At 66.7% G+C, this 54,653-nt stretch carries 53 protein-coding genes, 3 tRNA genes and 3 pseudogenes (1 of these 59 running past the window's edge); 25 read left to right on the top strand and 34 right to left on the bottom strand.

Annotated features, from left to right (window positions below):
• The 6 genes in view from GSQ95_RS04590 to GSQ95_RS04565 are tightly spaced (at most 4 nt apart) and all read right to left on the bottom strand, a layout consistent with a single transcriptional unit that may run on beyond the window.
• Nucleotides 1–618, bottom strand: partial view of an HAD family phosphatase gene (locus GSQ95_RS04590; RefSeq protein ID WP_158891157.1) — the 5' portion only. Its footprint begins 36 nt before the window's first position; only the first 618 of its 654 coding nucleotides appear in the window; it begins with the start codon at nt 616–618; its stop codon lies off the left edge, out of view.
• Nucleotides 615–1,604, bottom strand: coding sequence for an ABC transporter ATP-binding protein (locus tag GSQ95_RS04585; RefSeq protein ID WP_158891155.1), 990 nt, complete (start codon nt 1,602–1,604; stop codon nt 615–617). The genes GSQ95_RS04590 and GSQ95_RS04585 overlap by 4 nt, the downstream gene beginning before the upstream one ends.
• The gene (locus tag GSQ95_RS04580) at nt 1,601–2,386 is read right to left on the bottom strand and encodes an ABC transporter permease (RefSeq protein ID WP_158891153.1); all 786 of its coding nucleotides are present in this window, start codon (nt 2,384–2,386) and stop codon (nt 1,601–1,603) included. The genes GSQ95_RS04585 and GSQ95_RS04580 overlap by 4 nt, the downstream gene beginning before the upstream one ends.
• Complete coding sequence (locus GSQ95_RS04575) at nt 2,373–3,206, bottom strand: ABC transporter permease subunit (RefSeq protein ID WP_158891151.1); 834 nt, start codon at nt 3,204–3,206, stop codon at nt 2,373–2,375. Before GSQ95_RS04575 ends, GSQ95_RS04580 begins: the two co-directional genes overlap by 14 nt.
• On the bottom strand, nt 3,203–4,000 hold the full coding sequence (locus GSQ95_RS04570; RefSeq protein ID WP_158891149.1) for an alkaline phosphatase family protein: 798 nt from the start codon (nt 3,998–4,000) through the stop codon (nt 3,203–3,205). The genes GSQ95_RS04575 and GSQ95_RS04570 overlap by 4 nt, the downstream gene beginning before the upstream one ends.
• A gap of 4 nt (nt 4,001–4,004) precedes the next feature.
• Entirely contained in the window at nt 4,005–5,066 is a 1,062-nt protein-coding gene (locus GSQ95_RS04565) for an ABC transporter substrate-binding protein (protein ID WP_158891147.1), read from the bottom strand.
• A 182-nt stretch (nt 5,067–5,248) separates the two neighbouring features.
• On the opposite strand from GSQ95_RS04565, the gene GSQ95_RS04560 reads away from it, so the two are divergent.
• A complete protein-coding gene (locus tag GSQ95_RS04560; protein WP_158891145.1) occupies nt 5,249–5,986 on the top strand; it encodes a UTRA domain-containing protein in 738 nt (245 codons plus the stop codon).
• Between the two features lie 7 nt (nt 5,987–5,993).
• On the opposite strand, the gene GSQ95_RS04555 is transcribed toward GSQ95_RS04560, so the two are convergent.
• From GSQ95_RS04555 to minC, 6 genes are all read right to left on the bottom strand, one after another.
• Nucleotides 5,994–7,283 (bottom strand): M18 family aminopeptidase, encoded by a 1,290-nt coding sequence (locus tag GSQ95_RS04555; protein WP_158891143.1) that lies wholly within the window; start codon nt 7,281–7,283, stop codon nt 5,994–5,996.
• An 88-nt stretch (nt 7,284–7,371) separates the two neighbouring features.
• The gene (locus GSQ95_RS04550; protein ID WP_158891141.1) at nt 7,372–7,950 is read right to left on the bottom strand and encodes a trans-aconitate 2-methyltransferase; all 579 of its coding nucleotides are present in this window, start codon (nt 7,948–7,950) and stop codon (nt 7,372–7,374) included.
• A 45-nt stretch (nt 7,951–7,995) separates the two neighbouring features.
• A complete protein-coding gene (locus GSQ95_RS04545) occupies nt 7,996–8,631 on the bottom strand; it encodes an RluA family pseudouridine synthase (RefSeq protein WP_158891139.1) in 636 nt (211 codons plus the stop codon).
• Between the two features lie 117 nt (nt 8,632–8,748).
• The gene (gene minE / locus GSQ95_RS04540) at nt 8,749–9,003 is read right to left on the bottom strand and encodes a cell division topological specificity factor MinE (RefSeq protein ID WP_017642793.1); all 255 of its coding nucleotides are present in this window, start codon (nt 9,001–9,003) and stop codon (nt 8,749–8,751) included.
• Nucleotides 9,000–9,818 carry a septum site-determining protein MinD gene (gene minD, locus GSQ95_RS04535; protein ID WP_158891137.1) on the bottom strand — a complete coding sequence of 273 codons (819 nt, stop codon included), beginning with the start codon at nt 9,816–9,818 and terminating at the stop codon, nt 9,000–9,002. The genes minE and minD overlap by 4 nt, the downstream gene beginning before the upstream one ends.
• A 134-nt stretch (nt 9,819–9,952) precedes the next feature.
• Complete coding sequence (gene minC / locus GSQ95_RS04530) at nt 9,953–10,699, bottom strand: septum site-determining protein MinC (RefSeq protein ID WP_158891135.1); 747 nt, start codon at nt 10,697–10,699, stop codon at nt 9,953–9,955.
• A 151-nt stretch (nt 10,700–10,850) separates the two neighbouring features.
• On the opposite strand from minC, the gene GSQ95_RS04525 reads away from it, so the two are divergent.
• Together GSQ95_RS04525 and GSQ95_RS04520 are read left to right on the top strand one after the other, a co-directional pair.
• Nucleotides 10,851–11,786 carry a lipid A biosynthesis lauroyl acyltransferase gene (locus GSQ95_RS04525; RefSeq protein WP_158891133.1) on the top strand — a complete coding sequence of 312 codons (936 nt, stop codon included), beginning with the start codon at nt 10,851–10,853 and terminating at the stop codon, nt 11,784–11,786.
• On the top strand, nt 11,787–12,923 hold the full coding sequence (locus tag GSQ95_RS04520; protein WP_158891131.1) for a patatin-like phospholipase family protein: 1,137 nt from the start codon (nt 11,787–11,789) through the stop codon (nt 12,921–12,923).
• A gap of 2 nt (nt 12,924–12,925) precedes the next feature.
• Here GSQ95_RS04520 and GSQ95_RS04515 read toward each other — a convergent pair whose 3' ends face one another.
• Together GSQ95_RS04515 and GSQ95_RS04510 are read right to left on the bottom strand one after the other, a co-directional pair.
• Complete coding sequence (locus tag GSQ95_RS04515; RefSeq protein ID WP_256664479.1) at nt 12,926–13,642, bottom strand: VacJ family lipoprotein; 717 nt, start codon at nt 13,640–13,642, stop codon at nt 12,926–12,928.
• Nucleotides 13,643–13,739: 97 nt separating this feature from the next.
• Entirely contained in the window at nt 13,740–15,050 is a 1,311-nt protein-coding gene (locus tag GSQ95_RS04510) for a serine/threonine protein kinase (protein ID WP_158891127.1), read from the bottom strand.
• Nucleotides 15,051–15,319: 269 nt separating this feature from the next.
• Here GSQ95_RS04510 and GSQ95_RS04505 point away from each other — a divergent pair, with 269 nt between their 5' ends.
• Complete coding sequence (locus GSQ95_RS04505) at nt 15,320–16,165, top strand: glycine betaine ABC transporter substrate-binding protein (protein ID WP_371099721.1); 846 nt, start codon at nt 15,320–15,322, stop codon at nt 16,163–16,165.
• A 42-nt stretch (nt 16,166–16,207) separates the two neighbouring features.
• Here GSQ95_RS04505 and folD read toward each other — a convergent pair whose 3' ends face one another.
• A complete protein-coding gene (gene folD, locus GSQ95_RS04500; RefSeq protein ID WP_158891125.1) occupies nt 16,208–17,062 on the bottom strand; it encodes a bifunctional methylenetetrahydrofolate dehydrogenase/methenyltetrahydrofolate cyclohydrolase FolD in 855 nt (284 codons plus the stop codon).
• A gap of 247 nt (nt 17,063–17,309) precedes the next feature.
• Between folD and GSQ95_RS04495 the strand changes: the two genes are divergently transcribed.
• From GSQ95_RS04495 to GSQ95_RS04485, 3 genes are all read left to right on the top strand, one after another.
• Nucleotides 17,310–17,386: transfer RNA gene (locus GSQ95_RS04495), tRNA-Arg, on the top strand.
• 35 nt (nt 17,387–17,421) lie between these two features.
• Nucleotides 17,422–17,497: transfer RNA gene (locus GSQ95_RS04490), tRNA-His, on the top strand.
• A gap of 51 nt (nt 17,498–17,548) precedes the next feature.
• A tRNA-Leu gene (locus GSQ95_RS04485) sits at nt 17,549–17,633 on the top strand.
• Nucleotides 17,634–17,728: 95 nt separating this feature from the next.
• On the opposite strand, the gene GSQ95_RS04480 is transcribed toward GSQ95_RS04485, so the two are convergent.
• The 3 genes from GSQ95_RS04480 to GSQ95_RS04475 all read right to left on the bottom strand — a co-directional run bounded on the left by GSQ95_RS04480 (nt 17,729) and on the right by GSQ95_RS04475 (nt 18,500).
• The gene (locus GSQ95_RS04480; protein WP_158891123.1) at nt 17,729–17,914 is read right to left on the bottom strand and encodes a hypothetical protein; all 186 of its coding nucleotides are present in this window, start codon (nt 17,912–17,914) and stop codon (nt 17,729–17,731) included.
• 178 nt (nt 17,915–18,092) lie between these two features.
• Entirely contained in the window at nt 18,093–18,221 is a 129-nt protein-coding gene (locus GSQ95_RS26410; protein ID WP_256664475.1) for a hypothetical protein, read from the bottom strand.
• A gap of 75 nt (nt 18,222–18,296) precedes the next feature.
• On the bottom strand, nt 18,297–18,500 hold the full coding sequence (locus tag GSQ95_RS04475) for a hypothetical protein (RefSeq protein WP_158891121.1): 204 nt from the start codon (nt 18,498–18,500) through the stop codon (nt 18,297–18,299).
• A gap of 166 nt (nt 18,501–18,666) precedes the next feature.
• On the opposite strand from GSQ95_RS04475, the gene GSQ95_RS04470 reads away from it, so the two are divergent.
• The 7 genes and pseudogenes from GSQ95_RS04470 (at nt 18,667) to GSQ95_RS27045 (ending at nt 25,575) form a co-directional block, all read left to right on the top strand.
• Nucleotides 18,667–19,029, top strand: a complete 363-nt coding sequence (locus tag GSQ95_RS04470) for a hypothetical protein (protein WP_158891119.1) — start codon at nt 18,667–18,669, stop codon at nt 19,027–19,029.
• 117 nt (nt 19,030–19,146) lie between these two features.
• Nucleotides 19,147–19,932, top strand: a complete 786-nt coding sequence (locus GSQ95_RS04465) for a sulfite exporter TauE/SafE family protein (RefSeq protein WP_158891117.1) — start codon at nt 19,147–19,149, stop codon at nt 19,930–19,932.
• A gap of 141 nt (nt 19,933–20,073) precedes the next feature.
• Nucleotides 20,074–21,936 (top strand): annotated as a pseudogene (locus GSQ95_RS04460) (PAS domain S-box protein); the annotation flags it as partial.
• A gap of 3 nt (nt 21,937–21,939) precedes the next feature.
• Entirely contained in the window at nt 21,940–22,548 is a 609-nt protein-coding gene (locus GSQ95_RS27055) for a methyl-accepting chemotaxis protein (RefSeq protein ID WP_372240045.1), read from the top strand.
• Entirely contained in the window at nt 22,545–24,011 is a 1,467-nt protein-coding gene (locus tag GSQ95_RS04455) for a chemotaxis protein CheW (protein WP_256664474.1), read from the top strand. The genes GSQ95_RS27055 and GSQ95_RS04455 overlap by 4 nt, the downstream gene beginning before the upstream one ends.
• 250 nt (nt 24,012–24,261) lie before the next feature.
• Nucleotides 24,262–25,032: pseudogene (locus GSQ95_RS27050) on the top strand (PAS domain-containing protein); the annotation flags it as partial.
• Entirely contained in the window at nt 25,033–25,575 is a 543-nt protein-coding gene (locus GSQ95_RS27045; protein WP_256664477.1) for a methyl-accepting chemotaxis protein, read from the top strand.
• On the opposite strand, the gene GSQ95_RS04445 is transcribed toward GSQ95_RS27045, so the two are convergent.
• Both GSQ95_RS04445 and GSQ95_RS04440 read right to left on the bottom strand, forming a co-directional pair.
• Entirely contained in the window at nt 25,572–26,183 is a 612-nt protein-coding gene (locus GSQ95_RS04445) for a histidine phosphatase family protein (RefSeq protein ID WP_178118382.1), read from the bottom strand. The two genes, GSQ95_RS27045 and GSQ95_RS04445, sit on opposite strands and share 4 nt — an antisense overlap.
• Before the next feature lie 5 nt (nt 26,184–26,188).
• Nucleotides 26,189–27,358, bottom strand: coding sequence for a GAF domain-containing protein (locus GSQ95_RS04440; protein ID WP_158891108.1), 1,170 nt, complete (start codon nt 27,356–27,358; stop codon nt 26,189–26,191).
• Between the two features lie 595 nt (nt 27,359–27,953).
• On the opposite strand from GSQ95_RS04440, the pseudogene tyrS reads away from it, so the two are divergent.
• From tyrS to GSQ95_RS04395, 9 genes and pseudogenes are all read left to right on the top strand, one after another.
• Nucleotides 27,954–29,197, top strand: a pseudogene (gene tyrS / locus GSQ95_RS04435) (tyrosine--tRNA ligase).
• A gap of 10 nt (nt 29,198–29,207) precedes the next feature.
• Nucleotides 29,208–29,885: an SDR family oxidoreductase gene (locus GSQ95_RS04430; RefSeq protein ID WP_158891106.1), complete on the top strand. Its 678-nt coding sequence runs from the start codon at nt 29,208–29,210 to the stop codon at nt 29,883–29,885.
• Between the two features lie 98 nt (nt 29,886–29,983).
• Nucleotides 29,984–30,751, top strand: coding sequence for an SDR family NAD(P)-dependent oxidoreductase (locus GSQ95_RS04425; protein WP_158891104.1), 768 nt, complete (start codon nt 29,984–29,986; stop codon nt 30,749–30,751).
• A 10-nt stretch (nt 30,752–30,761) separates the two neighbouring features.
• Nucleotides 30,762–31,946: an acetyl-CoA C-acyltransferase gene (locus GSQ95_RS04420; RefSeq protein ID WP_158891102.1), complete on the top strand. Its 1,185-nt coding sequence runs from the start codon at nt 30,762–30,764 to the stop codon at nt 31,944–31,946.
• 14 nt (nt 31,947–31,960) lie between these two features.
• The gene (locus GSQ95_RS04415) at nt 31,961–32,746 is read left to right on the top strand and encodes an enoyl-CoA hydratase (RefSeq protein WP_158891100.1); all 786 of its coding nucleotides are present in this window, start codon (nt 31,961–31,963) and stop codon (nt 32,744–32,746) included.
• Nucleotides 32,747–32,811: 65 nt separating this feature from the next.
• A complete protein-coding gene (locus tag GSQ95_RS04410; protein WP_158891098.1) occupies nt 32,812–33,714 on the top strand; it encodes a LysR substrate-binding domain-containing protein in 903 nt (300 codons plus the stop codon).
• Nucleotides 33,715–33,897: 183 nt separating this feature from the next.
• On the top strand, nt 33,898–35,205 hold the full coding sequence (locus GSQ95_RS04405) for an MFS transporter (protein WP_158891096.1): 1,308 nt from the start codon (nt 33,898–33,900) through the stop codon (nt 35,203–35,205).
• Complete coding sequence (locus tag GSQ95_RS04400; RefSeq protein WP_158891094.1) at nt 35,202–36,455, top strand: amidohydrolase family protein; 1,254 nt, start codon at nt 35,202–35,204, stop codon at nt 36,453–36,455. The genes GSQ95_RS04405 and GSQ95_RS04400 overlap by 4 nt, the downstream gene beginning before the upstream one ends.
• 61 nt (nt 36,456–36,516) lie before the next feature.
• The gene (locus GSQ95_RS04395) at nt 36,517–36,918 is read left to right on the top strand and encodes an ester cyclase (protein ID WP_158891092.1); all 402 of its coding nucleotides are present in this window, start codon (nt 36,517–36,519) and stop codon (nt 36,916–36,918) included.
• On the opposite strand, the gene GSQ95_RS04390 is transcribed toward GSQ95_RS04395, so the two are convergent.
• The 5 genes from GSQ95_RS04390 to GSQ95_RS04370 are packed head-to-tail and all read right to left on the bottom strand — an operon-like array spanning nt 36,915 to nt 42,899.
• Nucleotides 36,915–37,934 carry an AraC family transcriptional regulator gene (locus GSQ95_RS04390; RefSeq protein WP_158891090.1) on the bottom strand — a complete coding sequence of 340 codons (1,020 nt, stop codon included), beginning with the start codon at nt 37,932–37,934 and terminating at the stop codon, nt 36,915–36,917. The genes GSQ95_RS04395 and GSQ95_RS04390 overlap by 4 nt on opposite strands.
• Nucleotides 37,931–39,313, bottom strand: coding sequence for a dihydrolipoyl dehydrogenase (gene lpdA, locus GSQ95_RS04385; protein ID WP_158891088.1), 1,383 nt, complete (start codon nt 39,311–39,313; stop codon nt 37,931–37,933). Before lpdA ends, GSQ95_RS04390 begins: the two co-directional genes overlap by 4 nt.
• A 2-nt stretch (nt 39,314–39,315) precedes the next feature.
• Nucleotides 39,316–40,602 (bottom strand): dihydrolipoamide acetyltransferase family protein, encoded by a 1,287-nt coding sequence (locus tag GSQ95_RS04380; protein WP_158891086.1) that lies wholly within the window; start codon nt 40,600–40,602, stop codon nt 39,316–39,318.
• A 1-nt stretch (nt 40,603) separates the two neighbouring features.
• Nucleotides 40,604–41,662: an alpha-ketoacid dehydrogenase subunit beta gene (locus GSQ95_RS04375; RefSeq protein ID WP_158891084.1), complete on the bottom strand. Its 1,059-nt coding sequence runs from the start codon at nt 41,660–41,662 to the stop codon at nt 40,604–40,606.
• Between the two features lie 4 nt (nt 41,663–41,666).
• Nucleotides 41,667–42,899: a thiamine pyrophosphate-dependent enzyme gene (locus GSQ95_RS04370; protein WP_158891082.1), complete on the bottom strand. Its 1,233-nt coding sequence runs from the start codon at nt 42,897–42,899 to the stop codon at nt 41,667–41,669.
• 223 nt (nt 42,900–43,122) lie between these two features.
• On the opposite strand from GSQ95_RS04370, the gene GSQ95_RS04365 reads away from it, so the two are divergent.
• The gene (locus tag GSQ95_RS04365; protein WP_027597697.1) at nt 43,123–43,584 is read left to right on the top strand and encodes an Lrp/AsnC family transcriptional regulator; all 462 of its coding nucleotides are present in this window, start codon (nt 43,123–43,125) and stop codon (nt 43,582–43,584) included.
• A 15-nt stretch (nt 43,585–43,599) separates the two neighbouring features.
• Here the strand turns inward: GSQ95_RS04365 and GSQ95_RS04360 are convergent, their stop codons facing one another.
• Both GSQ95_RS04360 and GSQ95_RS04355 read right to left on the bottom strand, forming a co-directional pair.
• A complete protein-coding gene (locus tag GSQ95_RS04360) occupies nt 43,600–43,812 on the bottom strand; it encodes a hypothetical protein (protein ID WP_158891080.1) in 213 nt (70 codons plus the stop codon).
• Between the two features lie 65 nt (nt 43,813–43,877).
• Nucleotides 43,878–44,285 (bottom strand): response regulator, encoded by a 408-nt coding sequence (locus GSQ95_RS04355; RefSeq protein WP_158891078.1) that lies wholly within the window; start codon nt 44,283–44,285, stop codon nt 43,878–43,880.
• 398 nt (nt 44,286–44,683) lie between these two features.
• On the opposite strand from GSQ95_RS04355, the gene GSQ95_RS04350 reads away from it, so the two are divergent.
• A complete protein-coding gene (locus GSQ95_RS04350) occupies nt 44,684–46,453 on the top strand; it encodes a glycoside hydrolase family 5 protein (RefSeq protein WP_158891076.1) in 1,770 nt (589 codons plus the stop codon).
• Nucleotides 46,454–46,515: 62 nt separating this feature from the next.
• Here GSQ95_RS04350 and GSQ95_RS04345 read toward each other — a convergent pair whose 3' ends face one another.
• The 7 genes from GSQ95_RS04345 to GSQ95_RS04315 all read right to left on the bottom strand — a co-directional run bounded on the left by GSQ95_RS04345 (nt 46,516) and on the right by GSQ95_RS04315 (nt 54,520).
• Complete coding sequence (locus GSQ95_RS04345; RefSeq protein ID WP_158891074.1) at nt 46,516–47,067, bottom strand: ATP-dependent Clp protease proteolytic subunit; 552 nt, start codon at nt 47,065–47,067, stop codon at nt 46,516–46,518.
• A 147-nt stretch (nt 47,068–47,214) separates the two neighbouring features.
• Nucleotides 47,215–48,015 carry a universal stress protein gene (locus GSQ95_RS04340; protein WP_158891073.1) on the bottom strand — a complete coding sequence of 267 codons (801 nt, stop codon included), beginning with the start codon at nt 48,013–48,015 and terminating at the stop codon, nt 47,215–47,217.
• Nucleotides 48,016–48,153: 138 nt separating this feature from the next.
• Nucleotides 48,154–49,305, bottom strand: coding sequence for an acyl-CoA dehydrogenase family protein (locus GSQ95_RS04335; protein WP_158891071.1), 1,152 nt, complete (start codon nt 49,303–49,305; stop codon nt 48,154–48,156).
• A gap of 11 nt (nt 49,306–49,316) precedes the next feature.
• Nucleotides 49,317–50,369, bottom strand: coding sequence for an enoyl-CoA hydratase/isomerase family protein (locus GSQ95_RS04330; protein ID WP_158891069.1), 1,053 nt, complete (start codon nt 50,367–50,369; stop codon nt 49,317–49,319).
• Nucleotides 50,366–51,262: a 3-hydroxyisobutyrate dehydrogenase gene (mmsB, locus tag GSQ95_RS04325; RefSeq protein WP_158891067.1), complete on the bottom strand. Its 897-nt coding sequence runs from the start codon at nt 51,260–51,262 to the stop codon at nt 50,366–50,368. Before mmsB ends, GSQ95_RS04330 begins: the two co-directional genes overlap by 4 nt.
• A 13-nt stretch (nt 51,263–51,275) precedes the next feature.
• Nucleotides 51,276–52,790 (bottom strand): CoA-acylating methylmalonate-semialdehyde dehydrogenase, encoded by a 1,515-nt coding sequence (locus tag GSQ95_RS04320; RefSeq protein WP_158891065.1) that lies wholly within the window; start codon nt 52,788–52,790, stop codon nt 51,276–51,278.
• On the bottom strand, nt 52,787–54,520 hold the full coding sequence (locus GSQ95_RS04315) for an AMP-binding protein (RefSeq protein WP_158891063.1): 1,734 nt from the start codon (nt 54,518–54,520) through the stop codon (nt 52,787–52,789). Before GSQ95_RS04315 ends, GSQ95_RS04320 begins: the two co-directional genes overlap by 4 nt.
• Nucleotides 54,521–54,653: the final 133 nt, after the last annotated feature.

The raw sequence follows: 54,653 nt of genomic DNA, 5'->3' as shown, positions 1-54,653 counted from the left end.
CGCGCGCTCGCGCAATACCGGATCCGGGTTGACCACGTGCGGCCTGCCCACCGCTTCGAGCAGCGGCAGGTCGTTGCGCGAGTCGGAGTAGAAGCTGGCGTTGGCCAGCAGGCTGCGGTCGCCGCCGAGCAATTCCAGCAGCCGGGTCAGCTTGCCTTCGCGAAAGGTCATGACCCCCTCGACCTGGCCGCTGTAGACGCCGTGGCTGAGCTGCAGGTCGATGGCCAGCACCTCTTCCACGCCCAGCCGCTCGGCGATGGGCTCCACCAGATGCACCCCGGAAGCCGAGACGATGATCACCCGGTCGCCGGCGGCGCGGTGGGCGGCGATGCACTTCATGGCGTCGCTGAAGATCAGCGGTTCGATGACGTCCTCGACCCAGGGGCCGACCTCGAAATCCACTTCTTCGGGCGTGCGGCCCACCAGGGGTTCGAGGTGGAAGGCCATGTAGTCTTCCATGGCCAGTTCGCCCTGGGCGTAGGCCGCCATCAGCTCGCTGTCGCGCCGCACGAAGGACTCGCGGTCGACCCAGCCGAGCACGCCCATCTGCTGGATCCAGAGACTGGAGCAGTCACCATCGATAAGGGTTTCGTCGAGATCGAAAATCGCCAGGGTCATGCCACTTCTCTCAGGCTGTCGGATTCGACGGCCAGGGTGACGGCTGTGCCGTTCGCCTGCAAGGCCGACGGGCCATGGTTGAGAACGTCGACATTGAGTTCGCAGGCTTCGGTGGCGATCCGGTAGCGGATCACGTTGCCCAGCAGGCTGTGGCTGACGATGCGGCCGCTGAAACCACCGGCGACGCCGAGCCTTATGGCCTCGGGACGAATCGCCACCTGCCCCTGGAAGGTCTGGCCGAACAGCCGGCTGGCCTGGTCGGCACTGAGCAGGTTGTAGTTGCCGATGAAGCCGGCGGCGAAGGCATCCACCGGCGCCGTGTAGAGGGTCTCGGCATCGCCGCTCTGGACGATGCGGCCCTCGCGCATCAGCACGATGCGATCGGAGAGGGTGAGGGCCTCTTCCTGGTCATGGGTGACGAACACCGTGGTCAGGCCCAGCTCCTGCTGGATGGCGCGAATCTGTTCGCGCAGGTGGCGACGGATGCGGGCATCCAGCGCCGAGAGGGGTTCATCCAGGAGCAGCAGCCGTGGCCGCACGATCAGCGAGCGCGCCAGGGCCACCCGCTGGCACTGGCCACCGGAGAGCTGGTGCGGATAGCGCGTGGCGAAGCCTTGCAGTTCCACCAGGATCAGCACCTCCTGCACGCGCTGCTGCACCTCGTCCCGCGCCAGGCGCTGCATGCGCAGGCCGAAGGCGACGTTCTGCTCCACCGTCATGTTGGGAAACAGCGCATAGCTCTGGAACACCATGGCGATGCCGCGGCGCTGCGGTGGCAGCTGGGTGATGTCCTGGTCGGCCAGCACGATGGCGCCGCGGTCGACCTCGGTGAGCCCGGCCAGGCAGCGCAACAGGGTGGACTTGCCGCAGCCCGAGGGGCCGAGCAGGGTCACCAGTTCGCCCTGTTCGGCATGGAATTCGATGTCGGTGAACAGGGTATTGGCGCCGTAGCGCTTGTGCAGTCCCTTGACCGCGAGATAGCTCATGTCCGCTCCCGATTGAGGCGATTGGCGATCCAGGTCAGCAGCAGGACCGCGAGGAAGTAGGAGATCACCAGGGCGCTGGTCAGGTGGCTACTGCCGTTGCGCAGGTTGTAGAGATAGATCTGCAGCGTCTCGTAGCGTGTTCCCACCAGCAGGTTGGCGAAGACGAATTCGCCGATGAGAAAGGAAAAGGACAGGAACAGCGCCACCATCAGCCCGGTGCGCAGATTGGGCAGCACCACCAGCAGGGCGGCGCGCCAGGAGCTGGCGCCGAGCAGGTGGGCGGCGTCCATCAGGTCGCGCAGATTCAGCGCCTGGAGGTTGTTGCTGATGGCGCGGTACATGAAGGGCAGGGCGATGGTGAAGTAGCAGAACACCAGGATCCAGGGCGTGCCGGTCAGCGGCAGCGGACCACTCGCGTAGAGCTGCAACAGACCAACCGCCGAGACCACCGGCGGGACGGCGAAGGGCAGCAGGATCAGCACGTTCATCAGCGCATCCAGCCGTGGAAAGTGATAGGCGACGGCGAACATGGCCGGCAGGATCAGCACGCAGGACAGCGCCAGGGCGCCAAAGCAGATCGCCAGGGAACGACCGAAGGCGGCGAGAAAGCGCGGCTCGCTCCACAGCTGCAGGTACCACTTGAAGGTGAAGCCCGCCGGCAGCAGGGTCGCCGACCACTGGGTGGCCAGGGAGTAGAGGAGGGTGGCGGCCAGGGGCGTGAACAGGATCAGGAACAGGACCCAGACCACTGTCCGATGATAGAGGCGCTCAGTTCTGGACATGCCGACTCCGCCGTAGCAGCCACTGGTGGACGAGGGTGATCAGGGTCATGAAGGCCACCAGCAGCATGGCCAGCGCCGCGGCCAGGTTGGGCTCCAGATAGATATCGCCGGAAACCAGGGCGGCGATGCGCACCGGCACCACGTTGAAGTTGCCGGTTGTGAGCGCATAGACCGTGGCGTAGGCGCCCAGGGCGTTGGCCAGCAGGATGATGAAGGTGCCGACCAGCGCCGGGCTGAGCACCGGCAGGCCGATGTGCCGCCAGTATTGCCAGGTGCCGGCGCCGAGCAGCGCCGCCGCGTCGCGCCAATCCTGCTTGAGGGCTTCGAAGGCCGGGAACAGCAGCAACACCCCCAGGGGAATCTGGAAGTAGGTGTAGATGAGGATCAGGCCGCCCTTGGTGTAGAGGTTGAAGCCTTCGATCAGTCCGAATTGCTTGAGCGCCAGGGTCAGGCAGCCGTTGATGCCCAGCAGGATGATGAAGGCGAACGCCAGCGGCACCCCGGCGAAGTTGCTGGTCATGTTGGTGAAGGCCACCACGAAGCCGCGCAGCCGCGAGTCGACCCGGGTCAGCGAATAGGCGCCGAGCAGGGCGATCAGCAGACCGCCGACGCTGGACCAGAGCGAAATCTCCAGCGAGAAGCGGATGGCCTGCAGGTAGAAGGGCGAGCCGAGGATCTCGGCGTAGTTGCCCAGGCCCCAGCCACTTTCGCTGGAATTGAAGCTGTTGACGGCGATCCAGGCCAGCGGCGCCAGCTGGAAGGCGCCGAACACCAGCAGGAACGGCAGGATCAGCAGCAGGGCGAGACGGGGCCGCTTCATGCCAGCAACTCCCGGCATAGCGGCTTGTCGTGGGCGAGGCCCAGCAACGTGCAGACGGTACCGCAGAGCTCCACCTGGCGCGGTGTGGCCTCGTCCAGGGAGAAGCCCGCGCCGAAGACGAACAGGGGCACCTCACGTTCTTCCGGGAGCGTCCCGCCGTGACTGCGGTCGTCGTTCATACCGTGGTCGGCGGTCACCAGCACCTGGTAGCCGGCGTCCAGCCAGGCGGGCAGGTAGTGGGAGAGCAGGCCGTCGGCGCGGCGCGCGGCATTGCGGTATTCGGGGCTGGAGAGGCCGTGCCGGTGGCCAGCATCGTCGATGTTCATCGGATGCACCAGCAGGATGTCCGGCGCCTGGGTCAGGCGCAGGTGCTCGGCGTCGTCGAACAGATGGGAGTCCGGGTAGTGGTCGGCGTAATAGAAGTGGCCGTGCTGGATCGGCAGGGCGGTGTCGCTGACATGCCTGTCCCGCGCTTGATCGAAGGGGCTGCGGTTGTAGAGTTCGCTGACCCAGTGATAGGCCGCCGCCGCCGTGGTGAGGCCGGCGGCCTGGGCCAGATGGAAGAGGCTGGTCTGGTTGGACAGCCGGTCCACGCCATTGTGGACGATGCCGCTGCTCACCGGGGGCACCCCGGTAAGCAGGCATTCGTAGAGCGGGCGGGAGAGCGAGGGCAACTCGCATTCGAGCGGGTAGAGGCGACCCCGGCCGGCCAGGCAGAGCGCCTGGAGAAAGCCGAGTCCGTGTTCGGCGACCCTCAGGGCGAGTCCGTCCAGCACGACCAGGATGACCTTCATGACGTCACTGCTGCATGTTGATCAGAACGTGTTCCTGCCAGAGCCGCGGCAGGCGCTTGGAGGTTTCCTCCCAGGCCTTGGCGTCGGCGATGGGCCGGGCCTTGGCGTATTGCGCCTGGGGCAGCAGCTTGGCCTGGACGTCGGCCGGCAGGGTCAGGTGCTCGGCGCGGATCGGTCGGGCATAGCCCTGGGCCAGGTTGATCTGGCCGGCGTCGGAGAAGATGTACTCGCGGGCCAGCTTGGCGGCGTTGGGGTGCTTGGCGTACTTATTGATGATGGTGGTGTAGCCGGAGGTCACCGAGCCATCGGAGGGGATCAGCACCTCGAAGCGCGAGCGATCGATCTGGTCGCGATAGCTCAGGGCGTTGAAGTCCCACACCACCCCGACTTCCACTTCACCCTTCTCGAGGTTGGCCACCACCGGGTTGGTGAAGGCCAGGCGACCCTGCTTGGCCAGCTTGGCGAAGAAGTCCAGCGCCGGCTTGATGTTCTTCTCGTCGCCGCCGTTGGCATAGGCCGCTGCCAGTACGCCACTCACCGCCTGGGAGGCGGCGCTGACGTCGCCGATGGTGACCTTGTAGTTGCCCTTGAGCAGGTCGGCCCAGGAGTGGGGGACGTCCTTGACGGTCTGCTTGTTGACGATGAAGGCGATGGTGCCGGTGTAGGCCAGTGCCCAGTGACCGTCGCTGTCCTTGGCCCAGCTCGGTACCTGGTCCCAGGTGCTCGGCTTGTAGGGCTGGGTAACGCCCTTCTGCACGGCGATGGGGCCGAAGGAAGCACCGACGTCACCGATGTCGGCGGAGGCGTTCTCGCCTTCGGCGGCGAACTTGGCGATCTCCTGGGCGGAGCTCATGTCGGTATCCTGGTGCTTGAGCCCGTATTTCTGCTCAAGGTCCTGCCAGGTACCTTTCCAGTTTGCCCAGCTATCGGGCATGCCGACGCTGTTCACCTCGCCTTCCTTGCGGGCGGCGGCTTCGAGGGTTTTGAGATCGACGGTATCGGCGAAGGCGGTACCGGCCTGTAGCGCAACGGCAGTGGCCAACAAGGAAGCAAGCAGACGGGTCATACGGGTGCTCCAGGTGTTAGGGCTTGGTCTAGGTCAGCAAGACACAGGCCAATCTAGGACCGGGGTATGACGATTTGATGGCAATGCGCCCTGTTTCACTGCTGGCACGGGCGCTGCAATCGTCACCAAGCGGTCATGTGGCCGTCTTAGTCTCCCAACAAACCCTAGTCGAGGCACTCCGGGTGCACCAATCCGAAACTGGTCTAGTCCAAAGAAGTGCGCCGGGTGCCGGTGCCATCCGCCAGGCATTGCAGGAGCAGATCGCCCATGGCCTGCTGCCGGCGATGGAGCGCCTGCCCTCCGAGCGCCAGCTGAGCGAACTGTTCGCCACCACCCGTATCACCCTGCGTGAAGCCCTGCTGCAGCTGGAGGCCCTGGGGCTGATCTATCGCGAGGAACGCCGGGGCTGGTTCGTCGCCCCGCCGCGGCTGGCCTACAACCCCCTGGCGCGGACCCATTTCCACGCCATGGTGGAAGCCCAGGGACGGGTGCCGGCGACCGAGGTCGTGGCGGCGCGGCAGATGCTGGCATCCGCGGAGATCTGTCGCCTGCTGGAGTTGCCGGCGCTGTCCAGCGTCTATCAGATCCGCCGGGTGCGTCGGGTGGACGGCCGGCTGGTGCTCTATGTCGAGCACTACCTCAATGCCGCCTATTTCCCGGGCTTGCTGGAGCACGATCTGCAGCGCTCCCTCACCGAGTTGTATCGCGACCGCTACGGCATTCGCTACGGCGAGGTGCGCTTCGAGATCCTGCCCACGGTGCTGCTGCCGGAGGCGGCCCAGGCGCTGCGGGTGGCGCAGGGCAGTCCGGCGCTGCACATCACCCGCATCAACCACGACCAGCAGGGGCGACTGATCGATTGCGACCTAGAATTCTGGCGGCACGACGCCATCCAGGTCAGGGTCGAGGTGCCGGACTAGGCTGGCTTCAGAGCGGCAGTTCGCTGCTCGCATAGAAGGCCGTCAGCACCTTGATCAGATGGCCCAGGTCGTGGCTGCCGGCCAGTTCGCGGATGGAGTGCATGGCGAAGGTGGGCAGGCCGATGTCCACGGTGCGCACCCCCAGCTGCCCGGCGGTGATGGGACCGATGGTGGAACCGCACCCCATGTCGCTACGCACCACGAAGCTTTGTACCGGCACCGCTTCGCGCTGGCAGAGGTCGCGGAAGAAGGCCGCGGTTTCGCTGCTGGTGGCATAGCGCTGGTTGGCGTTCACCTTGATCACCGGGCCGGCGTTCAGTTTCGGGCCATGGTTGCCATCGTGCTTGTCGGCATAGTTGGGGTGCACGCCATGGGCGTTGTCGGCCGAGATCAGCAGCGAGCGCTGCAGGATGCGGGTCAAGGCATCTCCGGCGGGCAACAGGCGCTGCAGCACCTGTTCGAGGAAGGGACCATCGGCGCCACAGCAGGAGGTGGAGCCCACTTCCTCGTGGTCGGTGCAGACCAGCACGGCGTTCTCGTCGCCCTCGTCGGCCAGCAGGGCGGTCAGACCGGCATAGCAGGACAGCAGGTTGTCCAGGCGGGCGGCGGCGATGAAGTCGTCATCCAGCCCGATCAGGGCGGCGGGCTGGACATCGTAGAAGCTCAGTTCGAAATCCAGCACCTCGGCCTCGCCGATGCCATGTTCCTGTTGCAGGCGCGCGGCCAGCAGGGCGCGGAAGTCGCGCCGCTCGCCGGCCGGCACCTGGGCCAGGATCGGCGGCAGCTCGTTCTGGGCATTGATGGCCCAGCCCTGGTTGGCTTCGCGATTGAGGTGGATGGCCAGGTTGGGAATGATCGCCAGCGGCTTGCGGAAGTCGATCAGCCGACTCTGCACCCGGCCCTCGGCGCGATAGGTCACCCGGCCCGCCAGGGACAGGTCGCGGTCGAACCAGGGCGCCATCAGCAGGCCGCCATAGACCTCGACGCCCAGTTGCCAGAAGCCCTGGCGCTGCAGCTCCGGCTGCGGCTTGACCTTGAGACAGGGGCTGTCGGTATGGGCGCCGACCAGGCGCAGGCCGCGCTCCAGTGGTTGGGCACCCAGGCGCACGGCGATCAGCGAGGAGTCATTGCGGGTGACGTAGTAGCGTCCACCCGATTGCACGGACCAGCTTTCACGCTCGTCCAGGCGCTGGTAGCCGGCGGCTTCGAGACGGCGCGCGAGGGTCGCGGTGGCGTGGAAGGGCGTGGGCGAAGTGGAGAGGAAATCGATGAGGCCTTGGATCTGATCGGTACGCATGGACGACTCCGGACGACAAGGCGTCCAGTCTAGGTTCTGGACCGAGGGGAGTCGAGCGTAGCGCCCAGGCCTGGCGGCAGCTCAGGACTCAGCGCCGCCGCAGCACCAGGTGATGGATGTGCCAGTGCTTGGGGCGCCCGACCGCGGTATGGCCGTCCTCTTCCTCTTCCCGCTGCAGCAGGACGTCCCAGTCCCGCAGCAGCTGCTGCAGGTGCGCGGCGTCGACGACCGTCACCCCCTTGCTGGCCCAGCTGTCCCGCTCGCCGAACAGCTGGCCGCAGAACAGGCCACCCGGGCGCACCGCCGCGGTGATCCCGGTCCAGAGCAGCGAGAAGCGCGCTGGCTCGCAAAAGGGCAGGGCGAAGCTGGAATTGACGAGGTCGCAGGGAGGGATTTCGAGCGTTTCGAAGCGTGCCTGGCGGGTTTCCAGGCGTGGCTGCAGCAGGGCCGGCGTGCGCTCGCGCAGGGTGCTCAGCGCCTCGGCCTCGGCATCCACCGCCAGCACCTGCCAGCCGCGTTCCAGCAGGACGAGGGTGTCGCGCCCGGTGCCACAGCCCAGATCCAGTGCCAATCCTGGCGGATCTGAGCGGGATGAGAGTGCCTGCAGCAGGGTCTCGCGCGGACCGCCCGCGGCGGTGGCGGTGTAGTAGGACGTCCAGTGAGACAAGCGGCACTCCTCTGGCTGAGTGCCTCAGTATGCCAGCGCCGAGGGTTAGAAAGGCGCGGGACTGGTAAAGCTCATCCGCTCGCCCGAAAGGGGGTGGGTCAGCCTCAGCAGGCTGGCGTGCAGGCAGAGGCGTGGCTGAGCCGCCAGCGCCTCGCCCTCGGCATAGAGCTGATCGCCCAGCAGCGGATGCCCGATGCTGAGCATATGGACGCGCAGCTGATGGGAGCGGCCGGTAATGGGCGTGAGCTCCACCCGGCTGTAGTGGCCATGGCGCTCCAGCACCTGCCAGAAGGTCAGGGCATGGCGTCCCAGTTCGTGATCCACCACATGGCGCGGCTTGGTCGGCGGGTCGTAGCGCAGCGGCAATTCGATGCGGCCGCTGTTGGCCTCCGGTTCGCCCCAGCAGAGGGCGATGTAGGCCTTTTCCGTTTCGCGATCATGGAATTGCCGGGACAGCTCGCGATGGCTGTCGGCATCCCGCGCCAGCACGATGACGCCGGAGGTCTCCCAGTCCAGACGATGGACGATGCGCGCCTCGGGATAGCCGTTTTCCTGCAGGCGGGTCACCAGGCAGTCGCGGTTGTCTTCGGCGCGACCGGGGACCGACAGCAGCAGGGTGGGCTTGTCGACCACCAGCAGGGCGGCGTCCTGGTGAATGATGCGGATGTTGGAGAGGGGCATGGGCTTCCTGGGGCCTGGCGGCGAATCGCGGCACCGCGCTGGGCAGGTACCGAGGATTCGCCATGGCTTAAACGCCAGCGGCGGCCCTGGGGCCGCCGCTGTCCTGCTGCGCTCGCCTTAGCGGTCGGGCAGGGTGATGTTGAGTTCGAGGATCGAGCAACTGCCCTGGTTCTCCAGTTCGACCTGGATCTGGTCCTGCTCGATGGGCACGTACTTGCGGATCACTTCCAGCAGGTCTTTCTGCAATTGCGGCAGATAGTCCGGCTGCTCGTGGCGACCGCGTTCGTGGGCCACGATGATCTGCAGCCGCTCCTTGGCTATCGAAGCGCTGTTCTGCTTCTTCCGATCGCGAAAGAAGTCGAAGATGTTCATTCGCTACCACCCCCGAACAGACGTTGCAGGAAGCCTTTCTTCTTCACGTCGAGGAAGCGATAGGCCACTTCCTTGCCGAGCAGTCGTTCCACGGTATCACTGTAGGCCTGACCGGCGTCGCTCTGTTCGTCGAGAATTACCGGGATACCCTGATTCGACGCCTTGAGCACCGCCTGGGATTCGGGGATCACGCCGAGCAGACGAATGGACAGGATCTCTTCCACGTCCTCGACGCCGAGCATTTCGCCCTTGGTGACGCGCTCGGGGTTGTAGCGGGTCAGCAACAGGTGTTCCTTGATGGCTTCCTCGCCCTTTTCCGCGCGGCGCGACTTGCTGGCCAGCAGGCCGAGCATGCGGTCGGAGTCGCGGACCGAGGAGACTTCGGGGTTGGTGACGACGATGGCCTCGTCGGCGAAGTACATCGCCAGGTGGGCACCCTTCTCGATGCCGGCCGGGGAGTCGCAGACGATGAACTCGAAGGTCTGCTTGAGTTCGTTGATCACGCGCTCGACGCCGTCCTGGGTCAGGGCGTCCTTGTCACGGGTCTGGCTGGCGGCCAGCACGAACAGGTTTTCGAGGCGCTTGTCCTTGATCAGGGCCTGGCTCAGGGTGGCTTCGTTGTTGATCACGTTGACGAAGTCGTACACCACGCGGCGCTCGCAGCCCATAATCAGGTCGAGGTTACGCAGGCCGACGTCGAAGTCGACGATGACGGTCTTGTGGCCGCGCAGGGCGAGACCGGTACCGATGGCGGCGCTGCTGGTGGTCTTGCCGACGCCGCCCTTGCCGGAGGTGACTACGAGTACTTTGGCCAAACTGATTCACCTTGATCGAAAGGAATAACTGAAGCGACTCGGTGCCCTCGGTGACGAGATTGCAGGCAGTGTCGCGCTTCGTGTTGCCGTTGGCGGCTTAGGCGCCAAGTGCGAAAAATTCGCGGAAGTATCCGTCAAAGACGGGTGATGTTCAACACATCTCCCACCAGGCTGACCTGTACCGGATTGCCCCATTGTGGATGGCGTCGCAGGTCCTCGGCGACCTTGTACTGGCCGGCAATGGAGAGCAGTTCCGCAGTCAGCTGCTGGCAGAAAATCCGCGCTTTAGTATCACCTTTTACCCCGGCCAGCGCTCGGCCGCGCATGGGGCCATAGACATGGATGTTGCCGTCGGCGAGCAATTCGGCGCCCGGACTGACCGGCGCCAGCACCACCAGGTCACCGGCCGGGGCATAGAGCTGCACGCCGCCGCGCACCGGGGCGGTGATGATCTTGGTCGGATTGATCGTCGGTACGGCCGGTTTGGGCGGCTCCGCCGGCTTGACCGGCTCGCGATCGCGCGGTTCGACCTGGCGCTCACGCCCGCCGGAACTGGCTGGCAGGATCGGCAGGTCGTAGTCGTTGGCGGCGGCCAGGTCCCCGCTGCGACTGGCGCGCAGGGCCAGGGTGCGCAGGCCGTGCCGGCGGCAGAGGTCGAGAAGGGCGCCCAGGTCGAGCGGGCCGGCATCCTCGGCGAGCTTGTCGAGGCCCAGTACCAGCGGCGTTTCCTGGAAGAAATTGGGGGCCTGGGCGACCTTCTGGGCCAGTTGCCGGTCCAGGCGCCCCAGGTCATTGCGGAGAAGCTCCAGCACGGTCACGGCGAGCATGTTGCCCTTGAGCTGGAAGACGGAGTCGCTTTCGGAAGGATCGGCTGCGGTCATGGTGGGTACTTGTGCTTGGATGGCGGGACTTATAGCGGGATGCCCCGCGTGTCGCAACCCTCACCGGGTCCGGGGGACCATGACTGTGAAGGCTACGGGAAATCTGCGCGAGCCCTGTAGAATGGCGCGACTTTTTCATGCAGGAGTTCCGATGGAGCGGCCGTCTTTCCGCCTCGCCTTTCTCAATCCACGTTATTGGCCGCTCTGGTTGGGGCTGGGGCTGCTCTGGTTGCTGGTGCAACTGCCCTATGCCGTGCTGCTGCGACTCGGCCAGGGACTCGGCTGGCTCTTCTATCACGTCGCCGGTCAGCGCCGCGCCATCGCCCGCCGCAATCTGGAACTCTGCTTTCCCCAGCTCGACGAGCGGGCGCGCGATCGCCTGCTGCGGCGCAACTTCGCCAGCAGCGCCATGGCCCTGCTGGAGATGGCCATGAGCTGGTGGTGGCCTCGCCAGCGCCTGGCCCGCCTGGCCCATATCGAAGGCATCGAGCATCTGCAGGCCGCGCAGCGCGAAGGTCAGGGGGTGATCCTCATGGCGCTGCATTTCACCACCCTGGAAATCGGCGCGGCGCTGCTCGGGCAGCGGCACACCATCGATGGCATGTACCGCCAGCACAAGAATCCGCTGTTCGACTTCATCCAGCGCCGCGGTCGCGAGCGCCACAATCAGGACGCCACCGCCATTGAGCGCGAGGACGTGCGCACCATGCTCAAGGTACTGCGCGCCGGACGGGCCATCTGGTATGCGCCCGACCAGGACTACGGCGCCAAGCAGAGTCTGTTCGTGCCGCTGTTCGGCATCCAGGCGGCCACGGTGACGGCCACCACCAAGTTCGCCCGGCTGGGGCGGGCACGGGTGCTGCCCTTCACCCAGGAGCGCCTGGCGGACGGTTCGGGCTATCGCCTGGTCGTTCATCCGCCGCTGGCCGACTTCCCCGGCGAGAGCGAGGAAGCCGACTGCCTGCGCATCAATCACTGGGTCGAGCGCTGCGTCAGCGAGCTCCCCGAGCAGTACCTCTGGGCCCATCGGCGGTTCAAGACCCGTCCGCCCGGTGAGCCCAAGCTCTATCCGAAGAAGAAGCGCTAGATGAGTCTGGGCGGCGAGCGGCGCACCGGGCTGATTCTGGCCGGCGGTGGCGCGCGGGCCGCCTATCAGGTCGGGGTGCTGCAGGTGGTGGCCGATACCCTGGCGGTCCGTTCCGACAATCCCTTCCCGATCCTCGTCGGTACCTCGGCGGGCGCGCTCAATGCCGCCGTGCTGGGCTGCGGCGCACTGGATTTCGGCCGTGCGGTGGATCGCCTGGCGGCGGTCTGGTCGAACCTGAAAACGACGATGATCTATCGCAGCGACTGGGCCGGGGCGAGCCGCCAGGCCGCGCGTTTCGGCCTGCAGACGCTGTGCGGCGCCTGGCGCCAGGAACCCCTGGCCCTGCTCGACAACGCGCCCCTGCGGGCGCTGCTCAGCCGCGAGCTGGATTTCTCCGGGATCACCGCGGCCTTGCGCCAACGCGCCCTGCGAGCCGTGGCGGTCACGGCCTTCGGCTATGCCTCGGGCCAGGCGATGACCTTCTACCAGAGTCATGGCGCGCTCGATCCCTGGTTTCGTCATCGGCGCGTCGGGGTGCCGGCACGGCTGGCGGTCGACCATTTGCTGGCCAGCACGGCCATTCCGCTGTTCTTTCCGCCGGTGAAGGTCGGGCGTGAGTACCTGGGCGATGGTTCGGTGCGGCAGACGGCGCCCATCAGTCCGGCGCTGCATCTGGGAGCGGAGCGCATCCTGGTGATCGGACTCGGCGCGCCAGGGGGGCACGAGCACGGCCTGCAGGGCCGACCACCGACGGTGGCGCAGATCGGCGGTCACCTGCTCAACAGCACCTTCGTCGATGCCTTGGACAGCGATACCGAAACCCTGCGCCGCCTCAATCTGCTGAGTAGCGCCCTGCCGGTAGGGGATCCGGTCAGCGGACGCTTCTGCCGCCCTGTGGACATGCTGGTGATCTCGCCCAGCCAGCCGCTGGCGGACATCGCCACCCGGCACCGCAAGCGCCTGCCACCGGCGTTGCGGCAGTTGCTGCGGGGGATCGGGGTGAATCGGCCTTCGGGCAGTGCGCTGCTCAGCTATCTGCTGTTCGAGGCGGCCTACTGCCAGGAACTCATGGCGCTGGGGCGGACCGATGCCCTGGCCCGCCTGCCCGAGTTGCGGGCCTTTCTCACCCGCGCCTAGCCTTATTCGGCGATCTGCAGTTCCCGCGCCTTGGTGTAGAAATAGCGAATCTTCTCGTACTCGAAGGGCGAGTTGAGCTGGCCGTATCTCATGTCGGTCACGTACCTGAGGTTGATGCCGCGCAGCACCATGATCTCCGGATGACGACCGCTTTCGTCGCTGACGTTGAGGAAGTTCACCTGGGCTTCAGCGGCGAAATCCACCGCCAGACCGCCGGTATCGCGCAGGTTGGACGGGCCGAGGACCGGCAGCATCAGGTAGGGGCCATTGCCAACCCCATAGAAGCCCAGGGTCTGGCCAAAGTCTTCCGGCTGCTTGATCAGCCCGACGCGAGTCGCCGGGTCCCACAGGCCGAACACCCCGATGGTGGTGTTGAGCAGCAGGCGGCCGGTGGTGTCCAGGGCGCGGCGGCCCTTGAACTGCAGCACGCTATTGAGCAGGTTGTTGATGTCGCCCAGGTTGCTGAAGAAGTTGCTCACGCCCGAGCGTACGAAGCGCGGGGTGATCCAGCGATAGCCGTTGACCACCGGCAGCAGGACCCACTCGTCCAGCCGATAGTTGAAATGGTAGACGTGGCGATTCCAGGATTCGAAGGGATCGTAGACATCCAGGGCGACCAGGGACGCCCGTTCGAATTCGCGCTGGTCCAGACCCGGGTTGTACTTGAGGGTCGACAGCGGATTGCTGAAGCCATCGGCGCCCACCGGCGCGGCCGGCATGGTGTCCGAGCCGATGGTCAGGGTGGAGGAGGGCGGCGGACTCGATTCGGCGGCGAAGACCGAGGCACTGGCCAGCAGGAGGAGAGCGAGCAGGGACTTAACCACGGGCGAAGAACTCCAGCATGGCGTTCGCGTTGACGCGGTAGTTGAGATTGCCGCAATGGCCGCCGTGGGGATAGACGGTCAAGCGATCGCCAAAGGTCTTGCGCAGGAAACCGAGGTCGCCCGGGCCGAGGATGATGTCGTCGGCATTGTGCATTACGCCGATCTTCGGGCTGCTCTTCAGATAGTCTTCCAGCGCGGTGAGGCTGGACTTGCGCGCCAGATCGTCGAGGTTCTGCCCCTTGAAGTTCTTCTGCCAGAACGGCATTACCTGCTCGGTCATGTAGCAGTCGAAATCGCACTGCAGCGAACGGGCGAAGAAGCGTGTCAGGCTGGTGCCCTCGCTGATGGGGTAGGTCGGCAGGGTGATCAGGCCGCGGCGGTTGATCAGGTCGGACGTGAAGGCGATGTCAGCCGCCGAGAAGCGGAAGGACGAGCCGATCAGCATGGCCAGCTCTTCGTTGCTCAGTCGCTCCGGCGAGCGCTGGAAGTCGCGCACCACGGCGTCGTTGAAGTCGACGTAGCCCTTCTCCTGGAAGTAGCGGGTCAGCTTCGACAGGATCAGCTCGTAGAAGGTGCGGTTGTTGGTGACGCCCTTCACCTCGGTCTGCACCAGGCGATCCAGGTTGCGTACCGAGGTCAGCAGATTGACCGGCGGATTGACCATCAGCACCTTCTTGAAGTTGAAGCTGCGCTGGCTCTCGTCCAGGTAGGAGACGAAGGCGGCGTCCAGGCCGCCCAGGCTGTAGCCGGTCAGGTAGTAGTCGGTGACCGGCAGCTTGGGATGCTGGGCACGCACCGCCTGCATGGCGCGATAGAGATCCTCGGCATCGTGCGGGGTGTAGCCCGGGGTGGCGGTGCGCGACACCGACACCATGAAGTCCCAGCTGGTGGGCGAAGACAGCTGCACCACGTGGTAGCCGGCCGCGTAATACAGCCGCTTGAGGTATTCCTGGGTACTCGAGGAATAGTTGGCCCCGGTGCCGGCGATCAGAAAGATCAGCGGTGCCGGATGGTCCTGGCGGGCAAGACGGTAGTGGAATTTCTTCACCGGCCAGAAGTTGCCGGGCAGCTGATATTCCCGTTCCGGACGCAGGTTGAGGCTGTAGTCATCCTGGTCGATGGTGCTTTCGGGCGGCAGCTCGGGACGGAATTTTTCCGGCGTGGTGACGATGGTGGCTTCGAAAGGATTGACCAGTGGATAGCCATAGGTGGCGGCATCCACTTCGGCGGCCGCGTGCGCGGTACCCCAGAGACCGGAAAACAGCGCGCCCAGCAGGGCGGCGACGCGCAACGAAAGACGCATGGACAGAGTCCTTTCAGAGGGCTTGAGAGCGTAGGTAAGACAACGGCCCGCCAATAGGTTGCATCGGCAGGTGCAGGTTTCTGCGCGGCGTCGATTACAGAGCGGTCGACGGGCTGCGTCAAGCGACATCGCATGTCGTGAAAAGTGCGGCTCTTGTCGCTAACCGGTCGCTATGCGTCGCCCAGACGGTAGTGGCCATCTTGCATTGCCCGAATGATGGCGGTGGGGCAACCGCCCGACTTCCATAGCGAGAGGACTGCTGCATGAGCATGGTGAAGAAACTGTTGGGAATAGGACTCGGTGTCGCGTTGACCTCGGCCATGAGCCTGGCCCAGGCGGCCAAGCCCGAAATCACCATCGGCTACGTCGATGGCTGGGCCGATAGCGTGGCCACCACCCATACCGCAGCTGAAGTGATCCGCCAGAATCTGGGCTACGAGGTCAAGCTCATGCCGGTAGCCGCCGGCATCATGTGGCAGGGCGTGGCGCGCGGCAAGCTCGACGCCATGCTGTCCGCCTGGTTGCCGGTCACCCATGGCGCCTACTACGAGAAGATGAAGGACCAGGTGGTCGATCTGAACGTCAACACCCCCGACGCCAAGATCGGTCTGATCGTGCCGGAGTACGTCAAGGCCAACAGCATCGCCGATCTGCAGGCGCAGAAGGCCGACTTCGGTGGCCGGATCGTCGGTATCGACGCCGGTGCCGGGGTCATGCTCAAGGCCGACCAGGCGATCAAGGACTATGGCCTGGACTACAAGCTGGTGGCCAGTTCGGGCAGCGGCATGATCGCCGAGCTGACCCGGGCCGAGAAGGACCAGAAGCCGGTCGTGGTGACGGGCTGGGTGCCACACTGGATGTTCGCCAAGTGGAAGCTGAAGTTCCTCGAAGATCCCAAGGGCGTATTCGGTGGCTCCGAGCATGTGGACACCGTGGCCAACCCCGCGCTGGAAGCCAAGGCCAAGCCGGTCTGGGATTTCCTGAAGAAGTTCGCCTGGCAGCCGGGTGAGGTGAACGAGGTGATGCTGGCGGTGGAAGAGGGCAAGAAGCCGGAAGAGGCCGCCAAGGCCTGGATCGCCGCCCATCCGGATCGCGTGAAGTCCTGGCTGCCCTGAGGGTTGGCTGAATAGAAAACGGGCCCTGCGGGGCCCGTTTTGCTAGCTGTGCAGCTGCTCGGCCGCGTACAGCGTGTTTTCCAGCAGGCAGGCTCGCGTCATCGGGCCGACGCCACCGGGAACCGGGGTGATCCAGCTGGCGCGCTCGCAGGCACTGTCGAATTCCACGTCGCCCACCAGGCGGCCGTCGGCCTGGCGATTGATGCCCACGTCGATGACGATGGCGCCGGGCTTGATCCATTCACCCTTGACCAGTCCCGGCTTGCCCACGGCGACCACCACCAGATCGGCCTGGCTGACGTGGTGTTCGAGGGAACGGGTGAATCTGTGGGTCACGGTGGAGGTGCAACCGGCCAGCAACAGTTCCAGCGCCATGGGCCGACCGACGATGTTGGAGGCGCCGACCACCACCGCATCCAGCCCATAGAGGTCGACGCCGGTGCTGTGCAGCAGGGTCATGATGCCCTTCGGCGTGCAGGGGCGCAGCTGGGGATTGCGCTGGGCCAGGCGACCCAGGTTGTAGGGATGGAAGCCGTCGACGTCCTTGTCGGTGCGGATGCGTTCCAGCAGTTGGGTGGCATCCAGGTGCGCGGGCAGCGGCAACTGCAGCAGGATGCCGTCGACGCTGGTGTCGTCGTTGAGTCGGTCGATCAGGGCTTCCAGTTCTGCCTGGGTGGTGCTGGCCGGCAGATCATGGGCATAGGAGTCGAAACCGACCTCTTCGCAATCCTTGCGCTTGTGCGCCACATAGACGCTCGAGGCGGGATCGTTGCCGACCAGGATGACGGCGAGACCAGGGGCGCGCAGTCCGGCGCTACGACGTTGAGAGACTCGCTGGGCAATATCCTGGCGCAGGCGGGCGGCAATGGACTTGCCGTCGATCAGTTGGGCGGTCATGGGCGATTTCTGGTGGTGACGGAAAGAGGTCGGCTATTTTCGCATGGACGGGCCCGCTGGCAACAGAGAAGCCTCTGCGGCGGCTAACTCATTCTTCTGCTTAAAAATTTTTAAAAAATTAGTTGACGGCCCGGCGGCAGCTTTATAACATTCGCCCCGCTTGCCGAGCACAGCCCAAGTCACTGACAAGGGCCAGGCAAGAGGCTTCTCACCAAGGAGGTCTCTGCTAGGGCAGCTGCCGTAACAGGCGCCCGTAGCTCAGCTGGATAGAGCATCCGCCTTCTAAGCGGATGGTCGCAGGTTCGAGTCCTGCCGGGCGCGCCATTGGCGGTTCGGCGACGGCAAGCACGTAAGATATGGTGGGCGTAGCTCAGTTGGTAGAGCACAGGATTGTGGCTCCTGGTGTCGTGGGTTCGATTCCCATCGTCCACCCCATATTCAGCGAACGCCAGACCTTGTGTCTGGCGTTCGTCTTTCAAGCGTCTCGCGGACGTGGTGGAATTGGTAGACACACCAGATTTAGGTTCTGGCGCCGCAAGGTGTGAGAGTTCGAGTCTCTCCGTCCGCACCAATCAAGATGCACAGCAGAAGACCGGCCCAGCGCCGGTTTTTTTGTGCCTGGGATTCAGGTGGCGGCCAGCGGGCGTCCAGTGCTGGTACCTGGTCTCAGTGCAGATGCCGTAGCAGCGGCGCACAGAGCGCGACGGCGAACGAGGTGCCGAATACCAAGGCCCTGGTCCACCTCTGCAGGTTGCGCTTGCGATTGCCCGGCGCGGAGGAGACCTCTGCGGTCGCAGGCTGATGATCCGGGCTGTCGAACAGGGTGATCGAGCGGGTCAGTTGGGTGCGCATGATCCGACCTCTTGCCGTCTGCACTTATTGTTATTGACACTTTCAAGACTAATGCGGCGGGCGGGTAATGCAAGATTCGGGCGGATTCGGGGCGAGTGACGGCTGTGCGGTCGAACACCCACCCGGTCAAGGACGGCCTCGCCATTGCTACGGGAGCGGCGGGTCTGGCGACGGACGGTCAGTTGAAGGTCTCGGCCAGCAGGAACAGGGCGCCGCCAATGGCTCCGCCACTGAACAGTACCAGGCTGATCAAGGCGCCCCCGACGACGTGGGCGATGTCGTCACTGATTTCGTATTCCGCTATCATGCTCGGCTCCAGAGGGTGGCTGCCGCTACAGATAGCAGCCGCGCGTTACAGCGCGACGACGGCAGGCGTGCCAGGTTAGCTGGTCGCCCAGTTCAGCCAGAGGGTCTGCTCTTCGCTGAGCTGACCGACCTCGCGCAGCGCCCGTTCGAGGTCTTCCCGGACCCGGCGCTTCAGGTCGGCATTGAGATCGACCTGGGCACTCTCCGCCAGGCGATCGGCGAACGAAAGGTCCGCGCTGAGCTGGCGCAATCGGGGGCCAATGAAATCCTTGTGCTGCATGAGCCGCTCCTGTCTCCTGATACCGCCGAGTGTGGCATGCGCCGCCTTTGACTGAACACAGGCTGGAAAAATATTGTCTGACTTGATTGGTTAAAAGTCGGACTTTCGGCAGCTCATGTCGTTTTCAGGTCCGAGCTGTCAGCTTTTTCATAGGGAAGAAAAAATCATGAGCGGGACTTCAACTCACAAGTTGCTGGTGTTGACCGCAGGTTTCGGCCTGCTGGTAGTGGCTGCAGTGGCCACCACTCACCGTAGCGATTCCACCAGCAGCGAGCCGGCCGTGGTGGCGACCACCACGCCTCCGGTAGCGGCCCATGCACCCACCACGGGGACCCACCCGGTCGCGGACGAACACAAGCAGGATCTCGAGAGCTTCCTGGCGCAGGCGAGCCTGGCGCCCTGCGGCACCGTCATGCCGGCGACCGTTACCGATCCCGCCTGCCGCGCCGCGATCGAGGCCCATGCCCGGCACGCCGGCTATGGCGACGAAGAGGTAGCGGCCTATCTGAATGCCCACCAGAGCCGGTGACCCGGGAATTTAGTGTTATCGGTTATAAGCAAAGACCCTTTCAATATAGGTGGGTATAACCTGAGTGGTTATCCTGTGCGGCCGCAAGATGAGCCGACAACGGCAATTGGGGCTGTAATGGAAGTAGGGGCGTTGGGCTTCGTGATCGCGGGGCTGGTGGTTGGCTTCATCGTTGGCATGACGGGCGTGGGTGGTGGCTCGCTGATGACCCCCATCCTGCTCTGGTTCGGGATCAACCCCGCGGCAGCGGTAGGCACCGATCTGCTCTATGCCGCCATCACCAAGGCGGGCGGCGTCTTCGTCCACCAGCGCAACCGCAACATCGACTGGACGGTGACCGGCTGGCTGGCCGCCGGCAGCGTACCCACCGCCGCCCTGACGCTACTCGCCCTGGCCCTGCTGCCCGGTGATCAGCACGCTACCAATGCCCTCATCAAGCATGCCCTGGGCATCGTGCTGCTTTTGACGGCCCTGGCCATTCTCTTCAAAAAGCAGATCTTCGCCTTTGCCAACCGCCATGCCAGCGACAGATTCCACCTGAGTGCCCGGCGGCTCAATGCCCTGACGGTACTTACCGGCGCAGTGCTGGGCTTTATGGTGACCCTGACTTCCATCGGCGCTGGGGCCCTGGGCACGGTGGCGCTGTTCCTGCTCTATCCGCTGATGGCGACCCGGCGCCTGGTCGGCACCGAGATCGCCCATGCGGTACCCCTGACGCTAGTGGCGGGACTCGGTCACGCGGGGCTGGGCAATCTGGATTGGCATGTCCTGGGCTTTCTGCTGCTGGGTTCCTTGCCGGGGATCTTCCTGGGCAGCCATCTCTCCGGACGCGTACCGGATGGCGTGCTGCGGCCCTGTCTGGCGGTCATGCTGCTGGTCATAGGCGCCAAGCTGGTGGTCTGAACGTCGGAGGGAAACTTGAGGGCGTTCATCGGACGACTACTGGCAATCCGCCAGGAGCAAACATCTCTAGGATAGGCGGTACTCAATTTGTTATCGCGATTGCCGATAACCTGTTCGCCGAGTTCTCTCCTGGAGCTGCCCATGTTTTCCGCCTCTGCCGAATCCGCCGCTGTCGACGATGCCTCCACCTATCACGCCCTGCGCCAGGCGCTGGACCGCTCCCTGGCGGTGATCGAATTCGATCTGCAGGGCACGATCCTTCATGCCAACGACAACTTCCTGCAGACCTTCGGCTATCGCCTCGACGAGATCAGCGGGCGGCAGCACCGCCTGTTCTGCCCGCCCGGGGTGGCGGAGAGCGAGGACTATCAGGACTTCTGGGCGGCGTTGGCGCGCGGCGAGTTCCACAGCGGTGTCTATCGCCGCAAGCACAAGGACGGCAGTCTGAGGTGGATTCGCGCCACCTACAATCCGTTGCTGGATGCGCAGGGGCGCCCGCAGCGCATCATCAAGTTCGCCACCGACATCACCGAGACGCGGCTGCAGGCGGTCGAGTACGAAGGCAAGATCGAAGCCATCCATCGCTCCCAGGCGGTGATCGAATTCGATCTGCAGGGCAACGTGCTCTGGGCCAACGACAACTTCCTTGGCATGACCGGCTACGCGCTGGACGAGTTGCGCGGGCGTCATCACAGCCTGATGTGCCCGGCCGAATACGCGCGTTCGGCGGAGTACGCCCTGCTGTGGAATCGCCTGGGGCAGGGTGTCTTCGACACCGGGGTCTACAAGCGCATCCGCCGCGATGGGCGGCCGATCTGGATCCAGGCCACCTACAACCCCATCCTCGACAGCGAAGGTCGACCCTACAAGGTGGTGAAGTTCGCCATCGATGTGACCGATGCGCAACTGCAGGCCGCCGAGTTCGCAGGCAAGATGGCCGCCATCGACCGTGCCCAGGCGGTGATCGAATTCGATCTGCACGGCAACATCCTGACGGCCAACGAGAACTTCCTGTCGGCTCTGGGTTACAGCCTGGACGAGGTGTGTGGCAAGCATCACCGGATCTTCTGCGAACCCGAGCTTGCCCGTTCGCCGGGCTATCGGCTGTTCTGGGAAAAGCTCGGCCGCGGCGATTTCGATGCCGGGCTGTACAAGAGACGCGCCAGCGACGGCCGCCAGGTGTGGATCCAGGCCACCTACAACCCCATCCTCGATGCCGAGGGCAAGCCGTACAAGGTGGTCAAGTTCGCCAGCGACGTCACCGAGAGTCAGCTGCGCAACAGCGACTACGAAGGCAAGGTGGCGGCCATCGACCGCTCCCAGGCCATCGCCGAATTCTCCCTCGACGGCACGGTGCTCACCGCCAACCGCAACTTCCTGCTGGCCCTGGGTTACAAGGCCGACGAAGTGGTGGGCAAGCATCACCGCATCTTCTGTCCCGACGACTATGCCCGCTCGGCGGAGTACCGGTTGTTCTGGGATAAATTGGCGCGGGGCGAATTCGACGCCGGGGTGTACAAGAGACGCAACAGCCGAGGCGAGGAGATCTGGATCCAGGCCACCTACAACCCGATCTTCGACGCCGACGGCAAGCCGTGCAAGGTGGTGAAGTTCGCCGTGGACATCACCGAAAGCCAGATTCGCAACAGCGACTATGCGGGCAAGGTGGCGGCCGTCGACCGCGGCCAGGCGGTGATCGAATTCGATCTGACCGGCAAGATCCTCGAAGCCAACCGCAACTTCCTGGCGACCCTGGGCTATCGCCTGGAGGAGATCCGCGGCCAGCATCACCGCATCTTCTGCGAGGGGGAGCACGTCGCCTCCGGCGAGTACCGCGAGTTCTGGGCGCGGCTGGCCCAGGGCGAGGTGTTTGGCGGGCGCTTCATGCGGCTGAGCAAGTTCGGCCAGCGGATCTGGATCCAGGCCACCTACAACCCCATCTTCGACGCCGATGGCCAGGTGCACAAGGTGGTGAAGTTCGCCACCGACATCACCCGCCAGGTGGAGATGGAACAGCACGTGCGGCAGAAGATCGAGCAGATGAATCTTTCGCTGCACGCCCTGACCCGCTCCATCAACCAGATCGCCGAGACCACCGACGACGCCAACCGCATGGCCCGACGCACCCTGGAAGAAGCCGAGCGTGGTTCCCTGACCCTGACCCGCTCGCTGGACGCCATGGAGGCCATCGGCACCACGGCCGGAGGCATCCAGGACATCGTCCAGGTGATCAGCGACATCGCCAATCAGACCAACATGCTGGCCTTCAACGCCGCCATCGAGGCGGCCCGCGCCGGCGAGCACGGCCTGGGCTTCTCGGTCGTGGCCGATGAGGTCCGCAAGCTGGCCGAGAAGTCGTCCCAGGCGACCAAGGAGATCAACAAGCTGATCCTGGAGTCGGTCAAGAGCATCGCCCAGGGCAGTGAGATCTCGCGCAGCGTGGGCGAGGCCTTCGGCCTGATCGCCGAAGGGGTGGGCAAGACCCAGCAGTCCATCGAGGCCATCAACGGCTCCACCGCGGCCCAGCTCGACGATGCGGCGCGGGTCAATCAGCTGATCCAGGAGCTGGACGCGGCCACCAGCCTCCCGCCGGTGATCGGGGGAGGACGGCCGTGACCCAGGGTGTGGTGCGGATCGGCGAACTGGAAGTCGCCCTGTCCGCCCAGGCCCTGGAACGCGTGGTGCCTTGGCCGGAGCGCCTGGCGCCTCATCCGAGTCCGGTGCCCTGGTTGCTGGGCCTCTTCGAGCTGGGCGGCCAGCCGCTGCCGCTGGTGGACGGCCATTGCCTGCTGGGGCTGCCGGCGGTCGAGCACGAGCGCCGGATCGCCGTGATCCGTCATGGGGGTGGACGCTTCGGCCTGGCCATCGATGGGGTGGTGGACATCCTCAAGCTGGCGGATGACGCCATCGTGCAATTGCAGGGGGCGCCCGGGCGCCTGCTGGGACAGGTGCATCTGCAGGCGGAGACCGGCCGGCTGGTGCATCTGCTGGACCTGTCGGCGCTGGCCGCCTTGCCGGGCTTCGAGGTCAGTGTCGACAGGCCGCCGGCGCTACAGCGGCAGGCTGCCATTGGCACGGAAGCGGAGCGGCTCTATCTGCTGTTCGAGTGCGATGGGCGGCGCCTGTGCCTGGATGCGGCGGTGGTCCAGGAGCTGGTGGATCGACCGCAGCTGACGCCCAGCGAATTCGCCAGCGACAGCTGTCGCTACCAGGTGCAGCTCAGAGGCCAGGTCTTGCCGGTGCTGGAGCTGTCCGAGCTGCTGGGCCTGGCCACGCCCGCCCAGGGTCACCATGAGCAGCTGCTGGTGCTAGCGGCGGGCGATCAGGGCCAGTACCGGGTCGCCTTCGGCTTCCAGCGGCTGCTCGGCATGTGGCGGCGGGATCCGGCGCAGTGCGCGCCGTTGCTTGGCTTCGGGCTGGAGCAGCCCGGGCTGTTGCGCGGGGTGTTCAACGCCGCGGAGGGCGAGGCGGCCATCGTGATCGATCACCTGGCCCTGGGGTGCCAGGAGGCGGCGGTGGCCTATGCGCGGATCTATCGCACCGATCGCGACCTGCTGCGCGAAGAGCGTCGTCAGGTCCGCCGCCAGCCGTGCCTGACCTTTCTCGCCGAATTGCTGTTCGCCGTCCCGCTGAAGCAGGTGGCGGAGGTCTTGCCGCTGCCGGCGCACTACCTGCGCCTCGGCCAGCGGGATCCGCGGTTGCTGGGATTGATGGAGGTCCGCGGCCAGCAGATCACCCTGGTCTGCCTGCGGACCCTGGCCGGCGCGACAGCGGTCGAGTCCGGTCCCGGCGATCAGGTGATCGTGGTGGAAGGGCAACGCCAGCGCCTGGGTTTCGTGGTGCAGCGGGTCGAGGCCATCGAGGCCTTTACCGAGTTGCGCGCCGATGCCCTGGCGCGCAGCTGGCAGTGGCCAGGGGAGGGTGGGGCAATACCGGCGCAGCGGGCGCAGAGCTGGGTGGGCGTAGGATCCGCGGGCAACAGTCGCCAGGCAACCCTGATCGACCTCGGGGCGCTGGTGAAACGTCTGGAAGGGCAGGCCCGGCAGACCCTTCCGGAGCGCGTGGCTGCGACAGTTTGACGATACCGCTCGTCGCTTCGTCGAACGGTCGGGTAACGGATTACCCGGGGCTTTGTCAGCCACCGCAAGCGTCCCTCAGCAAAGCGGTACCGGCAGGCTAGAGCGAGTGGTGTTTGCCGGAGGTCGCCAGACGGGGCGCGCTACCCGCGCCGCCGCTGCCGGAGCCGGGTGCAGGCGTTCATCAGCGAGTTGTCAAGAAATTCCGCGGCGCGTCGAACCAGAGGAAGACACAACTTTCCTGGGTGATCCCATGTTCAACTCCGCACTCAAACGCCGCATCGCCGATCTCGAAGCCGAACTGTCCGAACACCGCCAGGTCAGCGCGGCCTTCCATCAGGATTCGCTGCATCTGCTGCTGGACGCCCAGGGCCGGATCGAGGATTTCAACGAGAACTTCGCGCTCTGCCTGGGCTACGCGCCCGGCAGCCTGACCGGGCGGAATCTGGATGAGATCATTCCGGACTACGTGAAGAAGCTGGTCTGCTACGGCGATCTGAAGCGCAGCTTCAGCGAAGGCCACCAGGCCAGTGGCATCTATCGATTGTTGCGCGGCACGGGCGGGGTGGCCTGGCTCTATGCGATCTGGACGCCGGTGCGTGACAGCCAGGGCCAGGTCAAGCAGATCCGCTGCTATGCCTACGACCGGACCGAGCAGGTGGAAGTCTCCACCGAGCACTCGGGCATCATCAATGCGCTGCTGCGCTCCACCGCGGTGATCGAATTCAATCTGTCCGGCGAGGTGCTCACCGCCAACGAACGCTTCCTGCAGGGCATGGGCTATTCGCTGGCGCAGATCGTCGGCAAGCACCATCGGATGTTCTGCAGCCGTGAAGAGGCCGAATCGGCCGACTATCGCGCCTTCTGGGAGCGGCTCAACCGGGGTGACTACGTGGCCAGTCGCTTCAAGCGCATCGACAGCCATGGCCGCACGGTCTGGCTGGAAGCCTCCTACAACCCGGTGCTCAACACCCGCGGCGAGCTGTACAAGGTCATCAAGTTCGCCACCGTCATCACCGAACAGGTGGAGCAGGAGCTGGCGGTGGCCGAAGCCGCGCGGGTCGCCTTCGACATTTCCCAGACCACCGACGAAAGCGCCCGTCAGGGTGCGGCCGTGGTGCAGGACACGGTGGCGGTGATGACCCGCATCGCCGACGAGATCCAGGTCGCTGCCAACGGCATCGAGGACCTCGGCAAGCAGTCGCTGGTGATCAGCGCCATCGTCAAGACCATCAGCGGCATCGCCGAGCAGACCAATCTGCTGGCGCTCAACGCCGCCATCGAAGCCGCCCGGGCGGGCGAGCAGGGCCGGGGTTTCGCCGTGGTGGCGGACGAGGTCCGGCAACTGGCCGGGCGCACCAGCAAAGCCACCGAAGAGATCGTCGGGGTGGTGCAGCAGAATCAGCAACTGGCGCAGACCGCTGTCAGCAATATGGCCGCCAGCCGCCAGCAGGCGGAGCAGGGGCTGCATCTGGCGAGCAACGCCGGGGTGCGTATCACCGAGATCCAGGACGGCGCCCGCCAGGTGGTGGGCGCGGTCAGCCAGTTCGCCCGGCGGCTGAGTTAGGACTGTTCGTCCCAGCCAGGCGCGCTGTACCACGCATAACCGGTCGCATCGAGTTCCAGCCAGCGACCCTGGTGGATGACCATCCGGGTCGCCACCTCCAGGCTGGCCAGGCCGGTCGCCACCAGCAGGCTGCGGATCAGGGCGCCATGGGCCACCAGTAGCGTGGGACCCTGGAGTTCTTCCAGCAGCGGGCGCACCCGCTCGGCGGCATCGGCATAGCTTTCGCCACCGGGTACCCGAAAGGTATAGGGCTCGACGACGCGTCGGGCGTGCTGCTCCGGATAGCGCTGGGCGATGGTCGGCATGTCCAGTCCCTCCCAGTCACCAAAGGCCTTTTCCGCCAGGCGCGCATCGCGGGCCAGGCTTCTCGGCGTGCCCGGCAGCTGCGCCAGGATCAGATCGAGCGTCGCGCTGGCGCGTTGCAGCGGACTGCTCAGGCAGGCGAAGCGAGAGATGTCGAGGCGGTCACGCAGGGCCAGGCCCACGGCTTCGGCCTGGGCACGGCCGCGCGCGTTGAGCGGTATGTCCTGGCGACCCTGGAGGCGACCGCTGGCGTTCCAGTCGGTTTCGCCGTGACGGATCACCAGCAGGGGAGAGGGGAAGGGCAAGGGCATCAATCCAGAGCAGTGGGTAGGGTAAGGAGAAATCTCAGGTGGCCGGCTTCCAGGCGCGCGACCAGACTGCCGCCATGGCCGCGGGCGATTTCCTGGGCGAGATAGAGGCCCAGGTCCAGGCGGGCGGGCTGCTCGGAATCGGCCTGGGTCAGCAGCGGCTGGAACACCTGATTCAGGGTAGCGGGATCCACCACGGCGGTGCGGCTTTCCACGGCGAGGCGATAGCAGCGTTCGTCGAGCACGCCGCGCAGCAGCAGGGTGCCACCAGCAGGGTTGCGCGATGCGGTCCACTCCAGCAGCGCCTCCACCGCCTGCAACAGGCGCGGCAGGTCGAGGCGCAGGGCGGCGGGTAGCTCCGGCAACTCGCTGCCCAGGGTCTGGTCGGGGAAACGCGTCCGCAGCCTGGCGAGCAGGTCCAGGAGCCGTTCATTGGCGCCTGCCACCAGGGTCGGTTTCAGGGGCAGGCCATGGCCCAGGCGTACGCGCACGAAGTCGGCGGCCGCAGCGCTGCGCTCGGCCAGGCGCCGAACCTCGGCTTGCCAGCGCTGCGCCTGGGCGGCAGCCAAGGGCGCGTCCTTGGCCAGCGCCTGCAGCGGACGCTGCAGATCCTCTTCCAGCAGCACCAGGAGCTGTTCGCGCAACGGCGTGAGATCGAGGTCGCCACGCGGGCCAGGACTTTCTGCGCGACGCTGTTCTTCGCGGGCGAGGAGTTCGCCCAGCAGGCGGGCAAAGCCGTCCAGGGTAGCGATCACCGGGCGCTGCTCCAGCAGCGGTGCGGGTTGGGGATCAAAGGCGCACAGCGTGCCGAAGAAGGTGCCATTGGGTCGAAACACCGGAACCGACAGGTAGCTCTTCCAGCCATAGAGGCCGGGCGCCGGGTGATCACAGTAGGTGGGGTTCTGGGTCACGTCGCTGATGATCACGGCGTCGTGGGAGGAGCGCACGTGGTTGCAGAGGGTGGATTCGAGGTCCAGTTCGGCGCCGGGTTGCAGGCCGAAGGCGATGCGATCTTCCACCGCGCAGGCGATCCAGCGCTGCTCGGTGACCTCGGCGACGGTGGCGACCCCAAGGCCGCTGACATCACAGACGACGCGCAGGAGCGCCGCGACGGAATCCAGGGACGCCAGCAGCTCGATGCTTTCGACGGTGCTGGAGAGTTGGCTGGGCATGACGCTGTAGTTCTCTGACGGACACGGCCTGAACGCTAGGCCAAGAGACGCCGGACGGCAACCATCAGCTACGCCTCGTTGCGCGTGTTCCAGGCCGGGACTAGCCGATCAGGTCGGTCGCGTAGGCCAGTACCGTGAGGCAAAGCAGTAGCAGCAGCAGATTGGCCGGGGTGATGCTTTTCATCGGTGGGATCCTCTCACGCAAGGGGTTTGCCTTGTCCAGGTACACCTGGAAACGCCACGTCGGCGCTGGGGATCGCTAGGGGTGGAGCGGGTAGGTTCATCTCTGCGTCTCGATACTGCTGGCAAAGGACAGGTGTCGGAACGCCACTGTCGCCGTTCGTTCAGCGCCTGCCAGGGGAGGTGCGACATCTGGTCGAAGCGGCAGTGCGAGCGGTTCGCAGTTGCCAAGCGCTGGGCGAGCCGGTAGCGTGGCGCCCCATGCGAACCTTCCTTTGCCCCATCAGCGCCTATTACTACTACCTGATCAATATCGGGTGGTAGGTACTGCGCACCATGACCGAACCGCCTAGGGCGGCTCGGTCAAGGCAACTTCTCCCGGTCTCCCTGGCACCGTCCAGCCACAGGAGACCCCATGGACAGCACCCAGCAAGACCTGCTCGCCACCCTCGAAGCCCGCGGCTTCGTGCACCAGACCACCGATCGTGACGGCCTTGCCCGCGCCTTTGCCAGTGGACCGGTGACCGGCTATCTCGGCTTCGACGCCACCGCCGACAGCCTCCACGTCGGCCACCTGCAGGGCCTGATGCTGATGCGCTGGCTGCAGCGCGCCGGCCATCCCATCCTCCTGCTGATCGGCGGCGCCACCACTCGCATCGGTGATCCCAGCTTTCGTGACAGCAGCCGCCCGGTGCTGACCGACGGCCAGATCGCCCTGAACATGGCCGGCATCGCCAAGGCTTTTCACCGCTATCTCGAAGTGGGCGATGGCCACGGCCGCGCCCAGGTGGTGGACAATGCCGAATGGCTCGATGGTCTCGGCTACCTGAATTTTCTCGGCGCCGTCGGCCGGCATTCTCCATCAACCGGCTGCTGACCTTCGACGCCATCAGGAATCGCCTCGACCGCGAGCACTCGCTGTCCTTCGAGGAATTCGGCTATACCCTGTTGCAGGCCTACGACTTCGTCGAGTTGTCGCGGCGCTATGGCTGCAAGCTGCAACTGGGCGGCGCCGACCAGTGGGCCAACATCATCAACGGCGTGGAGCTGTCACGCCGGCAGGGCGGTCCCCAGCTCCACGGCCTGACCATGCCGCTGCTGGCCACCCGTGACGGCCGCAAGATGGGCAAGTCGGCCCAGGGCGCGGTCTGGCTCAACGAGGAACGGCTGTCGGCCTTCGACTTCTGGCAATTCTGGCGCAACTGCGACGATGCCGACGTCGAGCGCTTCCTGGCCCTGTTCACCGAATTGCCGCTGGACGAGGTGCGGCGGCTTGGCGCGCTCGGCGGTGCGGAAATCAATCTGGCGAAGAGCGTGCTGGTCAATGAGGCGACCCGGCTGGCCCATGGCGAGCGGGCGCAACGCGAGGCTGAGGCAGCCGCCGCCGAGGTATTCGCTGATCGCGACGGCGCCGGGCAGTTGCCGGAGGTCGCCCTGAGCCGCAGGCAACTGGACGCGGGCGTCACCCTGGTCGAGTTGCTGGTCGAGGCGGGAGTGCAACCGTCGCGCAGTGCGGTACGTCGACTGGCGGAAGGCGGCGGCCTGCGCCTGGACGAGCAACCGGTGATGGACCCGGACCGCCGTCTGGCGCTGAGCGACGCGGGTCGGCGGGTGAGTCTGGGCAAGAAACGGCATCTGCGCATCACGTTGGTGGACTGAGGAGAAGGCTATGAATGTCTGGGTGATAGGTGCCTCGCGGGGCATAGGGTTGGGGCTAGTGGAGCGCTATCTGAGGCAAGGGGCTCAGGTCTTGGCGGTGGTGCGAACGCCGAATGCGGCGTTGGATGCCCTGGCCGCGACTGCAAAGGGACGGTTGCGGGTGGTGACCGGCGATCTGCGCGATCCCGACCTGGGCACGCGCCTGCTGGACGAGCTGGGTGACGGCTCGCTGGAGCGGCTGATCGTCAATGCCGGGATCATGGGCCCGATGGATGAGGACGGGCCGCGGGCGAGCGTCGCGGAGCTGGGCGAGTTGTTCCTCACCAATGCGGTGGCGCCCCTGCGGTTGCTGGAGGCCCTGGCACCGCGGCTGTCCGCGGCCGGGGTGGCAGCCTGTCTGAGTTCGCAGATGGGCAGCGTCAGCCTGGCGCGGGCCACCGAGATGCCGCTCTATGGCGCCAGCAAGGCGGCGCTGAACAGCCTGCTGCAGAGCTGGGTCGCCGGGCAGCAGCCGGCGTTCGCCGTGCTGGCGCTGCACCCGGGTTGGGTGCGCACCGAACTGGGCGGGTCCAGCGCGCCGGTCGCGGTGGCCGATAGCGTCGCCGGTCTGATGGAGACGATCGAGGCGCGGGCCGGCCGGCCCGGTTGTGCCTTTCTCGACTACCAGGGGCAAGCCCTGCCCTGGTGAACGAGGGGCCGGATCGCTCAGGGCGACTGAGCGCTCCGGCCCTTGTCCGACCCCGGCCGAGGATCGAAGATGAGTCCATCATCCTGGGGAGTGCCACCATGCGCATCGACGAGCAAACCTTTCTGGTAACCGGCGCCGGTTCCGGCCTGGGCGCTGCCACCGCTGAGGGACTGATCGCGGCAGGCGCCCGGGTGGCAATGCTGGATCTCCAGGCCGAGGCCGTGCAGGCCCAGGCCGAACGGCTCGGCGACCAGGCTCTGGCGCTGGCCGTGGACGTAACCGATGCCGAGGCCCTGAGCGCCGCCTTGGATGCCGTGCTGGCCCGCTGGGGCAGTCTGCAGGGGGCGATCAACTGCGCCGGCATCGTCGGCGGCGCACGCATCCTCGGGCGCAATGGTCCCCACGATCTCGCCGCCTTCGCGCGCATCATCAACGTCAACCTGGTGGGCAGCTTCAATGTCCTGCGCCTGGCCGCGGCAGCCATCGCCCAGGGTGAGGCCAATGCCGGCGGTGAGCGCGGCGTGATCATCAACACCGCCTCCATCGCTGCCTTCGATGGCCAGATCGGCCAGGCCGCCTATGCCGCCTCCAAGGGCGGCGTCGCCGCGCTTACCCTGCCGGCGGCGCGCGAACTGGCCGGGCAGGGCATCCGGGTCATGACCATAGCGCCGGGCGTCTTCGAGACGCCCATGATGGCCGGCATGACCCCCGAGGTGCGCGACGCCCTGGCCGCCAATGTGCCCTTCCCGCCGCGCCTCGGCCGCGGCGAGGAATTCGCCGCCCTGGTCCGCCACATCATCGAGAATCCCTTGCTCAACGGCGAGGTGATCCGTCTCGACGGTGCCCTGCGCATGGCCCCGCGCTAGGAGACCTCTCATGAACGACCCCATTGTCATCGTCGCCGCCGCCCGTACGCCCATGGGGGCCCTGGGTGGCGAACTGGCCGCGCTGTCGGCGCCGCAGCTTGGTAGCGCCGTGGTCCGCGCCGTACTGGAACGGGCGGGCTGGGCGCCGGAACGGGTCGACGAGGTGCTGCTGGGCTGCGTGCTGCCCGCCGGCCTCGGTCAGGCACCCGCTCGCCAGGCGTCGCTTGGCGCCGGTCTGGCCCAGAGCACGCGCTGCACCACCCTGAACAAGATGTGCGGTTCGGGCATGCAGGCGGCCATCCTCGGCCATGACCTGCTGCGCGCTGGGAGTGCCGAGGTGGTGGTGGCGGGCGGCATGGAAAGCATGAGTCGCGCGCCCTATCTGCTGGAAAAGGCCCGCAGCGGCTACCGCCTCGGCCATGGCACCCTGATCGACAGTATGTTTCTCGACGGCCTGGAAGACGCCTATGAACCCGGGCGCCTGATGGGCACCTTCGCCGAGGATTGCGCCGCGCGCCTGGGCATCGGCCGCGAACGCCAGGATGCCTATGCCCAGCGGTCCCTCGCCCGGGCGCGCCAGGCCCAGGCCAGCGGTGCCTTCGCCAGCGAGATCGTCGCGGTGGAGGTGGCGGGGCGCAAGGAGACCCTGAGCATCGACACCGATGAGCAACCCCGCCGTGCCGATCCGGCACGCATTCCCACCCTCAGGCCGGCCTTTCGCGAAGGCGGTACCGTCACTGCGGCCAACGCCAGTTCCATCTCGGATGGCGCCGCGGCGCTGCTGCTCGTGCGGGCTAGCACAGCCGCGCGCGAAGGGCTGAGGCCGCTGGCGACGATCCGTGGCCATGCCGCCCATGCCGGTGCGCCGGGCGACTTTCCCACCGCGCCCATCGGCGCCATCCGCACCCTGCTCGCGCGCATCAACTGGCAGCTGAACGACGTCGACCTGTTCGAGATCAACGAAGCCTTCGCCGTGGTGGCCCTGGCCGCTCAGGATGCCTTGGGGCTGGACCCGGAACGCCTGAACGTGCACGGTGGCGCCTGTGCCCTGGGCCATCCCATCGGCGCGTCCGGTGCGCGCATCCTGGTCACCCTGATCCAGGCGCTGCGCCAGCGCGGTCTGCGCCGGGGCGTGGCGGCCATCTGCATCGGCGGCGGCGAGGCCACGGCCATGGCGCTGGAACTCAACGACTAGACAAGGACAAGACCATGAGCGAAGCCTCTACCGAATCGACCCTGCTGCTGGAGATCGAGGCGCGCGTCGCCCTCATCACCCTCAATAGACCCAAGGCGCTCAACGCCCTCAATGCCCAGCTGCTCCACGAACTGGATGCCATGCTGGCGCGCCTGGACGCCGATCCCGAGGTCGGTTGCGTGGTGCTCACCGGCTCGGCCAAGGCCTTCGCCGCGGGCGCCGACATCAAGGAAATGGCCGGGCAGGGCTATCCGCAGATCTACCTGGACGACTACTTCCGCGTCGCCGATCGCATCGCCGAGCGGCGCAAACCGCTGATCGCCGCCGTTGCCGGCTATGCCCTGGGCGGTGGTTGCGAACTGGCGCTGCTGTGCGACTTCATCTATGCCGCCGACACCGCGCGCTTCGGCCTGCCGGAGATCACCCTGGGGGTCATCCCGGGCATCGGCGGTACCCAGCGGCTGACCCGCGCCCTGGGCAAGGCCAAGGCCATGGAACTGTGCCTGACCGGGCGGCAGCTGCACGCCGCCGAAGCCGAGCGTGCCGGGCTGGTCGCCCAGGTGTTTCCCGCCGACGAGTTGCTGGAGCGCACCCTGGAGGCCGCCCGCGGCATCGCCAGTCGCTCCCTGCCGGCGACCCTGCTGCTCAAGGAGAGTGTCAATCGCGCCTTCGAGACCAGCCTGGCCGAGGGCATCCGCTTCGAGCGCCGGGTCTTCCATTCGCTGTTCGCCAGCGCCGACCAGAAGGAAGGCATGGCAGCCTTCGTCGAGAAACGGCCGGCGAAGTTCGAGCATCGCTGAGCGCACCCGGCGCTCGTCAGAGGCGCTAGACTGGCCGTTTCCGCCCAGCGTCGCAGAGCCTCCGGATGCGTATCGAGCCCTTGCCACCCCTGACCAATCTGATTGCCTTCGAGGCAACGGTCAGGCTCGGCAGCTTTACCCGGGCGGCGCAGGAGCTCAACCTCACGCAGAGCGCCATCAGCCGTCAGGTGGCGCAGCTGGAGGCCTTTCTCGGTCGCGCGCTGTTTCGTCGAGAGCACAAGCGGCTGCACCTGACCGTCTCCGGGCAGCGCTATGCCGAGCGGGTTCAGCAGTTGCTCGCGGGGCTCGCGGAAACCACCGCGGACGTCATGGATATCAGCGGCGAGCAGCAACTGGTGCTGGCCTGCTCCTCGGGCGTGGCCGCGCTCTGGCTGGGCCCGCTGATCGGCCGCTTCGCCAGTGCCTTTCCCGGCATCGACGTACGCCTGCGGGTGCTGGACAACCTCGACACCCTGCTCAAGCCTGAATTCGACCTGGCGCTCTATTTCCTGCGTGAACCGCCGCCCCCGGGGTTGGCTGGCCGCCAGCTGTTTCCCGAGTGGGTAGGCGCCTATTGTGCGCCGGACTACCTGGGCGGGCGTCAGCTGTCGCCCCCGGAGCTGCTCGACCAGCGCCTGCTGATGATCGAGGACGGGCAGCGGCGCTGGCTGTCCTGGGCGGAATGGTTCACGCGGCTGGGCTATTCCTCCCCACGGATCCGTCAGCGGCTCACCGTGAGTCAGTACCCCATCCTGGTCGATCTGGCGATTGTCGGCCACGGCATCGTCCTGGGTTGGCGCCCCATGATCGATACCCACCTGCGCTCGGGTGCGCTGGTGGCAGCCTGTAGCGAATGCGTGCAGGGGCAGGGGGGTTACTACCTGCTGTGGCCGGGCGATCGTCAGCCGGGCCTGGCGGCGCGCCGTTTCGAGACCTGGCTGAACGAAAGCCTGAGCGCGTCGGACTGATGCTTCTTGCATGCGTCAGGCGCAGGCAAACCCCTGCAATCAGCGTTTTCTGGCGTCCCGGGTAGCCCCTTAAGCTCGGCGGCAGAGGGCGGAGATCCTCGTCCTGTTTCCTTTATCGAAACTGCCGTCGCCGGTGCAGGGACCCCCGAGTTTCCTGCTCGACTTGCATTCAGGGAGCCAACAATGCAGAGCGCTACGACCTTTCCGCAGTCTTCCGCCGTCCAGCGCCGCCAGGCCAACAAGGCGGTGGTCGCCACCGTGATCGGCAACGGTCTGGAGTGGTTCGACTTCACCGTCTACAGCTTCTTCTCCGTGATCATCGCCAAGGTGTTCTTTCCGAGCGCCAATGAGCTGACCTCCTATCTGCTGGCCCTCGCCACCTTTGGCGTCGGCTTCTTCATGCGCCCGGTCGGGGGCATTCTGCTCGGTATCTACTCCGATCGCCGTGGCCGCAAGGCGGCGCTGTCCCTGACCATCCTGCTGATGGCCGCCGGCACCCTGATCATCGCGGTCACCCCGGGCTATGCCCAGCTCGGCCTGTTCGCCCCCGCGCTCATCGTCTTCGCCCAGCTGCTGCAGGGCTTTTCCGCCGGCGGCGAAATGGGCAGCGCCACCGCCTTTCTCACCGAGCACGCACCCGCTGGCCAGAAGGCCTATTACTCCAGCTGGATCCAGGCCAGCATCGGCGTGGCAGTGGCGCTGGGGGCAGGCTTCGGCGCCCTGATGTCGGCGCTGTTGACGCCGGCGCAACTGGAGAGCTGGGGCTGGCGGCTGCCGTTCCTGTTCGGCTCGCTGATCGGCCCCATCGGGTTCTATATCCGCAGCCGCATCGACGAGACGCCGGCCTATGCCACCGTCGAGCGGGCCCAATCGCCCTTGCGTGAGGTCCTGCGCGTCTACCCGCGGCAGACGGCGACCAGCTTTTCCATGGTCGTGCTCTGGACGGTGTGCACCTATGCCGTGCTGTTCTACCTGCCGTCCTATGCGACGCGGGTGCTGGGCCTGCCCAGTGGTCTGGGCTTCACCGCCGGCATGCTCGGTGGCCTGGTACTGCTGGTGGCGACGCCCCTGGTAGGCCGTCTGGCGGATCGCCATGGCAAGCGCCCCTGGCTGCTGGGGTCGGCCGTGGCCATCTTCTGCGCCGCCTGGCCGCTGTTCTGGATGCTCAATCGCTGGCCGGGTCTGGCTTCCCTGCTGGTGTTCCAGGCCGTGCTGGGGCTGCTGATCTCCGGGTATCTGGGCGGCCTGCTGGCGGCCTTCGGCGAATTGTTGCCGACCCGGGTACTCTCGACCGGGCTCTCGGTGGCCTACAACTTCGCGGTGACGCTGTTCGGCGGCTTCGCCACCTTTACCGTGACCTGGCTGATCGCTGCTACCGGCAGCCCGCTGGCGCCGGCCTTCTACATCATGTTCGCCGCGGCCATCAGTGCCGGGGGCGCCGCGCTGTTTCGCGACGCCGCCAGCGGCCAACCCTCGGGAGAATCCGCATGACTCAAAACACCTCTCTACTACTGCGCAACGGCAAGCTGCTCGATCTCACCACCGGCACCCTGATCAGCGGTAAAGAAGTCTTGGTGGACGGTGAGCGCATTACCGCCGTACGCGATCAGAGCACTGCGCCGTCGGCAGGTGTCACCGTCATCGACCTGGGCGGCCGCACCCTGATGCCGGGCCTCATCGATTGCCATGTGCATGTGCTGGCGTCCAGTGCCAACCTGGGTTTCAACGCCCTGCAGCCCAACGCCATCATCATGTACCGCGCGCTACCAATCCTCGAAGGCATGCTCAAACGCGGCTTCACCACCGTCCGCGATGCCGGCGGCGCGGACTGGGCGCTGGCGCGCTCCATCGCCCTGGGGCTGGTGCCGGGCCCGCGGATCTTCGCCTCCGGCAAGGCGCTGTCGCAGACCGGCGGCCACGGGGACATGCGCGCGCGCGGGGAGCTGCTGCTGACCGAGCCCTGCAGTTGCTGCTTCCGCGCCGGTGCCATCGCCCGGGTGGTGGACGGAGTGGACAACGTGCGCAAGGCGGTGCGCGAAGAACTGCAGCAGGGCGCCAGCCAGATCAAGATCATGGCCTCTGGCGGTGTTTCCTCACCTACTGATCCCATCGCCAATACCCAGTACAGCGAAGCCGAGATCCGCGCCATCGTCGAGGAGGCCGAGGCGGCCAACACCTATGTGATGGCCCATGCCTATACCGCCCGCGCCATTCGCCGCGCCGTGGCGTGCGGGGTACGCACCATCGAACACGGCAATCTGGTCGACCGGGAGACGGCGCAGCTGATGCGCGAGCGGGGCGCCTTCGCCGTGCCCACCCAGGTGACCTACGAGATGCTCGCCGAGCACGGTGCCCGCTATGGGCTGCCGGCGGATTCCGTGGCCAAGATCGAAGATGTCCGTCTGGCGGGCCGTCGCGCCCTGGAATTCTTCGCCGAGGCGGGCGTGCCCATGGGCTACGGCTCCGACCTGCTGGGCGAGATGCACGAATACCAGACCCAGGAACTGCGCATCCGCGCCGAGGTGCTGGGCAATCTGGAGGCCTTGCGCAGCGCCACCAGTGTCGCGGCGCGCATCCTTGAACGCGAGGGCGAACTGGGTTGTATCGCGACCGGAGCCCTGGCCGATCTGCTGGTCGTGGATGGCGATCCGCTGGCTGATATCTCCTGTCTGGTGGGGCAGGGCGAAAGACTCGACGTCATCCTGCAAGGTGGCCGTCTGGTGAAGAATCGCCTCGGGTGAGGGGAGCCTTGCCGGCCTGGCGCGGTCCCCTGTAGCAGTCAACGCCCATGGAGAACTCGTCATGTCCCTCGCCGCAACCGAACTCGGCAGCCATTACCAGGCCTACCTCGACTGCCTCAACCGCCAGGCCTGGACGGAGCTGGGCCGTTATGTCGACGACGCCGTCGAGCACAACGGCCTCCCGTTGGGGCTGGCTGGCTACCAGGCCATGCTGGAAGGCGACCATGCCGCCATTCCCGATCTGTACTTCACTGCGCATCTGCTGGTGGTGGAGACGCCCTGGCTGGCCGCGCAGCTGGATTTCGACTGCACGCCGCGCGGCGAGCTGTTCGGACTGGCGGTGAACGGACGGCGCGTACGCTTCAGCGAGCACGTCTTCTATCGCTTCGAGAACGGACGCATCCGCGAGGTGCGCTCGGTGATCGATACCGCCGCCATCGCCGCCCAGTTGGCCGACGGCTAACCTGCCCGGGTCTGGCGCTGGCGATAGCCCAGGGGACTGAGGCCCGTCCACTTGCGAAAGGCGCGCTGGAAGGAGCGGGGATCGGCGAAACCCAGGCGCAGGGCCAGCTCGTCCAGGGGCAGGGCGCCCTGGTCCAGCTGGCGACAGGCCAGGCGGCACCGGCGTTCGTCCTTGAGGCCCTGGTAGGTCTGGCCGCTCGCCGCCAGCTGGCGCCTCAGGGTGGCGGGCGCCAGGCCCAGGGCCTCGGCCAGGCTGACGGCGTCCGGCCAGTCCTCTGGTGCGCCAGTACGCAACAGGGTGCGGATGTGGGCGACCAGGCCGGCGTCGTCGCGATAATGCACCAGCAGATTGCCCGGCGCGGCGGCGATGAAGCGCCGCGCGTCCGCGGCAGTACGGCGGATCGGCAGGCCCAGCACGGCAGCGTCCAGCACCAGGCAGTCTTCGTCGCGGGCGAAGCTCAGCCTGGAGCCGAAGCGCTGCCGATAGTCGGCCAGCAGCTCCGCGGGCGGCTCCGCGGCAGTCTGGCGGATGTCCTCCAGCGATAAGCGACGGCCCACCAGCCAGCAGGCCAGGCCGTGCAGGATCAGCCAGAGGGTGAAGACGGCGAAGCTGCCCGGCAGACTGCCCGGGGCCAGCCGCAGGGTCACCTGCTCGCCATTGCGCTGCAGGCGCAGGTCGACGCCAAGGGTCAGCCGCAGGAAGTCGACGCTCTGCCGCAGGGCATCGCCCAGGGTCGGTTGCAGGCGGGTACTCTGGCAGAGAAAGGCGAAGCTGCCCGCCGGCAGCGGTCGCGGACCGAGGGCGAAGAATTCATCATCGAAACGCCGCGCCAGGCGATACCACAGCTGGCCGAACAGCGGCGCCGAGAGGCGCTCGTGGCCAAGCAGCAGGTCGGCTAGTTGGACGCCTTCGGCGGCGAGCAGGGCGTCCGGCGCCAGACCACTGCGCCGGCACAGCCCAGCCAGGGCCTCGTCGAGGATGCCCCGCGCCAGGCTGTCGCGCGGCCGGCCGGTCACAGGTGCAGGGCCCGGCCCAGGGCCCGCAGCGCCGCTTCCTGCACCGCTTCGCCCAGGGTGGGGTGGGGGTGCAGGGTGGCGGCGACGTCTTCCAGCTGCATGCCCATTTCCAGGCTGTGGGAAAAGGCCGTGGCCAGTTCCGCCACCTGCTGCCCGGTGGCCTGCCAGCCGAGGATACGGTGGTCGTCCGCGCGGGCCACCACCCGCACGAAGCCTTCCGGCGCCTCCAGGGTGAGGGCACGGCCATTGGCGGCGAAGGGAAAGCTGGCGACCTTGGTCTCCAGCCCCTGGGCCTTGGCCTGCTCGGGGGTGAGGCCGACCACCACGATTTCCGGATCGGTGTAGCAGACCGCCGGGATGGCCACCGGGGCGAAACGCCGCCGCTTGCCGGCGATCAGCTCGGCCACCACCTCGCCCTGGGCCATGGCGCGGTGGGCCAGCAGGGGTTCGCCGGTGAGATCACCGATGGCCCAGACGTCGGTCATGCTGGTACGACAGCCGTCGTCGACGCGGATGTAGCGACCGTCGTAGTCCAGCGGCAGGCGCTCCAGGCCTGCGGTGCGGGGGCGGCGGCCGGCGGCGACCAGGATTCGCTGGGCCGGCAGAACCTCTTCCTTGCCGTCGCCACGGGTCATCCGCAGGCCCGCGCCGTCCGCGGCCAGACCGGCGACGGTACAGCCCAGGTGCAGCTCGATGCCCAGGCGTTCCAACCGCTGCCGCAGCGGCGCCGTGAGTTCGGCGTCGTAGCCGGGCAGCAGACGCGACTGGGCTTCCACCACCGCGACCCGGGCGCCCAGCTTGCGATAGGCGATGCCCAGTTCCAGGCCGATATAGCCGGCGCCCACCACCACCAGGTGTTCGGGAATTTCCGTGGGTGATAAGGCCTCGGTGGCCGATATCACCGGACCACCGAAGGGCAGGCTGGGCAATTCCACCGAGGTGGAGCCCATCGCCAGCACCAGGTGCTCGGTGCGGATGCGCAGCCGCTCGCCGCCGACGCGCTGCACCTCGACGGTCTTGCCGTCGAGGATTTCGGCCCAGCCCTCGACTACCGTCACGCCCTGCTTCTTGAGCAGGGCGGCGACGCCGGTGGTGAGACGATCGACGATGCCGTTCTTCCAGGCCACGGCCTGGCCAAGATCCAGCTCCGGGCGGCCGTGGCGGATGCCCAGACTGCCCTGCTCAGCGCGACCGCTGGCGCGATGGTATTCCTCGGCGACATGGATCATCGCCTTGGAGGGAATGCAGCCGACGTTGAGGCAGGTACCGCCGAAAGCGGCGCCCTCCACCAGGGTGGTGGCGATGCCCAGCTGGGCGGCGCGCAGGGCGGCGACATAACCGCCGGGGCCGCCGCCGATGATGAGAAGTCGGGTGTCCATGGCTACTCCAGGAAGAGGGTGGCGGGTTGTTCGAGCAGCTGGCGCACTGCCTGGATGAAGCTGGCGGCGTCCTGGCCATCGATCAGCCGGTGGTCGAAGGAGGCGGAGAGATTCATCAGCTTGCGTGGCACCACCAGGCCGTTGCGGAAGGCCGGGCGCTCGACGATGCGATTGACGCCGATGATGGCCACCTCGGGATGGTTGATGATGGGCGTGGAGGCGATGCCTCCCAGCGGACCGAGGCTGCTGATGGTCAGGGTCGAGCCGGACAGTTCGTCGCGACCGGCCTTGCCGCCACGCACCGCGGTGGCCAGCCGGGCCACCTCCTGGGCGCAGCCCCAGAGATCCAGGGTCTCGGCATGGCGCACCACCGGCACCGCGAGACCCTGTTCGCCCTGGGTGGCGATGCCCAGGTGCACGGCGCCGTAGCGGGTCACGGTGCTGCTGTCTTCGTCGAAGCGCGCATTCATCTGCGGAAAGTCCCGCACCGCCACTACCAGGGCGCGCGCCAGGAAGGGCAGCAGGGTGAGATGGGCACGACGCCCCTGCCAGCGCTGGTTGAGGGTGGCGCGCAAGGCTTCCAGCTCGGTGACATCCACCTCTTCCACATAGGTGAAGTGGGGGATATGCCGCTTGGCGGCCTGCATCTTCTCGGCGATCTTGCGTCTCAGGCCGATCAGCGGGATGCGCTCCTCGCCACTGCGTTTCGCCAGGCCACCGCCGCCGGTGGCCGGTGGCAGTCCGGCGTCGCGTTGCTGCACATAGGCTTCCAGATCGCCATGCAGGATGCGCCCGCCCTGACCGCTGCCGGTGACGAAGCGCAATTCGATGCCCAGGTCCCAGGCGTGCTGGCGCACCGCGGGAGACGCCAGCGGCGGACTGCCGGGGGCCGGACGGGAAGCCGGTCGCTCGTCGTCGCGCGGGAGCTCCGGGTCCGCGCGTCGCGGAGCAGGGGCCGCCTCGGGCTTGGGCGCTTCCGCCTTGGGTAGCGGCGCCGGCGCGGCTTCCAGCGGCACGGGGCGACTGGCTTCGCGCAGATTGCCGTCACCGGCCACCTCCAGGCGGATCAGCTCGGCGCCCACCGCCAGCACCTGGCCGGGCTCGCCGCCCAGGGCGACCACCCGGCCCACCACCGGGGAAGGGATCTCCACCATGGCCTTGTCGGTCATGACGTCGGCCAGGGTCTGGTCTTCACCGACTTCATCCCCTACCGCCACGTACCACTTGACCAGTTCCACCTCGGCGATGCCTTCGCCGATGTCGGGCATCTTGATGACATGGGTACCCATCTCAGACCTCCATGACGCGCTTGAGCGCGGCGCCGACCCGGGACGGACCCGGGAAGTAGTCCCATTCCTGGGCATGCGGATAGGGGGTGTCCCAGCCGGTCACGCGCTCGATGGGCGCCTCCAGGCGATGGAAGCAGTGCTCCTGCATGAGGGACACCAGCTCGGCGCCATAGCCGCAGGTACGGGTGGCTTCGTGAACCACCACGCAGCGGCCGGTCTTGTTCACCGAATCGGTGAGGGTCTGCAGGTCCAGCGGCCAGAGGCTGCGGATGTCGATCACCTCGGCATCGATGCCGGTCTCGGCAGCGGCCGCCAGGGCGACCCAGACGGTGGTGCCATAGGTCAGCACCGTGACCTGCTTGCCGGGACGGACCACGGCGGCCCGTTCCAGCTCCACGCGGTAATAGCCGTCCGGCACGGCGCTGGCCGGGTGGCCCGACCAGGGCGTTACCGGACGATCATGATGGCCGTCGAAGGGGCCGTTGTAGAGGCGCTTGGGTTCGAGAAAGATCACCGGGTCGTCGCTCTCGATGGAGGCGATCAGCAGGCCCTTGGCGTCGTAGGGATTGGAGGGCATCACCGTGCGCAGGCCGCATACCTGGGTGAACATGGCCTCGGGACTCTGGCTGTGGGTCTGGCCGCCATAGATGCCGCCGCCACAGGGCATGCGGAACACCAGCGGCGAGGTGAACTGGCCGACCGAGCGATAGCGCAGGCGCGCCGCCTCGGAGACGATCTGGTCGATGGCCGGGTAGACATAGTCGGCGAACTGGATCTCCGCCACCGGGCGCAGGCCGTAGGCGCCCATGCCCACCGCGGCGCCGGCGATGCCGTTCTCCGAGATGGGCGCATCGAACACCCGCGAGGCGCCATATTTGGCCTGCAGGCCCTCGGTGCAGCGAAAGACGCCGCCGAAGTAGCCGACGTCCTCGCCGAACACCACCACGTTGTCGTCACGTTCGAGCATCACATCCATCGCCGAGCGGATGGCCTGGATCATGGTCAGGGTACTGCGGCTGCCGGCCTGGGTCGGCAGGTCGGTTTCCTGTTGTATGGTCATGGCGTCACTTCCCGAGCTGTTGGCGTTGGCGGCGCAGGTGCGGCGGCAGGTCCTGGTAGACCTCCTCGAACATGTCCGCGGCGCTGGGGGCGAGATCGCTGGCAAAGGTGCCGTGGGCTTCGGCGGCCTTCTGCGCGGTCGCCACCTCGGCTTCCAGCTCGGCGGTCAGCGCCTGGTGCTGTTCGTCCGACCAGAGCCCGCGACCGATCAGGTGCGCCTTGAGCAGGTCGATGGGATCGCCCAGGGGGAAGTGCGTCCAGTCATCGGCGGGACGGTACTTGGACGGATCGTCCGAGGTGGAGTGGGGACCGGCGCGGTAGGTCACCCATTCGATCAGGGTCGGCCCCAGGTTGCGCCGGGCGCGTTCGGCGGCCCAGCGCGAGGCGGCCAGCACGGCGAGGAAGTCGTTGCCATCCACCCGCAGGGCGGCGATGCCATAGCCGAGGCCACGGGTGGCCAGGGTGAGGCCCTCGCCGCCGGCGATGGCCTGGAAGGTGGAGATGGCCCACTGGTTGTTGACGATGTTGAGGATCACCGGCGCCCGGTAGACGTGGGCGAAGGTGAGGGCGGCATGGAAGTCGCCTTCGGCGGTGGCGCCGTCGCCGATCCAGCCGGCGGCGATGCGGGTATCGCCCTTGATCGCCGAAGCCATGGCCCAGCCCACCGCCTGGATGTACTGGGTGCCCAGGTTGCCGGAGATGGAAAAGAAGCCGAGGTCGCGGTAGGAGTACATCACCGGCAGTTGGCGACCCTTGAGCGGATCCCGGGCATTGGACAGCAGCTGGCAGATCATCTCGTCCAGCGGCGCCTCGCGGGCGATGAGGATGCCCTGCTGGCGATAGGTGGGGAAATGCATGTCGTCCGGGCGCAAGGCCAGGGTCTGGCCGACGGCGATGGCTTCCTCGCCGAGGCATTGCATATAGAAGGACAGCTTCTTCTGCCGCTGGGCCTTGAGCATCCGCGCATCGAACAGTCGCGTCTTGAGCATGGCCCTGAGGCTCCGCAGCAGCAGTTCGGGCGCTTCTTCGCTGGCCCAGGGGCCGACGGCGCGCCCCTCTTCGTCGAGGATGCGGATCAGCTGGGTGGCCAGTTCCCGGGTATCCACCGGTGCCACGTCCACCGGCGGCCTTTCCGCACGGCCGGCGGGGCAGAGTTGCAGATAGCTGAAATCCGTGGGGCGTCCCGGTCGGCCACTGGGCTCGGGGACGTGCAGGCGCAGGGGAGGGTAGTCGCTCATGGCCGCCCCTCCAGCTGGATGAGGGTGCGGGCGGGTCGCAGGACGGGTTGACCGTCCGGATGCGATGCAGGGTGCCACATGGTGGAGGCCTCGGCATTCTTGTTATTGGTCACCTGAGTATAGGCCGGCTCCGCTAGCCGTTTTGCCGCAATTTCGGGGTGGGCAGCTCGGGCTTTTGGTGCTATTGAACTCAGTACAAGAACAACGGTAGAGGTTTTGCACCATGGCTGGTCTGGATCGTATCGACCTGCGCATCCTCAATGCCCTGTCCGCCGATGGCCGTCTCAGCTGGCGCGATCTGGCGCAGAAGATCGGGCTGTCGCTGACCCCGACGCTACGGCGGGTCAAGCGACTGGAGGAGGAGCGCTACATCCAGGGGTATCACGCCCAACTCGACGAGACCCGGCTGGCCGGCAGTGTCAGTGTCTTCGTCTCGGTGCGCCTGGAAAAGCAGTCCACCGACTACCTGCGCGCCTTCGAACGGGAGATCGTCAAGGCACCCCAGGTGATGAGCTGTTTCCAGATGACCGGGGATGCCGACTATGTGCTGCGGGTGGTGGTGCAGGATCTCGCAGCCTACCAGCACTTTCTCGCTGAGACCCTGACCTGCATTCCCGGGGTGGCCAGTGTGACCTCGGCCTTTTCGCTCAAGGCGGTACTACTCAGGCCGGCGCCACCGCTCTGAGCGCAGGAGAAGCCCTTAGCGGATGCCGAGCGAGCTGCGGACCTGCTGCGCCTGGGCGGCACAATAGGCGCTGTCCCTCAGGCGGGCGATATCCAGCATCAGGGTCAGGCGGCGATCGCCGGACGCGCGACCACACTGTACCGGCAGCCCGCCATCCGGCGTCAGGGGACCGAACAGGCAGTCGATGTTGGGCAGTTGCGCAGCGAAGGCATGGGTGAGGGCGAGCATGGGTGGCGTCCGCAAGGTGGAGATGGCGATGTGACACTATTCACATCGCCGGGGTTCCCTAACCTTCAGGCGCTGGGTGTAACCGAATAGGCGACGCCGTTCACTGCATCGATCAGCTGACCGATCGACCAGGGCTTGGGCAAGAAGCGCACCTGGCACTTGATGCTCGCGGTGGACGGCGTTTCGTAGCCGGACATGACAATAATCGGCATGTCTGGCCAGCGCTGGCAGACCATGTTGGCCAGCTGCGCCCCATCCATCGAGCCCGGCATACGGATATCCGTGAGCAGCAGGTCGATGTTGGCGTCTTCCTTTTCCAACAGCGTCAACGCGGTGTCGGCGGAGTCAGCGGCGATGATGTTGAAGCCTTCGGGTTCGAGGATCTCGCGGACGAAATCCGCGACCAGTGGCTCGTCGTCCACCACCAGGAGAGTGGGTCGGAAGACAGGGGTTCCCGGCTGTTCTGCGCGCATGACTGGACCTTATATACAAGACGTTGCTGAGCCTTGGATGGCGCCGAACCGGGAAAATTCCCCAGTTTGAATGTCAATGAATCTGGCGCCAGATTTCTGTCTCTAAGCCGCGATTGTTTTGTCAGGTGCAGCTTTCCAACGCTGCGACCCTATGCCGCGTACATTTGGTTACGTTTCCCGCAACAGCTCTGCGACAGGGCTTTCAGCGTGTCGGTGAAGCAGGCGGACTGCCGGTCGAGTGAAAGGTTCCAGCTACCTGGCATATGACTTGTATTGGGTAAGGCAACTGCAGGAAGCAGGGTACTTTTTTTGTCACGTCCCCGTGGCCTTACCTAAACCCAGGCTTTGCTCGTACACAAAGGATATCGACGCCACGCCTCCCTAAGCAGTATCCGACCATGACGCCTATCCGCTCCTTCGCTACCGCCCTTCGTCGTCCGCTCGCCGCGGCCGCTACCGTTCTCGCGCTGTCCGCTGGCGTTGCCCAGGCCGAGCCTGTCAGCCTGGTCGGTCTGAATCTGTCGGGTGCGGGCTTCGCGCCCCAGGTGCTGCCCGGCATCAATGGCACCAACTACATCTTCCCGGTGGAGGCCTACTTCCAGCAGTGGAGCGCGCGGGGCGTCAAGCTGATCCGTTTCCCCATCATCTGGGAGCGCCTACAGCCGCGTCTGGGCGGCCCGCTGGACAGTGCCTACGTGGCCCTGGTGAACCAGACCTTCGGTTATGCGCAGAAGCACGGCATCAAGATCATTCTCGACCTGCACAACTACGCCCGCTATCGCGGCCAGGTGATCGGCACCAGCGGCGTACCCTATGCCCGCTATCAGGAGATCATGACCCTCATCGCGCGGCAGTGGAGCGGCCAGTCCTCGCTGTACGCCTACGACATCATGAACGAGCCCCACGATGCCATGGCCTACTGGCCGACCGCGGCCCAGTACGGCATCAATGGCGTGCGCGCGGTGGACAGCACCCGCCCGGTCATCGTCGAAGGCAACGGCTGGTCGAGCGCCACCCGCTGGGCCGAATTCAACGACGCCCTGCTGGGGCTGAAGGATCCGGCCAACAACATCATCTTCTCGGCGCATTCCTACTTCGACGAGAACGCCGGCGGCAGCTACGACAAGACCGACGTCAACAAGCTCGACGCCAACTATGGCGTGACCCGGGTCAAGCCCTTCGTCGACTGGCTGAAGAAGAACAACAAGCGCGGCTACATCGGTGAATTCGGTGTCCCGGACAACAATCCGCGCTGGAATCTGCTGATGGACAACATGCTCGCCTACCTCAAGCAGAACTGCATCCCGGCCTCCTACTGGGCCGCCGGTCCCGGCTGGGGCAGCTACTTCATGTCGGTGGAGCCGATTAATGGCCAGGAGCGGCCGCAGTGGCCGACCCTGCGCAAGTACCTGGATGACAGCAGCTGCACCGCCATCGGTCCGGTCGTCAGTGGCAGCACCACGCCGGTTACCGGCGGTACCGGCAACAGCGGCTCGGCAGGCGGCAGCGCTGGCACGGTGGGCAATTCCGGCAGCGGCAGCAGCACCGGCAACGCAGGCAACGCAGGCAACAGCGGTAGCAATGCCGGGGTCCAGATTCCGCCGAGCACCGGTGCGACCGCCGGTACCGTGACCTCGGTGATCAACGACTTCACCAACCCGGACTGGCACAAGGGGGTGTTCCTCAAGAAGGCCGCTATTTCGGTCCCCGGTACCGCGGTGAATCGCGCCGCCTTCAAGGCCGGTGCCTATCTCACCACCGCGGATGGCCAGGTGCGGCGGATTTCCGGGGTGCAGGTCGGCAACAGCCTGGGCGTCTTCACCGAGGGCACGCCGTTCAACGGCAACGCCGTGGGCTATCCCAAGACCGTGACCGTGTCGCCCACCGGCGTGACCAGCGCCGCCAGCGTCAGCAGCGCCATCAACGACTTCACCAATTCCGACTGGAATCGCGGTGTCTACCGTCGCGGCGCCGCCATTTCCATCCCGGCCACCGCGGCCAATCGCTCGGCCTTCAAGCTGGGTGGCTCGGTACGCCTCGTCAATGGGCAGATCCTCAAGATCAGCTATGTGCAGGAGGGCGCCAGCAACCTGGGGGTGTTCTTCGACGCCAGCCGCCTGGATGCCAGCGTCGGCTACCCCAACACCCTGGTGTCCTTCAGCCGCTGATCTCCAGCAGCGGGCAATAAAAAACCCGGTGGCCGTGGGCCACCGGGTTTTTTATTGCCCGCTTAAAGGTGGATGAAGGTGGTGACCTCGTCCGGCTGCACTCGGCACTCGTCCACCGCATGGATCACCCCGGTGGTCAGGGCCGCTTCCGGACTCAGCAGCCGGGCGTTGGCCTTGAGGCAGCTGTAGATGTCCAGGGCTTCGGCGGCACCGGCCGTACGCTCGGCGACGATGCCGGCGTAGAGGTCCAGGTCGTAGTCTAGGCACATGGCGTATTCGGCCATGCGCGCATGGTCCACCGAGTTGTTCAGATTCCAGTAGAAGGAATGATAGAGGAATTTGCTGTGGCGACTGGCGGTGCGGTGTTCGCCGGCCAGGAACAGGATGTTGCCCATGGATTCGACGGTACCCAGGTTGTGGGTGTGCACGGGCAGCGGTAGGGACAGCAGGAGGTTGTACATCGTGAAGCCGTAGCTGCAGTCGCCGCCCATGGTGGCGATCTTCAGCAGAATCCGCGAGGCATCCTGCTGGACCGCCTGGGAGCAGTGGGCGATCAGCTGGCCGCAACTGGTGGAATTGATGGGACCGGTGAAATGGATGACATGGGTGCTCATGGGGCCTACCAACGCGCCGGGGAGCCCGGCGGAGGGCGGGCTCTATGAGAGTTGCTTCGGCGGCTTTCGGACGGGCTTGAGCGTGGAGGTCGGCTGGCCGACGAAGCGCGTCCCGGACGGATGGACTGTGCCTTGGCGCAACCAGGATCAGCGCAGCAGCAGCATCGGCACTTCGGTCTTGTGCAGCAGCTGGGTGGTGCGACTGCCGCGCAGAAAGCGCCAGACCGAGGAGTGGCTATAGGCACCCATGATCAGCAGGTCGGCCCGGCGTTCGTCGAGGTGGCGGGGGACGATGCGCTCAACGTCGCCATGGGCGACGGTGGTGTCGACCCGGCACCCGGCGCTGCGCAGCAGCAGCGCCAGGTCTTCCAGGCGCTTGCGCAGGATCGGATCGTCTTCGCCGACCCGCAGCAGGGTGCCGCTCATGCCGGTCAGCAGCGGACTGCGCGCCAGGGCCAGAATGCCCTGGTGGGTGGCTTCCCGACCGTCATAGGCGATGGTGAACTGGCGCGGGGGCTTGAAGGGGCCCGAGCAGATCAGGATCGGCCGGTGCACGGCGCGCACCACGGCCTCCAGCTGGCTGCCGATGCCACTGTCTCCGGAGCGCTCGCCGCGCTTGCCGATCACCAGCAGGCGGGTATCCCCTTCGAGGGTCTTGAGGGTATCCACCAGCCCCTCGGGGCGGCGCAGGATCTGCGGTGCCGAGGTCAGGCCCTGCTGGAGGAGGCGCTGGCGGGCATTGAGCAGCAGCGCCTTGGCCATGCCGGCGCCGACGTCATCGTCCAGGTAGACCGGGGTACCGTTGGCGACCTTCTTGCCGCTACTGGCCGACTCCTGCACATGCAGCAGGGTGACGGGCGCATCCAGCCGTCGCGACAACCAGGCGGTGTGGTCGCAGACGCTTTCGGCGTGGGGGGATCCATCGATGCAGGCGAGCAGGGAGGCCATAACGGTATTCCTTGGCAAGACCGGGACCAGACACGATCCCTGTCCGGAGCGTAGCACCCGCCCGGCACTGTCCAGATGACACCTGGGTGTCATCTTCGGCTTTTGCTGGACAGGTCACGGCCGTCATCCCGTACGCCCTCACATTTCGTAGCGATCGAGTTCCCGGGTGATCAGCAGGCGCTGGATTTCACTGGAGCCTTCGTAGATCTGGGTGATGCGGATGTCGCGGTAGTACTGCTCCACCGGATAGTCCTCCAGGTAGCCATAGCCGCCATGGATCTGGATGGCCTTGGAGCACACCCATTCGCCCGTCTCGGTGGCGAACAGCTTGGCCTGGGAGGCTTCGCTCAGGCACGGCTGGCCCGCCGTGCGCAGCCGCGCGGCGTGCAGGATCAGCAGTCGCGCGGCGTTCAGGCGCGTATGCATGTCGGCCAGCATGTTGGCGATGCTCTGGTGCTGGATGATGGCCTTGTCGAACTGGATGCGCTCGCGGGCATAGCCCAGCGCCCCCTCGAAGGCCGCGCGGGCGATGCCCAGGGCCTGGGCAGCGATGCCGATGCGCCCGCCCTCCAGATTGGAGAGGGCGATGGCCAGGCCCTTGCCGCGTTCGCCCAGCAGGTTGGCCGCGGGGATGCGGCAGTCGTCCAGGGTGACCGCGCAGGTGTCGGAGGCGCGCAGGCCCATCTTGTGTTCGGTGCGCTCGACGCGAAAGCCGGGGGTGTCGGTGGGTACCAGAAAGGCCGACAGGCCCTTCTTGCCCAGTTCCGGATCGGTCACCGCGAAGACGATGGCCAGGCCGGCGCGGCGCCCGTTGCTGACGAATTGCTTGCTGCCATTGAGCACCCAGCTGTCGCCGTCGAGTACCGCGCGGGTGCGCAGATTGTGCGCCTCGGAGCCGGCCTGGGGTTCGGTCAGGCAGAAGCAGCCGATGACCTTGCCGGCAGCCAGGTCGGGCAACCAGTGATCCTGCTGCGCGGGGCTGCCGTAGCGCAGCAGCGGGCCGCAGCCTACCGAACTGTGGATGCTCATCAGGGCGCCAAGGCTGCCGTCGCCGGCGGAGATCTCTTCCACGGCCAGGGCATAGGCGACGTAATCCAGGTAGGTGCCGCCCCATTGCTCGGGCACCACCATGCCCAGCAGGCCCAGCTCACCCAGCTGGGCGACCACGGCGTCGTCGATCCACTCGGCCTTTTCCCAGGCGCGGGCGTGGGGCGCGACCTCGCGGCGGGCGAAGTCGCGCGCCAGGTCGCGGATCATGCGTTGTTCTTCGGTGAGTTCGATGTCGTGCATGGGAGCCTCCCTCAGGAATGGCGAAAATCGGAGAAAAAGGCCGCGACGCGACGGGGGTCCAGATCCTGCCAGCGGGCCGGATTCCAGTGCGGCGTGCGGTCCTTGTCCACCAGCATGGCGCGCACCCCTTCGATGATCTCGCCTTTCTCGAACCAGCGCCGATCCAGGTGCAACTCCAGGGCGAAGCACTGCTCCAGGGACAGCCCGCCGCCCTGGCGCAACAGCTCCAGGGCGGTGGCGACCGCCAGCGGTGAACGGGCATCCAGGGTAGCGAGGGTTTCCTGCGCCCAGTCGCGATAGGCGGGGCGCTGTTCCGCCTGCAGGCCGGCGCGCAGCTCCTCGACGGTGGCCGCCGCGAAGTGCTCGGCGATGGCCGGGTGCAGCTCGGTCAGGCGCGCGGCTTCGGCCGGCGCCGCGGCGAACGCCTGCAGCAGCGCGGCCAGATCGGTCGGGTCCTGGGCGGTGGCCGCCTCCAGCCGTTGCAGCAGGTCGGCGTTGGCCGCCTCCGGAATGAAGACATCGGCCAGGCCGGCGGCCAGGGCGTCGGCCGGGCCGATCTGTACTCCGGTCAGGCCCAGGTAGAGGCCCAACTGGTCGGGCAGGCGTGGCAGGAAATGACTCGCGCCGACGTCGGGGAAATAGCCGATGGCGGTTTCCGGCATGGCCATCCGGGTGCGCTCGCTGACGATCCGCAGCCGCGCCGCCTGCACCAGGCCCATGCCGCCGCCCAGCACCAGCCCATGGGCCAGCGCCAGGATCGGCTTGGGATAGCGGTGCAGTGCCAGGTCGAGGGCGTATTCCTCGGTGAAGAAGCTCAGGTGCAGGTCGTCGCCACGCTGGTAGCTGTCGTAAAGTGCCCGGACATCGCCGCCGGCGCAGAAGGCCTTGGGTCCGTTGCCGCGCAGCACGATCACCCGCACGGCCGGGTCCTGCTCCCAGTCGCGCAGCGCCCCGTGCAGGGCGCGCACCATCTGCAGATCCAGGGCATTGAGCCCGGTCGGGCGATCAAGGGTCAGATAGCCGACCCCACCGCGTCTTTCCAACAGCACCTTGGCGTCGCTCATGCACCGTCCTCGTCCAGGTAGTCCTGGATGATGGCCGAGAAATCCAGACCGCCGCCACCCGCGCGGCTGAATCTCTGATAGAGCTGCTGCGCGACCGCTCCAAGGATCACCGGCTGGCGCACGGCACGCGCCGCCTCGGTGGCCAGGCCCAGGTCCTTGAGCATGAGCTCGGCGGCGAAGCCGCCCTGGTAGCCGCGCGCGGCCGGCGCCTGGGGCAGCACGTCCGGATAGGGATTGTTGACCTCCGAACTCCAGCAGCGCCCGCTGCTGGTATTGATCACCCCGGCCAGGGTCTTGGCGTCCATGCCCAGGCGGGTACCCAGGGCCATGGCCTCGGCCACCCCGATCATGGAGATGCCCAGCAGCAGGTTGTTGGCGACCTTGGCCACCTGGCCGTTGCCGCTGGCGCCGCAGTGCACCAGGTTGCGGCCCATGGCGGCCAGCAGCGGTTGGGCGCGCTGGAAGCCCGCCTCGCTGCCGCCGACCATGAAGGTCAGGGTGCCGGCCGCGGCGCCGCCGGTGCCGCCGGAGACCGGGGCGTCCAGCACTTCCAGGCCGCGCTCGGCGGCGGCGCTGGCCACCGCCCGGGCGCTGAGCGGATCGATGGTGGAGGAATCGATCAGCAGGGTGCCCGGGCGGGCCCGGGCGATCAGCCCGTCGTCACCGAGATAGACCGTCTTCACATGGGCGGCCGCGGGCAGCATGGTGATGATCACTTCCGCGCCACTTTCCGCCACGGCGGTAGGCGAGGCGGCAACCTCGGCCCCTTCGGCGCGCAGCGCGTCCAGCGCGGCGGCGGAGAGGTCGAAGACGGTCAGCTGATGGCCGGCCTTGAGCAGGTTGCGGGCCATGGGGGCGCCCATGTTGCCCAGTCCCAGAAATCCCAGATGCATGCTGGCGTCTCCCTTACTTGAGGGTGATGGTGGTGTTGACGACCCCGGCGCCGCCGACGTCCTGCTCGTCGGGCCAGCGCGTGGTGATGGTCTTGGTCTGGGTATAGAAGAGCACCGCCTGCTTGCCGTAGGGCCCCAGGTCACCCAGCTTGGAAGCGCGCGAACCGCTGAAGGAGAACAGCGGCACCGGTACCGGGATGGGCACGTTGATGCCGACCTGGCCGACGTCGATGTCTTCCTGGAAGCGCCGCGCCGCGGCGCCGGAGCGAGTGAAGAGGGCAACGCCGTTGCCGTTGGGGTTGGCGTTGATCAGGGCGATGGCCTCGTCGAGGGTGGCGGCGTGCATCACGCAGAGCACCGGTCCGAACAGTTCTTCGCGGTACAGGGTCATGTCGGTGGTCACCCCGGAAAACAGCGTCGGACCGACGAAGTTGCCCTTCTCGTAGCGCTCGACCTGGATGTTGCGGCCGTCCAGCTCCAGGGTCGCGCCTTCGCTCAGCCCGCGCTCGATCAGGCCGCTGACCCGGTCCAGGGCCTGGCAGGAGATCAGCGGGCCGACGTCGGTGCCGTGCTCGTGACCCGCACCCACCTTGAGGCTGCGCGCCTTGGCCACCAGGTCCGGCACCCAGCTGTTGGCCTCGCCCACCAGCACCACCACCGAGACCGCCATGCAGCGCTGACCCGCCGCCCCGAAGGCGGCGCCCACCAGATTGGCCAGGGTCTGCTCGCGGGGCGCGTCGGGCATCACCACCGCATGGTTCTTGGCGCCCATCATGCACTGCACGCGCTTGCCGGCTTCGCTGGCGCGGCGATAGACGTGGGTGCCGACACGGGTCGAGCCGACAAAGGACAGCGCCTTGATGTCCGGGTGATCGCAGAGGGCGTCCACCACCGCCGGTCCGCCATGGACCACGTTGAGCACCCCGGGCGGCACCCCGGCTTCCAGCGCCAGCTCGGCCAGGCGCATGGTCACCAGCGGATCCTGCTCCGAAGGCTTGAGGACGAAGGTGTTGCCGCAGGCGATGGCCATGGGAAACATCCACAGCGGAATCATCGCCGGGAAGTTGAAGGGGGTGATGCCGGTGCAGACGCCCAGGGGTTGCAGCAGGGTATAGGTGTCCACTCCGCTGGCGACGTTGTTGGCCAGCTCGCCCAGCTGCAGGTTGCCGATGGCCGCGGCGTGCTCCACCACCTCCAGGCCACGGAAGACATCGCCCTCGGCGTCGGCCAGGGTCTTGCCCTGTTCGGCGGTGAGCAGGGCGGCCAATTCGCTCATGTGCTCGCGGATCAGCTGCTGGTAGCGCAGGAAGATGCGCGCCCGGGCGCCGATGGGCGTCTTGCGCCAGGTAGCGAAGGCCGCCTTGGCACTGGCCACGGCGCGCTGCACCTCCTCGGCGGTGGCGAAGGGCACCCGCGCCAGCACCTCCTGGGTCGCCGGATTGATCACCTCGCGGCCTTCGCGGCTGGTGGAGGTGACGAATTGGCCGTCGATCAGCAGCGGCACGTCTTTGATGGCGGTCTGGGTCATGACAGGGATTCCTGAGCGGTGGCCGGGGTGGCCGGGGCAGGTTGAGCGGCGAAGTCTTCTTCGGCGTAGTCGTGGACAGCGGGGGTGCCGCTGGCGCGGCGCTGGGCCTCGCCAAGGCGCAATTCGATGCGGCGGATCTTGCCGGACAGGGTCTTGGGCAGTTCGCTGACGAATTGCAGGCGCCGCACCCGCTTGTAGGGCGACAGGCAGCCACGGGCGAAACCGAGCAGCTCCTGCGCGAGCGCGGGCGAAGGCGCGTGGTCGGCGGCGAGGATGACGAAGGCCTTGGGTACATTGAGGCGCAGGGGATCGGGGCTCGGTACCACCGCCACCTCCATCACCGCCGGATGCTCGATCAGGGCGCTCTCCAGTTCGAAGGGGCTGATGCGGTAGTCCGCCGACTTGAAGACGTCATCGGCGCGGCCAACGAAGGTGATGTAGCCCTCGGCGTCGCGCACCGCGGTATCGCCGGTGCGGTAGTGCCCGTCGCGCATCACCTCGGCGGTCTTTTCCGGACTGTCTTCGTAGCCCAGCATCAGCCCGGCCGGCCGCGGTTGCAGGGCCAGGGCCACCTCGCCGTCGTCGCCCGGCCGGCCATCGGCATCCAGCAGCGCGATGTGGCACCCGGGCAGCGGGCGCCCCATGGAGCCCGGCTTGAGCGCCTGTCCGGGAGTGTTGCCCACCAGGGCAGTGGTTTCCGACTGGCCAAAGCCGTCTCTCAGGGTCAGCCCCCAGGCCGCCTGCAGGCTGTCGATGATCTCGGGATTGAGCGGCTCGCCCGCACCGACCAGCTCGCGCAGGTCGAGTCGATCGCGATAGGCGGTGAGGTCCTCCTGGATCAGCATCCGCCACACCGTGGGCGGCGCGCAGAGGCTGGTGACCGGATAGCGCGCCAGCACCTCCAGCAGCGCCTGGGGCTTGAAGCGCGGCACGTCATGGATGAACACGCAGGCGCCGGCGTTCCAGGGCGCGAAGACACAACTCCAGGCGTGCTTGGCCCAGCCGGGGGAGGAGATGTTGAGGTGCACATCGCCGGGTTGCAGACCGATCCAGTAGAGGGTGGACAGGTGCCCGACCGGATAGCTGCTGTGGCTGTGCAGGACCAGCTTGGGCCGTGAGGTGGTCCCCGAGGTGAAATAGAGCAGTAGCGGATCCGTGGCGAGGGTCGGGCCGTCCGGCAGGAAGTCGCTGGCACAGGCGTCCGGCGCATAGGGCTGCCAGCCGGCCACCGACGCCCCGACGCAGATGCGGGTGAGGCCCGCATCCAGACTCGCGCATCGCTCGGTATGGGCGCTGCCCACCACCAGGTGGGCGATCCGCCCGCGCTGCACGCGATCCTGCAGATCGGCATCGCTGAGCAGGGTGGTGGCGGGCACCACCACGGCGCCCAGCTTGAAGGCGCCGAGCAGCGTTTCCCATAGCGCCACCTCGTTGCCCAGCATCACCAGGATGCGTTCGCCGCGACGCACACCCTGGGCGCGCAGGAAATTGGCGGTGCGATTCGACGCCTGGCGCAGCTCGGCGAAGCTATAGCGCTCCTCCCGGCCCTCGGCATCCAGCCGCCACAGCGCCGGACCGGCATGCTCCTCGGCCAGGCGATCGAAATGGTCCAGCGCCCAGTTGAAGTGTTCCAGCTCCGGCCAGCGGAAATCGCGGACGGCCGTGGCGTAGTCGGTGCGATGGCGCAGTAGGAAGTCGCGCGCCTCACGGAAGGCGTCGCCGGCGGTCATGGGCGATACCCCGCGGCCTGCAGGGGCGGGAAGGAAGGGCAGCGTCCGGCCTGGCGCCGGGATGGGGCGTGCGGGTGGGTCATGGGGGTCTGCTCTTTATTGTTGTTGGCTGGCAGAGATTCGCGCCGTCACC

Source organism: Pseudomonas sp. BAV 4579, from assembly GCF_009765395.1.
Lineage (GTDB): Bacteria > Pseudomonadota > Gammaproteobacteria > Pseudomonadales > Pseudomonadaceae > Chryseomonas > Chryseomonas aestiva.
The sequence above is the reverse complement of the archived record's forward strand: the minus strand, read 5'-3'. Positions and strand labels throughout refer to the sequence as shown.

Excerpts from the sequence above, each read along its gene's own strand:
- GSQ95_RS04585 (WP_158891155.1), bottom strand. The coding sequence starts at position 1,604 with ATGAGCTATCTCGCGGTCAAGGGACTGCACAAGCGCTACGGCGCCAAT.
- GSQ95_RS04580 (WP_158891153.1), bottom strand. The coding sequence starts at position 2,386 with ATGTCCAGAACTGAGCGCCTCTATCATCGGACAGTGGTCTGGGTCCTG.
- GSQ95_RS04575 (WP_158891151.1), bottom strand. The coding sequence starts at position 3,206 with ATGAAGCGGCCCCGTCTCGCCCTGCTGCTGATCCTGCCGTTCCTGCTG.
- GSQ95_RS04570 (WP_158891149.1), bottom strand. The coding sequence starts at position 4,000 with ATGAAGGTCATCCTGGTCGTGCTGGACGGACTCGCCCTGAGGGTCGCC.
- GSQ95_RS04565 (WP_158891147.1), bottom strand. The coding sequence starts at position 5,066 with ATGACCCGTCTGCTTGCTTCCTTGTTGGCCACTGCCGTTGCGCTACAG.
- GSQ95_RS04555 (WP_158891143.1), bottom strand. The coding sequence starts at position 7,283 with ATGCGTACCGATCAGATCCAAGGCCTCATCGATTTCCTCTCCACTTCG.
- GSQ95_RS04545 (WP_158891139.1), bottom strand. The coding sequence starts at position 8,631 with ATGCCCCTCTCCAACATCCGCATCATTCACCAGGACGCCGCCCTGCTG.
- minE (WP_017642793.1), bottom strand. The coding sequence starts at position 9,003 with ATGAACATCTTCGACTTCTTTCGCGATCGGAAGAAGCAGAACAGCGCT.
- minC (WP_158891135.1), bottom strand. The coding sequence starts at position 10,699 with ATGACCGCAGCCGATCCTTCCGAAAGCGACTCCGTCTTCCAGCTCAAG.
- GSQ95_RS04525 (WP_158891133.1), top strand. The coding sequence starts at position 10,851 with ATGGAGCGGCCGTCTTTCCGCCTCGCCTTTCTCAATCCACGTTATTGG.
- GSQ95_RS04520 (WP_158891131.1), top strand. The coding sequence starts at position 11,787 with ATGAGTCTGGGCGGCGAGCGGCGCACCGGGCTGATTCTGGCCGGCGGT.
- GSQ95_RS04515 (WP_256664479.1), bottom strand. The coding sequence starts at position 13,642 with ATGCCGGCCGCGCCGGTGGGCGCCGATGGCTTCAGCAATCCGCTGTCG.
- GSQ95_RS04510 (WP_158891127.1), bottom strand. The coding sequence starts at position 15,050 with ATGCGTCTTTCGTTGCGCGTCGCCGCCCTGCTGGGCGCGCTGTTTTCC.
- GSQ95_RS04505 (WP_371099721.1), top strand. The coding sequence starts at position 15,320 with ATGGTGAAGAAACTGTTGGGAATAGGACTCGGTGTCGCGTTGACCTCG.
- folD (WP_158891125.1), bottom strand. The coding sequence starts at position 17,062 with ATGACCGCCCAACTGATCGACGGCAAGTCCATTGCCGCCCGCCTGCGC.
- GSQ95_RS04480 (WP_158891123.1), bottom strand. The coding sequence starts at position 17,914 with ATGCGCACCCAACTGACCCGCTCGATCACCCTGTTCGACAGCCCGGAT.
- GSQ95_RS26410 (WP_256664475.1), bottom strand. The coding sequence starts at position 18,221 with ATGATAGCGGAATACGAAATCAGTGACGACATCGCCCACGTCGTCGGG.
- GSQ95_RS04475 (WP_158891121.1), bottom strand. The coding sequence starts at position 18,500 with ATGCAGCACAAGGATTTCATTGGCCCCCGATTGCGCCAGCTCAGCGCG.
- GSQ95_RS04470 (WP_158891119.1), top strand. The coding sequence starts at position 18,667 with ATGAGCGGGACTTCAACTCACAAGTTGCTGGTGTTGACCGCAGGTTTC.
- GSQ95_RS04465 (WP_158891117.1), top strand. The coding sequence starts at position 19,147 with ATGGAAGTAGGGGCGTTGGGCTTCGTGATCGCGGGGCTGGTGGTTGGC.
- GSQ95_RS27055 (WP_372240045.1), top strand. The coding sequence starts at position 21,940 with ATGGAACAGCACGTGCGGCAGAAGATCGAGCAGATGAATCTTTCGCTG.
- GSQ95_RS04440 (WP_158891108.1), bottom strand. The coding sequence starts at position 27,358 with ATGCCCAGCCAACTCTCCAGCACCGTCGAAAGCATCGAGCTGCTGGCG.
- GSQ95_RS04430 (WP_158891106.1), top strand. The coding sequence starts at position 29,208 with ATGAATGTCTGGGTGATAGGTGCCTCGCGGGGCATAGGGTTGGGGCTA.
- GSQ95_RS04425 (WP_158891104.1), top strand. The coding sequence starts at position 29,984 with ATGCGCATCGACGAGCAAACCTTTCTGGTAACCGGCGCCGGTTCCGGC.
- GSQ95_RS04420 (WP_158891102.1), top strand. The coding sequence starts at position 30,762 with ATGAACGACCCCATTGTCATCGTCGCCGCCGCCCGTACGCCCATGGGG.
- GSQ95_RS04415 (WP_158891100.1), top strand. The coding sequence starts at position 31,961 with ATGAGCGAAGCCTCTACCGAATCGACCCTGCTGCTGGAGATCGAGGCG.
- GSQ95_RS04410 (WP_158891098.1), top strand. The coding sequence starts at position 32,812 with ATGCGTATCGAGCCCTTGCCACCCCTGACCAATCTGATTGCCTTCGAG.
- GSQ95_RS04405 (WP_158891096.1), top strand. The coding sequence starts at position 33,898 with ATGCAGAGCGCTACGACCTTTCCGCAGTCTTCCGCCGTCCAGCGCCGC.
- GSQ95_RS04400 (WP_158891094.1), top strand. The coding sequence starts at position 35,202 with ATGACTCAAAACACCTCTCTACTACTGCGCAACGGCAAGCTGCTCGAT.
- GSQ95_RS04395 (WP_158891092.1), top strand. The coding sequence starts at position 36,517 with ATGTCCCTCGCCGCAACCGAACTCGGCAGCCATTACCAGGCCTACCTC.
- lpdA (WP_158891088.1), bottom strand. The coding sequence starts at position 39,313 with ATGGACACCCGACTTCTCATCATCGGCGGCGGCCCCGGCGGTTATGTC.
- GSQ95_RS04380 (WP_158891086.1), bottom strand. The coding sequence starts at position 40,602 with ATGGGTACCCATGTCATCAAGATGCCCGACATCGGCGAAGGCATCGCC.
- GSQ95_RS04375 (WP_158891084.1), bottom strand. The coding sequence starts at position 41,662 with ATGACCATACAACAGGAAACCGACCTGCCGACCCAGGCCGGCAGCCGC.
- GSQ95_RS04370 (WP_158891082.1), bottom strand. The coding sequence starts at position 42,899 with ATGAGCGACTACCCTCCCCTGCGCCTGCACGTCCCCGAGCCCAGTGGC.
- GSQ95_RS04365 (WP_027597697.1), top strand. The coding sequence starts at position 43,123 with ATGGCTGGTCTGGATCGTATCGACCTGCGCATCCTCAATGCCCTGTCC.
- GSQ95_RS04360 (WP_158891080.1), bottom strand. The coding sequence starts at position 43,812 with ATGCTCGCCCTCACCCATGCCTTCGCTGCGCAACTGCCCAACATCGAC.
- GSQ95_RS04355 (WP_158891078.1), bottom strand. The coding sequence starts at position 44,285 with ATGCGCGCAGAACAGCCGGGAACCCCTGTCTTCCGACCCACTCTCCTG.
- GSQ95_RS04350 (WP_158891076.1), top strand. The coding sequence starts at position 44,684 with ATGACGCCTATCCGCTCCTTCGCTACCGCCCTTCGTCGTCCGCTCGCC.
- GSQ95_RS04345 (WP_158891074.1), bottom strand. The coding sequence starts at position 47,067 with ATGAGCACCCATGTCATCCATTTCACCGGTCCCATCAATTCCACCAGT.
- GSQ95_RS04340 (WP_158891073.1), bottom strand. The coding sequence starts at position 48,015 with ATGGCCTCCCTGCTCGCCTGCATCGATGGATCCCCCCACGCCGAAAGC.
- GSQ95_RS04335 (WP_158891071.1), bottom strand. The coding sequence starts at position 49,305 with ATGCACGACATCGAACTCACCGAAGAACAACGCATGATCCGCGACCTG.
- GSQ95_RS04330 (WP_158891069.1), bottom strand. The coding sequence starts at position 50,369 with ATGAGCGACGCCAAGGTGCTGTTGGAAAGACGCGGTGGGGTCGGCTAT.
- mmsB (WP_158891067.1), bottom strand. The coding sequence starts at position 51,262 with ATGCATCTGGGATTTCTGGGACTGGGCAACATGGGCGCCCCCATGGCC.
- GSQ95_RS04320 (WP_158891065.1), bottom strand. The coding sequence starts at position 52,790 with ATGACCCAGACCGCCATCAAAGACGTGCCGCTGCTGATCGACGGCCAA.
- GSQ95_RS04315 (WP_158891063.1), bottom strand. The coding sequence starts at position 54,520 with ATGACCGCCGGCGACGCCTTCCGTGAGGCGCGCGACTTCCTACTGCGC.